The sequence below is a fragment of the Sinorhizobium terangae genome, from assembly GCF_009601505.1.
Classification (GTDB): Bacteria; Pseudomonadota; Alphaproteobacteria; order Rhizobiales; family Rhizobiaceae; genus Sinorhizobium; species Sinorhizobium terangae.
Window position 1 is genome coordinate 57,552 of sequence record NZ_WITC01000061.1, and the last position, 54,354, is coordinate 111,905.

61 protein-coding genes and 1 pseudogene (2 of these 62 running past the window's edge) are annotated in these 54,354 nt (G+C 62.0%); 31 read left to right on the forward strand and 31 right to left on the reverse strand.

Annotation, left to right across the window (positions count from 1 at the left end):
* The 9 genes from GHK62_RS16650 to GHK62_RS16690 form a co-directional block, all read left to right on the forward strand.
* Positions 1-947 carry the 3' portion of a carbohydrate ABC transporter permease gene (locus GHK62_RS16650; RefSeq protein WP_153440268.1) on the forward strand. Its footprint begins 10 nt before the window's first position, so 947 of the gene's 957 nt are visible here — the last part of the coding sequence; its start codon lies off the left edge, out of view; it ends in the stop codon at positions 945-947.
* Positions 940-1,827, forward strand: coding sequence for a carbohydrate ABC transporter permease (locus GHK62_RS16655; protein ID WP_153440269.1), 888 nt, complete (start codon positions 940-942; stop codon positions 1,825-1,827). The genes GHK62_RS16650 and GHK62_RS16655 overlap by 8 nt, the downstream gene beginning before the upstream one ends.
* A gap of 22 nt (positions 1,828-1,849) precedes the next feature.
* Complete coding sequence (locus GHK62_RS16660; protein WP_153440270.1) at positions 1,850-2,863, forward strand: Gfo/Idh/MocA family protein; 1,014 nt, start codon at positions 1,850-1,852, stop codon at positions 2,861-2,863.
* Position 2,864: 1 nt separating this feature from the next.
* Entirely contained in the window at positions 2,865-3,938 is a 1,074-nt protein-coding gene (locus tag GHK62_RS16665; protein ID WP_153440271.1) for a Gfo/Idh/MocA family protein, read from the forward strand.
* A 28-nt stretch (positions 3,939-3,966) separates the two neighbouring features.
* Entirely contained in the window at positions 3,967-5,046 is a 1,080-nt protein-coding gene (locus GHK62_RS16670; RefSeq protein ID WP_153440272.1) for an ABC transporter ATP-binding protein, read from the forward strand.
* A gap of 207 nt (positions 5,047-5,253) precedes the next feature.
* Positions 5,254-5,934 (forward strand): redoxin family protein, encoded by a 681-nt coding sequence (locus tag GHK62_RS16675; RefSeq protein WP_153440273.1) that lies wholly within the window; start codon positions 5,254-5,256, stop codon positions 5,932-5,934.
* A gap of 178 nt (positions 5,935-6,112) precedes the next feature.
* A complete protein-coding gene (locus tag GHK62_RS16680; protein WP_153440274.1) occupies positions 6,113-6,583 on the forward strand; it encodes a carboxymuconolactone decarboxylase family protein in 471 nt (156 codons plus the stop codon).
* Complete coding sequence (locus GHK62_RS16685; RefSeq protein WP_153440275.1) at positions 6,583-7,440, forward strand: sigma-70 family RNA polymerase sigma factor; 858 nt, start codon at positions 6,583-6,585, stop codon at positions 7,438-7,440. The genes GHK62_RS16680 and GHK62_RS16685 overlap by 1 nt, the downstream gene beginning before the upstream one ends.
* Before the next feature lie 103 nt (positions 7,441-7,543).
* Positions 7,544-8,344 (forward strand): class I SAM-dependent methyltransferase, encoded by an 801-nt coding sequence (locus GHK62_RS16690; RefSeq protein WP_153440276.1) that lies wholly within the window; start codon positions 7,544-7,546, stop codon positions 8,342-8,344.
* Positions 8,345-8,363: 19 nt separating this feature from the next.
* On the opposite strand, the gene GHK62_RS16695 is transcribed toward GHK62_RS16690, so the two are convergent.
* Positions 8,364-9,245 carry an SMP-30/gluconolactonase/LRE family protein gene (locus GHK62_RS16695; protein WP_153440277.1) on the reverse strand — a complete coding sequence of 294 codons (882 nt, stop codon included), beginning with the start codon at positions 9,243-9,245 and terminating at the stop codon, positions 8,364-8,366.
* 163 nt (positions 9,246-9,408) lie between these two features.
* Here GHK62_RS16695 and GHK62_RS16700 point away from each other — a divergent pair, with 163 nt between their 5' ends.
* Positions 9,409-10,365 carry a dihydrodipicolinate synthase family protein gene (locus tag GHK62_RS16700; protein WP_153440278.1) on the forward strand — a complete coding sequence of 319 codons (957 nt, stop codon included), beginning with the start codon at positions 9,409-9,411 and terminating at the stop codon, positions 10,363-10,365.
* A gap of 154 nt (positions 10,366-10,519) precedes the next feature.
* Here the strand turns inward: GHK62_RS16700 and GHK62_RS16705 are convergent, their stop codons facing one another.
* Positions 10,520-11,242 (reverse strand): FadR/GntR family transcriptional regulator, encoded by a 723-nt coding sequence (locus tag GHK62_RS16705; RefSeq protein ID WP_153440279.1) that lies wholly within the window; start codon positions 11,240-11,242, stop codon positions 10,520-10,522.
* A gap of 77 nt (positions 11,243-11,319) precedes the next feature.
* Between GHK62_RS16705 and araD the strand changes: the two genes are divergently transcribed.
* Complete coding sequence (gene araD / locus GHK62_RS16710; protein ID WP_153440280.1) at positions 11,320-13,044, forward strand: L-arabinonate dehydratase; 1,725 nt, start codon at positions 11,320-11,322, stop codon at positions 13,042-13,044.
* A gap of 15 nt (positions 13,045-13,059) precedes the next feature.
* Positions 13,060-13,870 (forward strand): annotated as a pseudogene (locus GHK62_RS16715) (NAD-dependent epimerase/dehydratase family protein).
* A gap of 97 nt (positions 13,871-13,967) precedes the next feature.
* Here GHK62_RS16715 and GHK62_RS16720 read toward each other — a convergent pair.
* Positions 13,968-15,254 carry an ABC transporter substrate-binding protein gene (locus tag GHK62_RS16720; RefSeq protein WP_153440281.1) on the reverse strand — a complete coding sequence of 429 codons (1,287 nt, stop codon included), beginning with the start codon at positions 15,252-15,254 and terminating at the stop codon, positions 13,968-13,970.
* Positions 15,255-15,401: 147 nt separating this feature from the next.
* Here GHK62_RS16720 and GHK62_RS16725 point away from each other — a divergent pair, with 147 nt between their 5' ends.
* The 7 genes from GHK62_RS16725 to GHK62_RS16755 all read left to right on the forward strand — a co-directional run bounded on the left by GHK62_RS16725 (position 15,402) and on the right by GHK62_RS16755 (position 21,881).
* Positions 15,402-16,427, forward strand: coding sequence for a LacI family DNA-binding transcriptional regulator (locus tag GHK62_RS16725; RefSeq protein WP_153440282.1), 1,026 nt, complete (start codon positions 15,402-15,404; stop codon positions 16,425-16,427).
* The gene (locus GHK62_RS16730; protein ID WP_153440283.1) at positions 16,424-18,277 is read left to right on the forward strand and encodes a DUF2264 domain-containing protein; all 1,854 of its coding nucleotides are present in this window, start codon (positions 16,424-16,426) and stop codon (positions 18,275-18,277) included. Before GHK62_RS16725 ends, GHK62_RS16730 begins: the two co-directional genes overlap by 4 nt.
* On the forward strand, positions 18,274-19,284 hold the full coding sequence (locus GHK62_RS16735; RefSeq protein ID WP_153440284.1) for a hydroxyacid dehydrogenase: 1,011 nt from the start codon (positions 18,274-18,276) through the stop codon (positions 19,282-19,284). The genes GHK62_RS16730 and GHK62_RS16735 overlap by 4 nt, the downstream gene beginning before the upstream one ends.
* Entirely contained in the window at positions 19,281-20,051 is a 771-nt protein-coding gene (locus GHK62_RS16740; protein WP_153440285.1) for a sugar phosphate isomerase/epimerase family protein, read from the forward strand. The genes GHK62_RS16735 and GHK62_RS16740 overlap by 4 nt, the downstream gene beginning before the upstream one ends.
* Positions 20,052-20,197: 146 nt before the next feature.
* On the forward strand, positions 20,198-20,623 hold the full coding sequence (locus GHK62_RS16745; RefSeq protein WP_153440427.1) for a low affinity iron permease family protein: 426 nt from the start codon (positions 20,198-20,200) through the stop codon (positions 20,621-20,623).
* Positions 20,624-20,723: 100 nt separating this feature from the next.
* Positions 20,724-21,095 carry a hypothetical protein gene (locus GHK62_RS16750; RefSeq protein WP_153440286.1) on the forward strand — a complete coding sequence of 124 codons (372 nt, stop codon included), beginning with the start codon at positions 20,724-20,726 and terminating at the stop codon, positions 21,093-21,095.
* Positions 21,096-21,098: 3 nt separating this feature from the next.
* Positions 21,099-21,881, forward strand: coding sequence for an SDR family oxidoreductase (locus tag GHK62_RS16755; RefSeq protein ID WP_153440287.1), 783 nt, complete (start codon positions 21,099-21,101; stop codon positions 21,879-21,881).
* A gap of 2 nt (positions 21,882-21,883) precedes the next feature.
* On the opposite strand, the gene GHK62_RS16760 is transcribed toward GHK62_RS16755, so the two are convergent.
* From GHK62_RS16760 to GHK62_RS16770, 3 genes are all read right to left on the reverse strand, one after another.
* Positions 21,884-22,078: a hypothetical protein gene (locus GHK62_RS16760; RefSeq protein WP_153440288.1), complete on the reverse strand. Its 195-nt coding sequence runs from the start codon at positions 22,076-22,078 to the stop codon at positions 21,884-21,886.
* 244 nt (positions 22,079-22,322) lie between these two features.
* A complete protein-coding gene (locus GHK62_RS16765) occupies positions 22,323-22,571 on the reverse strand; it encodes a hypothetical protein (protein ID WP_153440289.1) in 249 nt (82 codons plus the stop codon).
* A gap of 11 nt (positions 22,572-22,582) precedes the next feature.
* The gene (locus tag GHK62_RS16770) at positions 22,583-22,834 is read right to left on the reverse strand and encodes a hypothetical protein (protein ID WP_184108470.1); all 252 of its coding nucleotides are present in this window, start codon (positions 22,832-22,834) and stop codon (positions 22,583-22,585) included.
* Positions 22,835-23,204: 370 nt separating this feature from the next.
* Between GHK62_RS16770 and GHK62_RS16775 the strand changes: the two genes are divergently transcribed.
* Positions 23,205-24,062, forward strand: a complete 858-nt coding sequence (locus tag GHK62_RS16775) for an SDR family oxidoreductase (RefSeq protein ID WP_153440290.1) — start codon at positions 23,205-23,207, stop codon at positions 24,060-24,062.
* Between the two features lie 121 nt (positions 24,063-24,183).
* Here the strand turns inward: GHK62_RS16775 and GHK62_RS16780 are convergent, their stop codons facing one another.
* The 5 genes from GHK62_RS16780 to GHK62_RS16800 form a co-directional block, all read right to left on the reverse strand.
* Positions 24,184-24,450, reverse strand: coding sequence for a DUF982 domain-containing protein (locus tag GHK62_RS16780; RefSeq protein WP_153440291.1), 267 nt, complete (start codon positions 24,448-24,450; stop codon positions 24,184-24,186).
* On the reverse strand, positions 24,438-24,920 hold the full coding sequence (locus GHK62_RS16785; RefSeq protein ID WP_153440292.1) for a CBS domain-containing protein: 483 nt from the start codon (positions 24,918-24,920) through the stop codon (positions 24,438-24,440). The genes GHK62_RS16780 and GHK62_RS16785 overlap by 13 nt, the downstream gene beginning before the upstream one ends.
* A 410-nt stretch (positions 24,921-25,330) precedes the next feature.
* On the reverse strand, positions 25,331-25,618 hold the full coding sequence (locus tag GHK62_RS16790) for a hypothetical protein (RefSeq protein ID WP_153440428.1): 288 nt from the start codon (positions 25,616-25,618) through the stop codon (positions 25,331-25,333).
* Between the two features lie 137 nt (positions 25,619-25,755).
* The gene (locus GHK62_RS16795) at positions 25,756-26,040 is read right to left on the reverse strand and encodes a DUF1236 domain-containing protein (protein ID WP_153440293.1); all 285 of its coding nucleotides are present in this window, start codon (positions 26,038-26,040) and stop codon (positions 25,756-25,758) included.
* 364 nt (positions 26,041-26,404) lie between these two features.
* The gene (locus GHK62_RS16800; protein WP_153440294.1) at positions 26,405-26,743 is read right to left on the reverse strand and encodes a hypothetical protein; all 339 of its coding nucleotides are present in this window, start codon (positions 26,741-26,743) and stop codon (positions 26,405-26,407) included.
* Between the two features lie 412 nt (positions 26,744-27,155).
* On the opposite strand from GHK62_RS16800, the gene GHK62_RS16805 reads away from it, so the two are divergent.
* The gene (locus tag GHK62_RS16805) at positions 27,156-27,680 is read left to right on the forward strand and encodes a sigma-70 family RNA polymerase sigma factor (RefSeq protein ID WP_153440429.1); all 525 of its coding nucleotides are present in this window, start codon (positions 27,156-27,158) and stop codon (positions 27,678-27,680) included.
* 23 nt (positions 27,681-27,703) lie between these two features.
* On the opposite strand, the gene GHK62_RS16810 is transcribed toward GHK62_RS16805, so the two are convergent.
* From GHK62_RS16810 to GHK62_RS16835, 6 genes are all read right to left on the reverse strand, one after another.
* Positions 27,704-28,048 carry a hypothetical protein gene (locus GHK62_RS16810; RefSeq protein ID WP_153440295.1) on the reverse strand — a complete coding sequence of 115 codons (345 nt, stop codon included), beginning with the start codon at positions 28,046-28,048 and terminating at the stop codon, positions 27,704-27,706.
* 21 nt (positions 28,049-28,069) lie between these two features.
* Positions 28,070-28,258: a DUF3008 family protein gene (locus tag GHK62_RS16815; protein ID WP_153440430.1), complete on the reverse strand. Its 189-nt coding sequence runs from the start codon at positions 28,256-28,258 to the stop codon at positions 28,070-28,072.
* A 126-nt stretch (positions 28,259-28,384) separates the two neighbouring features.
* A complete protein-coding gene (locus tag GHK62_RS16820; RefSeq protein ID WP_153440296.1) occupies positions 28,385-29,041 on the reverse strand; it encodes a DUF6766 family protein in 657 nt (218 codons plus the stop codon).
* A 146-nt stretch (positions 29,042-29,187) separates the two neighbouring features.
* Positions 29,188-29,478, reverse strand: coding sequence for a hypothetical protein (locus GHK62_RS16825; RefSeq protein WP_153440297.1), 291 nt, complete (start codon positions 29,476-29,478; stop codon positions 29,188-29,190).
* Between the two features lie 312 nt (positions 29,479-29,790).
* On the reverse strand, positions 29,791-30,231 hold the full coding sequence (locus tag GHK62_RS16830; RefSeq protein ID WP_153440298.1) for a CBS domain-containing protein: 441 nt from the start codon (positions 30,229-30,231) through the stop codon (positions 29,791-29,793).
* A gap of 67 nt (positions 30,232-30,298) precedes the next feature.
* Positions 30,299-30,547: a DUF2934 domain-containing protein gene (locus GHK62_RS16835; RefSeq protein WP_153440299.1), complete on the reverse strand. Its 249-nt coding sequence runs from the start codon at positions 30,545-30,547 to the stop codon at positions 30,299-30,301.
* A gap of 448 nt (positions 30,548-30,995) precedes the next feature.
* Here GHK62_RS16835 and GHK62_RS16840 point away from each other — a divergent pair, with 448 nt between their 5' ends.
* Positions 30,996-31,688, forward strand: a complete 693-nt coding sequence (locus GHK62_RS16840; protein ID WP_153440300.1) for a BON domain-containing protein — start codon at positions 30,996-30,998, stop codon at positions 31,686-31,688.
* Between the two features lie 66 nt (positions 31,689-31,754).
* Here the strand turns inward: GHK62_RS16840 and GHK62_RS16845 are convergent, their stop codons facing one another.
* Both GHK62_RS16845 and glgX read right to left on the reverse strand, forming a co-directional pair.
* Complete coding sequence (locus GHK62_RS16845) at positions 31,755-32,804, reverse strand: DNA topoisomerase IB (RefSeq protein ID WP_234886927.1); 1,050 nt, start codon at positions 32,802-32,804, stop codon at positions 31,755-31,757.
* Positions 32,797-34,899, reverse strand: a complete 2,103-nt coding sequence (gene glgX / locus GHK62_RS16850; RefSeq protein ID WP_153440431.1) for a glycogen debranching protein GlgX — start codon at positions 34,897-34,899, stop codon at positions 32,797-32,799. Before glgX ends, GHK62_RS16845 begins: the two co-directional genes overlap by 8 nt.
* Positions 34,900-35,047: 148 nt before the next feature.
* On the opposite strand from glgX, the gene treZ reads away from it, so the two are divergent.
* Both treZ and GHK62_RS16860 read left to right on the forward strand, forming a co-directional pair.
* Positions 35,048-36,856, forward strand: a complete 1,809-nt coding sequence (gene treZ, locus GHK62_RS16855; RefSeq protein ID WP_153440302.1) for a malto-oligosyltrehalose trehalohydrolase — start codon at positions 35,048-35,050, stop codon at positions 36,854-36,856.
* A 59-nt stretch (positions 36,857-36,915) separates the two neighbouring features.
* A complete protein-coding gene (locus GHK62_RS16860; RefSeq protein WP_153440303.1) occupies positions 36,916-37,617 on the forward strand; it encodes a UdgX family uracil-DNA binding protein in 702 nt (233 codons plus the stop codon).
* On the opposite strand, the gene GHK62_RS16865 is transcribed toward GHK62_RS16860, so the two are convergent.
* The gene (locus GHK62_RS16865) at positions 37,612-38,346 is read right to left on the reverse strand and encodes a glutathione S-transferase (RefSeq protein ID WP_153440304.1); all 735 of its coding nucleotides are present in this window, start codon (positions 38,344-38,346) and stop codon (positions 37,612-37,614) included. The genes GHK62_RS16860 and GHK62_RS16865 overlap by 6 nt on opposite strands.
* Before the next feature lie 11 nt (positions 38,347-38,357).
* Positions 38,358-38,651, reverse strand: a complete 294-nt coding sequence (locus tag GHK62_RS16870; protein ID WP_153440305.1) for a DUF3175 domain-containing protein — start codon at positions 38,649-38,651, stop codon at positions 38,358-38,360.
* Between the two features lie 65 nt (positions 38,652-38,716).
* Here GHK62_RS16870 and GHK62_RS16875 point away from each other — a divergent pair, with 65 nt between their 5' ends.
* Complete coding sequence (locus GHK62_RS16875) at positions 38,717-39,223, forward strand: cupin domain-containing protein (RefSeq protein WP_153440306.1); 507 nt, start codon at positions 38,717-38,719, stop codon at positions 39,221-39,223.
* Positions 39,224-39,229: 6 nt separating this feature from the next.
* On the opposite strand, the gene GHK62_RS16880 is transcribed toward GHK62_RS16875, so the two are convergent.
* Both GHK62_RS16880 and GHK62_RS16885 read right to left on the reverse strand, forming a co-directional pair.
* Positions 39,230-39,667, reverse strand: coding sequence for a PPC domain-containing DNA-binding protein (locus GHK62_RS16880; protein WP_153440307.1), 438 nt, complete (start codon positions 39,665-39,667; stop codon positions 39,230-39,232).
* 123 nt (positions 39,668-39,790) lie between these two features.
* Positions 39,791-40,006 (reverse strand): hypothetical protein, encoded by a 216-nt coding sequence (locus GHK62_RS16885; protein ID WP_153440308.1) that lies wholly within the window; start codon positions 40,004-40,006, stop codon positions 39,791-39,793.
* 144 nt (positions 40,007-40,150) lie between these two features.
* Between GHK62_RS16885 and GHK62_RS16890 the strand changes: the two genes are divergently transcribed.
* Positions 40,151-40,483, forward strand: a complete 333-nt coding sequence (locus GHK62_RS16890; protein ID WP_153440309.1) for a hypothetical protein — start codon at positions 40,151-40,153, stop codon at positions 40,481-40,483.
* 121 nt (positions 40,484-40,604) lie between these two features.
* Here GHK62_RS16890 and GHK62_RS16895 read toward each other — a convergent pair whose 3' ends face one another.
* From GHK62_RS16895 to GHK62_RS16905, 3 genes are all read right to left on the reverse strand, one after another.
* Positions 40,605-40,787 (reverse strand): hypothetical protein, encoded by a 183-nt coding sequence (locus tag GHK62_RS16895; protein WP_153440310.1) that lies wholly within the window; start codon positions 40,785-40,787, stop codon positions 40,605-40,607.
* An 88-nt stretch (positions 40,788-40,875) separates the two neighbouring features.
* On the reverse strand, positions 40,876-41,139 hold the full coding sequence (locus GHK62_RS16900) for a hypothetical protein (protein WP_153440311.1): 264 nt from the start codon (positions 41,137-41,139) through the stop codon (positions 40,876-40,878).
* Positions 41,140-41,251: 112 nt separating this feature from the next.
* Positions 41,252-41,713 (reverse strand): YbhB/YbcL family Raf kinase inhibitor-like protein, encoded by a 462-nt coding sequence (locus tag GHK62_RS16905; protein WP_153440312.1) that lies wholly within the window; start codon positions 41,711-41,713, stop codon positions 41,252-41,254.
* A gap of 427 nt (positions 41,714-42,140) precedes the next feature.
* Here GHK62_RS16905 and glgA point away from each other — a divergent pair, with 427 nt between their 5' ends.
* Both glgA and GHK62_RS16915 read left to right on the forward strand, forming a co-directional pair.
* Positions 42,141-43,595: a glycogen synthase GlgA gene (gene glgA / locus GHK62_RS16910; protein WP_153440313.1), complete on the forward strand. Its 1,455-nt coding sequence runs from the start codon at positions 42,141-42,143 to the stop codon at positions 43,593-43,595.
* A gap of 139 nt (positions 43,596-43,734) precedes the next feature.
* Positions 43,735-44,649, forward strand: a complete 915-nt coding sequence (locus GHK62_RS16915; RefSeq protein ID WP_153440314.1) for a DMT family transporter — start codon at positions 43,735-43,737, stop codon at positions 44,647-44,649.
* Positions 44,650-44,696: 47 nt separating this feature from the next.
* Here the strand turns inward: GHK62_RS16915 and GHK62_RS16920 are convergent, their stop codons facing one another.
* Positions 44,697-45,536, reverse strand: coding sequence for a fumarylacetoacetate hydrolase family protein (locus tag GHK62_RS16920; protein WP_153440315.1), 840 nt, complete (start codon positions 45,534-45,536; stop codon positions 44,697-44,699).
* A 266-nt stretch (positions 45,537-45,802) separates the two neighbouring features.
* Here GHK62_RS16920 and GHK62_RS16925 point away from each other — a divergent pair, with 266 nt between their 5' ends.
* Both GHK62_RS16925 and GHK62_RS16935 read left to right on the forward strand, forming a co-directional pair.
* Complete coding sequence (locus GHK62_RS16925) at positions 45,803-46,582, forward strand: ABC transporter substrate-binding protein (protein WP_153440316.1); 780 nt, start codon at positions 45,803-45,805, stop codon at positions 46,580-46,582.
* Positions 46,583-46,938: 356 nt separating this feature from the next.
* Complete coding sequence (locus GHK62_RS16935; RefSeq protein WP_153440318.1) at positions 46,939-47,688, forward strand: SDR family oxidoreductase; 750 nt, start codon at positions 46,939-46,941, stop codon at positions 47,686-47,688.
* A gap of 258 nt (positions 47,689-47,946) precedes the next feature.
* Here the strand turns inward: GHK62_RS16935 and mmsB are convergent, their stop codons facing one another.
* The 4 genes from mmsB to GHK62_RS16955 all read right to left on the reverse strand — a co-directional run bounded on the left by mmsB (position 47,947) and on the right by GHK62_RS16955 (position 52,741).
* The gene (gene mmsB, locus GHK62_RS16940; protein WP_153440319.1) at positions 47,947-48,843 is read right to left on the reverse strand and encodes a 3-hydroxyisobutyrate dehydrogenase; all 897 of its coding nucleotides are present in this window, start codon (positions 48,841-48,843) and stop codon (positions 47,947-47,949) included.
* Positions 48,844-48,888: 45 nt separating this feature from the next.
* Positions 48,889-49,950, reverse strand: coding sequence for an enoyl-CoA hydratase/isomerase family protein (locus GHK62_RS16945; RefSeq protein WP_153440320.1), 1,062 nt, complete (start codon positions 49,948-49,950; stop codon positions 48,889-48,891).
* Between the two features lie 12 nt (positions 49,951-49,962).
* A complete protein-coding gene (locus GHK62_RS16950; protein ID WP_167528275.1) occupies positions 49,963-51,105 on the reverse strand; it encodes an isobutyryl-CoA dehydrogenase in 1,143 nt (380 codons plus the stop codon).
* Positions 51,106-51,322: 217 nt separating this feature from the next.
* The gene (locus GHK62_RS16955) at positions 51,323-52,741 is read right to left on the reverse strand and encodes a helix-turn-helix domain-containing protein (protein WP_153440321.1); all 1,419 of its coding nucleotides are present in this window, start codon (positions 52,739-52,741) and stop codon (positions 51,323-51,325) included.
* Between the two features lie 161 nt (positions 52,742-52,902).
* On the opposite strand from GHK62_RS16955, the gene GHK62_RS16960 reads away from it, so the two are divergent.
* Positions 52,903-54,354: the 5' portion of an acyl-CoA carboxylase subunit beta gene (locus GHK62_RS16960; protein WP_153440322.1), read on the forward strand. It continues 81 nt past the right edge of the window; only the first 1,452 of its 1,533 coding nucleotides appear in the window; its start codon is at positions 52,903-52,905; its stop codon lies beyond the right edge, outside the window.

A 54,354-nucleotide genomic window follows, 5' to 3' on the forward strand; every position in this document is an offset into this window, starting at 1 on the left:
TGCAGGATACCGCTGTCGTCGTCGGTGCGGGCGCCAACGGGCGCCCCGCCGCACAGGGCCGATGGGCCTCCATCTGGGCGAAGCACGGAGCCGGCTACATGTTCCTGTTGCCGTGGCTCATCGGCTTCTTCGGCCTGACGCTCGGGCCTGCGGTCGCTTCGCTCTATCTCTCCTTCACCAGTTTCGACCTGATCCGCGCGCCGGAATGGGTCGGGACCGCCAACTACGTGCGCATCGCGACCGCCGATCCGAAATTCGCTGCCGCGATCCATGTGACTTTCCTCTATGTCGTGCTTTCGGTTCCCTTCAAGCTCGCCTTCGCGCTGCTCGTCGCCATCCTTCTCAATCGCGGCGTCCGGGGACTGACCGTCTATCGCGCGATCTTCTATTTGCCGTCGCTGCTCGGCGGCAGCGTCGCCATCGCCGTGCTCTGGCGCCAGCTCTTTGCCGGCGACGGCCTCATCAACAGCCTGCTTGCCCAATTCGGCATCGAGGGCCCGAGCTGGATCTCGCATCCGAATTATTCGATCTGGACCCTCGTCGTGCTGAGCGTCTGGCAGTTCGGCTCGCCGATGATCATCTTCCTTGCCGGCCTTCGCCAGATTCCGACCGACATGTATGAGGCTGCGAGCCTCGACGGCGCATCGAAGTTCCGGCAGTTCTACAAGATCACGCTGCCGCTTTTGACCCCGGTCATCTTCTTTAATGCGGTGGTGCAGACGATCGATGCCTTCAAGGCCTTCACCCCGGCCTTCATCATTTCCGGCGGCACCGGCGGACCGATCAACTCGACGCTCTTCTATACGCTCTATCTCTATCAGGAAGCCTTCGGCAATTTCCGCATGGGCTATGCCTCGGCGCTCGCCTGGATCCTGGTGCTGATCATCGCGCTCTTCACTGCCTTTTCGTTCCTCACCTCTCGCTACTGGGTGCACTACGATGACTGATGCGACCATGAGCTCCGTAACCGCCCCACCATCGGTACCGCTCGGCCGCCGCGGCCCCTTGGGATCGGTTCTCGTCCACGGCGGCCTGGTCGCCGCGTCGATCGCGATGCTCTATCCGCTCTTGTGGATGATTTCCGCATCGGTAAGGCCGGAGGACGAGATCTTCGCCTCGACCTCGCTCTGGCCGTCGTCGATCGACTTCGCTTCCTATTTGCGCGGCTGGTTCGGCCTCGACGTCAGCTTCGGCCGTTTCTTCTGGAATTCACTCGTCGTGTCCGTGCTGACGGTGATCGGCAATGTCGTCGCCTGTTCGCTCGCGGCCTACGCCTTCGCGCGCCTTCGCTTCGCCGGGCGCAATTTCTGGTTCGCGATCATGCTGGGGACGCTGATGATCCCCTATCACGTGACGCTCATCCCCCAATATGTGCTCTTCCTCAATCTCGGCTGGGTGAATACCTTCCTGCCGCTCGTGGTGCCGAAATTCCTGGCGAGCGACGCCTTCTTCATCTTCCTGATGGTCCAATTCTTCCGCGGCATCCCGCGCGAACTCGACGAGGCTGCGATGATGGACGGCTGCGGCCCCTGGCGCATCTACTGGAAGATCATGCTGCCGCTCTCCCTGCCGGTGCTGGCAACCGCCGCGATCTTCTCCTTCATCTGGACCTGGGACGATTTCTTCGGACCGCTGATCTACCTCAACGACATGAACACCTACACGATCCAGCTGGGCCTCCGGACCTTCGTCGACTCAAGCAGCACCTCCGACTGGGGTGGACTGTTTGCCATGTCGACGCTGTCGCTCGTGCCGGTGTTCTTCTTCTTCCTGTTCTTCCAACGCCTTCTGATCGAAGGCATCGCCACCACCGGCATGAAGCGCTGATCGCGGGAGCTGGAGATTACCCATGGACGAATTGCGTTTTGCCGCGGTCGGGCTCAACCACAACCATATCTACGGCCAGGTCAATTGCCTTTTGAGAGCCGGCGCCCGCCTCGTCGGCTTCCACGAACCGGACGACGCATTGGCCGCGGAGTTCTCGGCCACGTACAAGGATGTGCCGCGTATCGCGACACTCGACCGGATCCTCGAGGACGAGAGCATCGGCCTTGTCACCTCGGCTGCGGTCTCTGCCGAGCGGGCGGAGGTGGCGATCCGCGCCATGCGCCACGGCAAGGACGTGCTCGTTGACAAGCCGGGGATGACGAGCCTCGACCAGCTCGCCAGGGTGCGCCGGGTCCAGGCCGAAACGGGGCGCATCTTCTCGATCCTCTATTCCGAGCATTTCGAGAGCCCGGCGACGGTGAAAGCCGGCGAACTGGTCGCCGCCGGTGCCATCGGCGAGGTCGTGCACATGGTCGGCCTCGGGCCGCATCAGCTGCGCAAGGAAAGCCGCCCCGGCTGGTTCTTCCGCCGCTCGGATTACGGCGGCATCTTGACCGACATCGCGTCGCACCAGTGCGAGCAGTTCCTCTTCTTCGCCGGCGCCGCCGATGCCACCATTCTCTCGGCGAGCGTCGACAACCGGAGCGTTCCCGAGAGCCCGGAACTGCAGGACACGGGCAACATCCATCTTTCGACGGGCCGGGCCACCGGAATGATCCATGTCAACTGGCTCACCCCGGACGGTATGCCGACCTGGGGCGACGGCCGACTTTTCATCGTCGGCACGACCGGCACGATCGAGGTGCGCAAGACGGTCGATCTCGCCGGGCGCGCAGGAGGCAACCACCTGTTTCTTGCCGATCGCGGCGGCGTCGAACACATCGATTGCTCGGACGTCGACCTTCCCTTCGGCCGTCAGCTCCTCGCCGACATTCGCGACAGAACCGAAACCGCCATGCCGCAGGAACGCTGCTTCAAGGCCATGGAGCTTGCCCTTTCAGCGCAAGCGATCGCCGAACGTAAGGAAAAGAACTGATATGAGCGTAAAGACAGTTGCCATCATCGGCTGCGGGATCGGGCGGTCGCACATTATCGAAGGCTATCTGCCGCATCCGGACAAGTTCCGGGTGACCGCGCTCTGCGACCTCAACGTGGAACGGCTGAACGAAGTCGGCAACGAGTTCGGCATCGAGAAGCGCACGACCTCGTTCAAGGAACTGCTTGCCGACGACAGCATCGATATCATCGATATCTGCACCCCGCCCGGGATTCACCTCGAACAGGTGCTCGACGCGCTGGCGTCCGGCAAGCACGTGATCTGTGAGAAGCCACTCACCGGTTCGCTCAAGGGCGTCGACCGGATCATGGAGGCGGAGAAAGAGGCCAAGGGCGTGCTGATGCCGATCTTCCAGTATCGCTACGGCGACGGCATCGAGAAGGCGAAGCGCATCATCGAGGCCGGCATTGCCGGCAAACCCTATGTGGGCTCGGTCGAAACATTCTGGCTGCGCACGCCGGAATATTACTCCGTTCCCTGGCGCGGGAAATGGGAGACGGAGCTTGGCGGCGTGCTTGTGACCCACGCCCTGCACCTGCACGACATGATGCTTCACCTCCTCGGCCCTGTCGCACGAGTGTTCGGGCGCGTCGCAACGCGCGTCAACGATATCGAGGTCGAGGACTGCGCCTCGGCAAGCCTGCTCATGGAGAACGGCGCCTTCGTTTCGCTCTCCTGCACGCTCGGCTCGCAGGAGCAGATCAGCCGTCTTCGCCTGCACTTCGAGAATGTCACCTTCGAAAGCAGCCACGAGCCCTATGCTCCCGGAAAGGATCCCTGGAAGATCATTGCTGCCAACGAGATCGTGCAGGCTGAGATCGACGAAGTGATCGGCGACTGGCGTCCCGTCTCGCCGCGTTTCACCACGCAAATGGCCCATTTCCACGCCTTTCTCAGCGGCGACGGACCGCTCCCCGTCACCACCAGGGATGCACGGCAGGCATTGGAACTGGTGACGGCGATCTATCAGTCCGCCGACACAGGTCGCGAGATAACGCTTCCGATCGGACCGGAGAGTCCGAAATATGCCAATTGGCGCGCGAACACGCGGTAACGGCAAAGGCCGCAGGGAGGAATTCGAAATGGCAACCAGCGTCGTTCTTCAGAAAGTCGAGAAGCGCTATGGCGCGCTCGATGTGATCCACGGCATCGACCTGACCATCGATCCCGGCGAGTTTGCCGTCTTCGTCGGCCCGTCCGGTTGCGGCAAGTCGACCCTGCTGCGCATGATCGCCGGTCTGGAGGAGATTACCGGCGGCACGCTGATGCTCGACAACGACCGGATGAACGAGGTGGCGCCGGCCAAGCGCGGTATCGCCATGGTGTTCCAGTCCTATGCGCTCTATCCGCATATGTCGGTCTACAAGAATCTCGCCTTCGGCCTCGAGACGGCAGGCTACAGAAAAACGGAGATCGAGCCGAAAGTGCGTCGTGCCGCCGAGATCCTGCAGATCGAGAAGCTGCTCGACCGCAAGCCGAAGGCGCTCTCCGGCGGCCAGCGCCAGCGCGTCGCGATCGGCCGGGCGATCGTGCGCGAACCGCGCATCTTCCTCTTCGACGAACCGCTTTCCAACCTCGATGCGGAACTCCGCGTGCAGATGCGCGTCGAAATCTCGCGGCTTCATCGTGATCTCGGCAACACGATGATCTACGTGACCCACGATCAGGTGGAGGCCATGACCATGGCCGACAAGATCGTCGTCCTGAACTCCGGACGGATCGAGCAGGTGGGCGCACCGCTCGATCTCTACAACAACCCCGTCAACCGCTTCGTCGCCGGATTCATCGGCAGCCCGAAAATGAACTTCCTCAAGGCGCGCATCGCTGCCGTCGGCGAAGCGGAAACCGCGATCCAGGTTTGCGGCGGCACGATCCGCCTGCCGTGTGTCTTGGATGGCGCAGCGCCGGGACAGGACGTAACCTTCGGCATCCGGCCGGAACATCTTTCCGCGCACGACGATGGCATCGCGCTCGCCCCGATCAATGTCGAGCTGGTTGAAAACCTCGGCGGCGAAACCATGCTCTACGGCATCACCCCTGACAGTCAGCACGTCACGGTCGCGCTCGAGGGCCAGCAGAAGGTGGAGCGCGGCACCAATCTCGCCGTCCACTTCGATCCTTCGCGCTGTCACGTCTTCGGCGCCGACGGCAAGGCGATGTAAGCGCGGCACCGGCTCGCGCCGTGGGACGAAACGGCGGAAGGGGTCGCTCCGCTGTTTACCGCTTGCTCATGGGCCAATGTGGGGCCATGCTATGGCGGCATACCCTGGCTGTAAGGCCGAACGCCATTTCGCCCTGGGACGCCAGCTCGACCTCGAAGCACTTGCAGTGCTGCCTTTTCTCGACTGCCCCGGGGAAGGAGGTTGCCTATGTCTGCGCCCTATACCGACCATCCGTTGCAACCGGGCGACCGGGCGCCAAACATCGTGCTGGATGCCATCTCGCGCGAGGGAAAAATCGCACTTGATGATTTTCGCGGCCGCAGCCCGTTGTTGATCGGCTTGTTTCGAGGCCTGCTCTGTCCATTCTGCCGGCGCCATGTCGCGGCGATGGCACAGCTCAACCCGGCACTGCGTGAGAAAGGCGTGAACTCTCTAGCGGTGGTAAACACCCCGGTCGAACGCGCGCGACTCTATTTCCGTTATCATCCGATACCCGGCCTTCTTGCTGCATCCGATCCGGAGCGAGCTTCACACCGCGCCTTCGGCTTACCTCTCCTCGAGTTCACGGAAAATGAGACCGACTGGCCATACAAGGTCGGAATGGATGTGGTCACGACAATGCGGGTCGATCGGCCCGGGGAGTTGCCTGAACCGATGAATCCGGACGCAGCAGGCGACCTTCTTAACACGAGGGATGGGTACGAAATTACAGACGCCGATCAGGAGGTGAGGATTCCCGGGCACATGCAGCTCGTCGGTCATTTCCTGCTCGATCGAGAAGGTGTCGTGCGCTGGAGCTTTACGGAAGTTGAAGACGAAGGCCAGAATGTGTGCCGGGCGCTCAATCCCGAAGAGTTGATGTCGGCAGCTTCCGAAGTCGTCCCTTAACAGCGAAAACGGGGTCAGTAACTACTCCGGCAGTGATTCCACAGGGGTACTCAAGCGCGTCGGCCGAAGTCCGCCTGCCTGCGGAAAAGCACGCACCGATAAGAAATTTCTGTCCTCATGTCACACTCGCAGATCCTGTCTCGTCATGGTGTCGGAACCAACAGAAGGAAACTGAACCATGACTCCCAAACTCGACCCGTTCGCCGCTGCGCCGTCGCTGATGAAGAACTGGATGGGCACGACGGTTGCCGTCACCGCCAGCCTGGAGCCGAGCCTCATCGAACTGGTGAAGATCCGCGCCTCGCAGATCAACGGCTGCGCCAACTGCATCAACATGCATACGGTGGAAGCGCGGGCAAAAGGCGAGACGGAGCAGCGTATCTACCTGCTGTCGGCCTGGCGTGAAGCCCCCTGCTATTCCGATCGCGAGCGCGCCGCGCTAGGCTGGACCGAAGCACTGACGCGGTTGTCAGAGGGTCATACGTACGAAAGCGCCTATGACGCCCTGAAGGCTCAGTTCACCGAGGAGGAGCAGGTGAAGCTCACGCTCATGATCAATGTCATCAACGGGTGGAACCGCCTTGCGGTTGGCTTCAGCTTATGGGCCGATCCGGCCGCGGCCAAGGTCGCCGCCGAGGCGGCCGCCTGATGACGGACACCCGTCACGAGGACGCAGCGGCGGAATTCGATCCGCTGCGTCCGAGGCTCATGCGCGTCGCCTATCGCATGCTCGGCTCCGTCGCCGACGCGGAAGATATGGTGCAGGAGGCCTTCATCCGCTGGATGGGGGCCGATCGCTCGGCGGTGCGCGAGCCCGAGGCGTTCTTGCGCCGTACGGTGACGCGGCTCTGCCTTGATCAGCTCAAGTCGGCAAGACGCCAGCGCGAGACCTATATCGGTCCCTGGCTTCCCGACCCGGTCGTGGAAGAGGAGCAGGAGGAAGACGTCACTCTGCCCCTGATGCTTGCCCTGGAACGCCTATCTCCACTCGAGCGGGCGGCCTTCCTGCTGCATGACGTTTTTGGGCTGGGATTCGAGGAAGTCGCGGCGACCATCCAGCGCGACCCGGCTGCCTGTCGCCAGCTCGCCAGCCGCGCGCGCACCCATGTCCGCGAGGCGCGGCCTCGCTTCCAGATCGAGAAACAGAAAAGCCTCGAGATCGCTGAAGCCTTCTTCACGGCCTCGCGCAGCGGCGACATGAAGGCGCTCGGTGCGATGCTGGCGGCCGACGTCAGCGTCCATGCCGACGGCGGCGGCAAGCGTCCGGCAGCGATGAAGGCGATCTTCGGATTCGATGCCGTGATGAAGGTTCACCAGAGTTTGGCGGTCCTGTTTCAGAAGCACGGCTCGAAACTCGTGCATGCCGGCTTCATCAACGGACTGCCCGGTTTCGTCACGCTGGAAGGCGATGGCGAACTTCAGACGACTGCACTCGATATCGAAGACGGAAAGGTTACCGCGATCTATGTCGTGCGGAACCCCGACAAGCTGAAACACTTGCACTAGGCAAGTCGCGAATCGGACGCGAACTGCTGCATTGACGCTGTCTGCTCGCGCTTGGCAAACGGCAGGTCGAGGTCTACCATGCGCGCAACCTATGGAGACTTCGATGACCTCCAGCTTCAATGTCCATGACGCGGCCGGCTACGAACAGCTTATGGGACGCTGGAGTCAGCGACTTGCGCCGCTATTTATCGAGTTCTCCGGGCTTGCCGACGGCGAAAAGATTGTCGACGTCGGCTGCGGCACCGGCAGCCTCACTTTTGCGCTCGCAAGGACCGCGGATCTCGCACAGATCGCAGCGATCGACTATTCGCCGGTCTTCGTCGCGGAGGCGAGCCGGCGCAACACCGATCCGCGCATAAAGATCCAGGAGGCGGATGCCTGCGCCCTGCCCTTCGCAGATGGGACCTTCGACCGCGCCCTGGCGCTGCTCGTGCTCCATTTCGTGCCCGACGCCGACAAGGCGGTCGCCGAGATGCGCCGCGTCGTGCGGCCGGGCGGCGTTGTCGCGGCGGCTGTGTGGGACCATCTCGGCGGCATGCCCGGCATGCGGATGATGGTCGACACGGTGGCGGCACTCGGCGAAGGCGGTCGCCAGCTCCGCGCGCGCTATTGCTTTCAGCCGATGATGCAGCCGGGCGAAATGAAAAGGACTTTTGTGGAGCAGGGTCTCGTCGACGTTTCGGAAACCCAGCTCATGATCCGCATGGACTACCAGAACTTCGACGACTACTGGGCGCCGATTGCCGCAGGCGAAGGACCGCTCGGTAAATATGTAGCGGCGCTCGGGCCCACAGAACGGGCACGCACCGATGCCGCCCTGCGCGACGCCTACGAGGCCGGCCGGCCGGATGGTCCGAGGTCGTTTGCGAACGTTGCCTGGGCCTGCCGCGGCATCGTTCCCTGAACTTGCGGCCAAAGAGACCTCAAAGCCGGCGGTCATCGAAGCGGTGCACGGCGACGCCCGCGACCGGGCTTCGGGCAGCGAAAATGCCGCCGGCCCGACTGTCCTCAGACGAATCGGCGTGACGCAGGGACGTGACGAGCAGCGTCTTGCGATCCGGTCCGGCGAAGCAGGGCATCGTAGGTGCCGGCACCGGGAAGCGATGCGTCCTGATCAACTCGCCTTCGCTTGAGAAGCAGTTGACGCCGGCCGAAACGCCGGCGCTCCAGTAATTGCCCGCGACGTCGGTTGCCGCTCCATCTGGACGGCCGCTTGCCTCGTCGAGAACGGCGAGCCTGCGCCGTTCGGAAATCGCACCCGTCGCGGGGTCGAATTGCCAACGGTCGATCCAGGGCCCGCGCGAATCCGAATGAAAGAGAACCGAGCCGTCGGCGCTCCAGGCGAGACCATTGGAACAGATGATCTCGCCGACCCTACGCTCCACCGTGCCGTCCGGTATAACGCGGTATAGCGAAGCGACCGGCTGCCGTTTGGCCGCCTCATGCATCGTCTCCACCCAGAACGCTCCGTCGGGCCCAACCTTGCCGTCGTTCAGGCGTGTGTCCGGCCTTTCCGCTTCGATCGAGGCGATCTGCCTGACGATAGCGCCGCTTTCGGGGTCGAACAGAACCACGCGATCCCGTTGCGCGAGCACGAGCCTTCCGGAGTGGGCAAGCCCGACGCAGCAGGCCCCGTGGTCGAAGGTCCATGCGATGTGGCCCGCCCCGGTAAGATCTGCACGATGGAGGGCGCCCTTGCCGATATCGACGAAAAACAGGCAGTTTCGACGGTCGTCGTAGACCGGGCTCTCAGCCACCGTGCAGCGCAAATCCAGCTCGCAGTCAAATGTCAAGTCGAAAGACATGTCTGGAACCATCGTCTGACAGGTTGTCGGATTTGCGAGGGAACGGGCGTCTCTCGCGGCCACAGTTTTTCGAGCATTATCAGCTGATGTTTTCTCTAACATTGCTATTGCCCTTGCTCAACTTGTAAATTAAAAATACAGGAAACCTGGCAAGGAGATTTCCATGAAAACAACCCCCGTTGATGTCGGTGCCCTCAGGTCTTCGGTCCTTTCCGTGCCGCCGCTGGCCCGTCAGGCGAATGGCGAGCCGAGCACGACGGAAAATCGCAGACAAGTCGATTGGCTGCTCTCGGGCGGGGTAACCACCTATCTCTATGGCGGCAACGCCAATCTCTACAATTTCGGCGTGACGGGATTCGGCAGCCTTCTCGATATGCTCGAGGACATTGCCCCGCCGGACGGCTGGATGATCCCCTCGATTGGCGCCGACTTCGGCAAGGCGATGGACCAGGCGACGATCCTGCGGGGGCGAAATTTTCCGACCGCCATGGTGCTCCCCCTCACCTTCCCGACGACTTCGGCGGGCCTGGTCTCGGGATTCGCCAAGCTGGCGGATGCCGCCGGCCGGCCGTTGATCGCCTATGTCAAGAATGACGGTTTCCTTAATGCCGGCGATGTCGCGCGTCTCTTCCGCGATGGCGCGATCGCTGCCTTGAAGTACGCCGTCGTGCGGCCCGAACCCAAAAACGATGCCTATCTTTCCGCCATCCTCGATGCCGTCGGCTCGGGCGAGCGGATCGTCAGCGGTATCGGCGAGCGTCCGGCGATCGATCACGTCGAAATGGGGCTCACCGCCTTCACCTCCGGGTCGGTATGCATCGCTCCGCACCTCTCGACCGCGATCCTGAAGGCGTGCCAATCCGGTGAGTTCGCTGCCGCAAGGACGCTTCGCGAAAGCTTCCTTCCGCTTGAGGATCTGCGCGACGCCCATTCGCCGATCCGCGTCCTGCACGAAGCGGTGAGACTCGCCGGTATCTGCGATACCGGTCCGATCGGGGAATTCCTGTCGAATCTAGACGGCGCCGAACGGCTCGATGCCATCGCCGCGGCAGCGCGCGCGCTCAAGGCGAAGAGCGAAGCCGCGGCCCGCGGGGCCCGGCCACTTTCGGCGAGCGCCTGACATGGTACCGGAGACGGCGCAAGTAAGGCGCCGCGCTCTTCGGCAACTGTCCCTGGAGCGGGATCCGAACAGGCTGCAGTGGCGAAAAGCAAAGACATTGGTGTCGATACCCCCCGCCGACCGCAGTAACGACTTGATCAGACGGCGTATCGCCCTAGAGATCCCCGTGGGATCCGGTGATGCGGGCCCTGGATTCCGTCAGGTGGTAGCGCATGTAGAGCCGCGCGAGCTCGCGGTTCTGGCCGGAAATCGCCGTGAATATCTTGCGGTGCTCTTCGAGAACGCGGCGCCGCCGGTCCTCCGAGCCTTGCCGTGTCAGGCTGAGCGCCATGCGCATCGAGCCGCGCAGAATATCGCCAAGCTCTTCCAGGAGGCGCGGGAAAAGCTCATTGCCCGCTGCCGCGGCAACGGCAAGATGGAAGGCGAAATCCTCCTCCCAGCCCGTCTCGCCGCGGGCGAAAGCGCCCTCGAGCGCCGCGAGCGCCTCACCGATCTGGTTGAGTTGGGCCTTGGTCCGGCGCATCGCGGCCAGTCCCGCACACTCGGTTTCGAGTGCCAGCCGCGGCTCGAAGGCCCTGAGATAGCTGGCGATCTCAGCCGAGGCTGCAAAATCGGTCAGCTTGTTGGAAGGGCGCGACTTGACGAAGGTGCCGATGCCCTGCCGCGAAACCACCAGGCCATCCGCCTGCAGCCGCATCAGCGCCTCGCGAACGACCGGCCTGGAAACCTGGAAGTCGCGGCAGATCCGGGCTTCCGACGGCAATTTCGCCCCCTCGGCCATCTGGCCGCTCGCGATCTGCTCGAGGATCTGGCCGTAGAGAACATCGGCGAGCCGCTCCCGCCGCGCCGGTTTCAGTTTCAACATCACGTCGTCCAAGGGTTCGCCTTCACCTGTCATTTTTCTGAACAGGTGCAATCTAGCCGACCTGCCCGGGAATGCAAAGGAGGTGACCGATGACCGGACGCAAGAAACCGGAAGAATTTCGAAGCTTTCGCTGGTTCGGCGTCAGGGACCTGCGCTCCTTCGGCCACAGGTCCCGGCTTTACCAGATGGGCTATGACAATGCGGAAATCGCCGGCAAGCCCGTCATCGCAATTATCAACACCTGGAGCGACATCAATCCGTGCCACGCGCATCTGCGCACCCGGGCCGAGGAGGTGAAACGCGGCGTGTGGCAGGCGGGCGGCTTCCCGATCGAGCTGCCGGCGATGTCGCTCGCGGAAACCTACGTGAAGCCGACGACCATGCTCTACCGCAACTTCCTCGCGATGGAGGTGGAGGAACTCATCCGGTCGCACCCGGTCGACGGTGTCGTGCTGCTCGCCGGCTGCGACAAGACCACGCCGGCGACGATCATGGGCGCGATCCAGGTCGACCTTCCAACGATCTTCGTGCCGGCTGGGCCGATGCTGCGCGGCAACTATCGCGGCCAGGCTCTCGGTTCGGGCTCCGATGTCTGGAAATACTGGGCGGAAAAGGAGGCCGGGCGCATCACCGAGCACGAATGGGGCGTGATGGAGCGTGGCATCGCCCGTTCCTTCGGCACCTGCATGACCATGGGCACCGCCTCGACGATGACGGCGCTTGCCGACACGCTTGGTCTCTCACTGCCCGGCGCCTCGGGCATCCCGGCCGCCGATGCCGGCCATTCGCGGATTGCGGCGCTTTCCGGCGCGCGCATTGTCGGGATGGTCTTCGAGGATCTGAAGCCTTCGGACATCCTGACGGTCAAGGCGTTTGAAAACGCATTGACTGTGCATATGGCGATGGCCGGCTCGACCAATGCGATGATCCACCTGATTGCCATGGCGCGGCGATGCGGCGTCGACCTGACCTTGGATGATTTCGATCGCATGTCGGAAAAGGTCCCGGTCCTCTGCAATATCCGCCCGACCGGCGAATTCCTGATGGAGGACTTCTATTATGCCGGCGGGCTGCCGGCGCTGTGGAAGCAGCTCAAGCCCTTGCTGCATCTCGAAGAGCGCAATGTCGTCGGCAGCATCGGTGAAGCGATCCGCGAGGTCGAGATCCATCTGCCGGACGTGATCCGGCCGCTCGATAACCCTGTTGCCGCGCGCGGCGGCACGGCGATCCTGAAAGGGAACCTCGCGCCCCAGGGCTGCGTCATGAAACCGGCGGCGGCCGACCCCGCCCTTCTCAAGCATCGCGGACCGGCGCTCGTCTTCGACGACTACGAGACAATGATGGAGGCGGTGAACGACGAGGATCTCGACGTCACCGCCGACACGGTACTGATCCTGCGCAACGCCGGTCCCGTCGGCGGGCCGGGCATGCCGGAATGGGGAATGCTGCCCATCCCGAAGAAGCTTCTGAAACAGGGCGTGCGCGATATGGTGCGCATCTCGGACGCTCGCATGAGCGGTACCAGCTACGGCGCCTGCATCCTGCACGTCGCGCCTGAAGCTTACGTCGGCGGGCCGCTGGCGGCCGTCCGCGATGGCGACATCATCGCCCTCGACGTCGCCTGTCGGACGCTCACGCTGGAGGTCGCCTCGGCGGAAATCGAGCGCCGGCTTTCCGAATGGCGACCGCCGGAGCGCGACTATTCGAGAGGCTTTCTGAAGATGCATGCGGAGCACATCCAGCAGGCCCCCGAAGGCTGCGACTTCACCTTCCTGCAATCTCCCCATAAGCTGCCCGAACCGGAAATCCATTGAGGACAGGTGAACCGGATGACGACGCGACTGTTGGTGACGGGAGCCGGCGGTGCGCTCGGCCGCCATGTCCGGCACGGCTTGAAAGGCAGTGCGAAGGTTCTGCGGCTATCGGATATCGCCGATCTTGGCCCGGCCGACGATGGCGAGGAAGTGGTCCGGTGCGACCTCGCCGACCGGCAGGCCGTCGAGGAACTTGCGCGTGGCTGCGATGCGATCCTGCACCTTGGCGCGATCCCCGTCGAAGCCGATTTCGACGGGCTGCCTCAGGCCAACATCCTCGGCACCTACAATCTGTACGAGGGGGCACGAAAGGCGGGCGTCAGCCGCATCATCTTCGCAAGCACCAATCATGTGACCGGATTCCACCGCATCGGCGAGACGCTTGACCACATGGCTCCCCGTCGGCCGGACAGCCTGTACGGCGTCAGCAAGTGCTTCGGCGAGGATCTTGCCCGGCTTTACTTCGACAAATTCGGCCTGGAGACGGCTTGTCTCAGAATAGGCAGTTGCTTCCCGGAGCCGAAGAACCGGCGCATGCTTTCCACCTGGCTGAGCCCGCGCGATTTCCTGTCGCTGGTGCGCAGGCTGCTCGAGGCTCCAGACCATCGGCTACCTGGTGCTCTACGGCGCCTCGGCGAACCGGGATGCCTGGTGGTCGAACGCGCACGCCGATTTCCTCGGCTGGCAACCGGTGGACAGCAGCGAGCGTTTCCGCGAGGCAATCGAGCGACACGAGCCCGGACCCGCGGATCGCGGCATGTACCAGGGCGGTCGCCTCGCGACGGTCAAGGCGTGCCGGCGATTAGAGGCAGATCGGACTGCGTAAACACCCCCCTCTGCCCGGCAGGGCAGAGGGGGGTACCACGGCAACCAACTCGCAGGTGGACCCCGGCGCTGAGCGCAACGATCCAATAAGCATGCGCTCAGCCGGCGCGGACGGTCGCTTTCCCCTCCTCGACGAGACGTGTCGCAGCATCCGCGATCGATATGCGGTCGAAGGCGAGCTCGTCGGCAATCGGGCGAAATACCCGATGGTCGAACTCCGTCGCTCCGAGCGGTGCAGGGGGTGGATAGCTGCCGACCTGGTTCTTCAGCGCGTTGATATATTTGACCGTTTCGGCTTCCGTCGGGTTAAGCTGTGGCAGTATCGCTTCGCGAACTTTCGGTGACATCGGCACGCCGCGTTCGACCCCGAGGATCTTGCCGGCTTCGACGTCATTGACGAAGAAGCTGATGAACCTGGCGGCTTCTTCGCCATGCTCCGTGGTGGCGCCGACGCTCCAGATCAGAGCGGGACGATAGTAGTGGCCGGAAGGGCCGCCCTTCTCGCCCCGCGGCAGCATGCCGATGCCAAGCTTGCTCTTCATGATGAGCTGGTAGCCGATCATCTGGTTCGAATAGGCCATGCCGATCGCCGAATAGCCGAGCGCCAGGCAGTTGGTGTCGATGGTATTCTGGTCAAGGGTCTGGATGTCGGCTCCCACAGTGCCGCCCCGCTTGCGCAGATCCTCCCAGTAGGCATACCAGTCCTTCGCCTCTTCGACGCCGAAGCCCAATCCGCTTTCGTTGAAAAGGCTGCTGCCGCGTTGCCTGAGCCAGGCGTCGAAGACATAGGTGTAACGAGCAGCATACGGCCCGCCGCCCTTGCCGGTGGCCTTCGCCATCTCGACAGCGATGTCGGCGTATTCCGACCAGGTGGTGTCAAGCCCGGGAGGGGCGATGCCTGCCTTTGCGAAGGCGTCGGCATCGTAAAACAGTGCAAAGGAGTTGAGGCCGAGGCCAATACCCCAAAGCTTGCCGTCCACGGTGGTCAGCTTCAGCACATCCTCGCCAAAGCCTTTCACGTCCAGCACCGAAGCGAGGAACGGATCGAGGGCGAGGCAGGCGCCGCGCTTCGAGTAGTCCGAAATCGTGTTGGGCTCGAGCTGGAAAATGTCGGCGATGGAGCGACCGGCCATCTGTGTCGCGAGCTTTGTCCAGTAACCGTCGCCACTCAGGCTCTCGCCGACAACGGTGATGCCGGGGTTCTTCTCCTGGAAGAGCTTGGCAACGCTCAATGTCCGCTTCGAGCGATCATTGGAGCCCCACCACATGGCGCGCAGATTGACGTCTTCTGCCGCAAAGGTCGGCCGGAGGCCGCCGGGGCCAAGCGCAATGCCAGCAGTCGCGCCGGCTGCGCCGAGCATGAATGTGCGTCGATTGATCAGCATGCGAGTCCTCCTCTCGTTATCTGCCTCGCGCTCTCCTCCAGCGTCCGGCGGACCAAAGTTCCGCAACAGCATTATGCAAAAATCAAAGTCGTGCAAGAAATTGTTTTCCGTCTTGCAAATTTGCATAATTTGCGTAATATTTGCGATATGAGTGACACGCCCGCAAAACCATTCCGCCAATCCGACATCGCCGCCCGCGCCGGAGTTTCGGTTTCCACCGTCTCGCGCGTTCTCGCGAACGAACCCGGCATCAGCGAAGACGTCCGCCGACAGATTCTCAAGGTTGCGAGCGACCTCGGCTATCCCCTGAAGGCCGGCCCGAAAACGACGCCCGGAACCTTGGCGCTAATCGCGAGCAATGGCATCACCGGAGTGTTGAGCATTTTCTACGAGGGTATTGTCGAGGGCTTGCGTTCAGAGGCGGCCCTCAAGGGCATTCCCTTTGACATCCGCCTCGTCAGCGAGGCGAAGGCGACGCCCGAGACTGTCCGGGATCTGATGAACTCCGTCGGCGCGCACGGGCTGTTCCTGGTCGGCATCGATCCCGGTCAAGCACTCAGCGAATGGCTGATCGAAAGCCGCACGCCCGTGATCCTCGTCAACGGTACCGACCCTCACCTGCGCTTCGACGGCGTCTCGCCGTCGAACTTCTTCGGCGCCTATGCCGCAACGCAGCGGCTCATCGATGCCGGCCACCGCCGCATCCTCCACCTGACCGGATCGCATCGCCAGACCATCCGCGATCGCATACGCGGTTTCGAAACGGCAGTCGCTTCGGTCGGAGGCGATGCGCGTGTTATCCGCCTACCGTTCGAGACCAATGCGAGCGTCGAGGCGCATGCGGCGACACTCGCCTCACTCAAGCAGGATCCCGGTTTCTCGGCTGCCTTCTGCATGAACGACTTTGTCGCCGTCGGCGTGCTTGAAGCGGTGACCGAGCTCGGCCTCAGGGTGCCCAAGGATTTTGCCATCGTCGGCTTCGACGACCTGCCGTGCGCCGAGATGTCAAGCCCACGTCTGGCGACGATGCGCGTCGATCGCTTAGCCCTCGGCCGCGAGGCTGTCGGCATGATGCATTTCCGCTTCCGTCACCCGGAAGCCCCCGCCCGGCACGTGTCCCATTCCGTCATCCCGGTCCGTGGCGGCACGCTAGACGAAGGACAGCGCTCATGACCTATGATCCTGCCAGTGCCAATCCGCTTGGCTCCAATCCGCTGGCAACGCGCAATGACATGCAGCGCGCCCTGATCGACCTCTTCAATCCGCTGCTGCCATACTTTTCGGAAGGAAACGCCCGCGTTCGCCTCGACGCGGCCGCTGCTCATTTCGACCGCGCCGCCGCCGATCTCGAAGGTTTCGCAAGGCCCCTTTGGGGGCTCGCGCCTTTCGGCGCCGGCGGCGGCCATTTCGCGCACTGGGACCGTTATGCGGACGGGATCGCCAACGGCACCGACCCGAACCATCCCGAATACTGGGGCGCCGTCAACGGTCGCGACCAGCGCATGGTCGAGCTTGCCGCGCTCGGCTTCGCGCTTGCCCTGGTGCCGGAAAAAATCTGGGATCCGCTGAACTCGCGGGCGAAAGACAACCTCATCGCCTATCTAATCCACGCCCGGCAGTTTGACTATGCCGACAACAACTGGAAATTCTTCCGCATCTTCGTCGACATCGCCCTCGATCGTCTCGGCGTCGAATACGACCGGAGCCTGACCGAGCAATATCTCACCGAACTTGAAGGTTTCTACATTGCGGATGGCTGGTATCGCGACGGCAACGTCCGGCGTATCGACCATTACATCCCCTTTGCCATGCACTTCTACGGCCTGATCTATTCGCGGCTCGTCGACGACGACTATGCCAAGCGCTACCGCGAGCGGGCCCTCGCCTTTGCGCAGGACTTTCGCCACTGGTTCGCACAGGACGGCGCGACGCTTCCCTTCGGCCGCAGCCTCACCTACCGTTTCGCCTGCGCGGGCTTCTGGTCGGCGCTCGCCTTTGCCGATCTCGAGGCGCTGCCCTGGGGTGAGATCAAGGGCCTTTGCCTGCGCCACCTCAGATGGTGGGCTGACAAGCCGATGACCCACCGCGACGGCGTGCTGTCGATCGGCTACGGCTATCCGAACCTCCTGATGTCGGAAAGCTACAATTCGGCGGGCTCGCCCTATTGGGCGTTCAAGGCCTTCCTGCCGCTCGCGGTCGGCGAAGACCACCCGTTCTGGACAAGTCCCGAAACACCTCCGGCGCCGCTCGACAAGACGGTCCCGCTTCGTCATCCGGGCATGGTGATGATGCCTTGCAAAGGGGACGTGGTCGCACTTTCCTCCGGTCAGGAAAACCGGCAGATGCGGTTCGGTTCGGAGAAATACGCGAAGTTCGCCTATTCGACACGCTACGGCTTCAGCGTCGAGAGCGACGAACGGGCTTTTGCCGGCGGTGCCTTCGATTCCATGCTGGCCTTCAGCGACGACGGCATTCACTACCGGGTGCGCGAGAGCAATGACGAGGCCCGCCTCGCCGGCAATGTACTCTACGCGAAATGGTCGCCCTGGCCGGACGTCGTCGTCGAAACATGGCTGCTGCCGTCGGCGCCCTGGCATGTGCGGGTGCATCGGATCACGACACCGAGGGAGCTCGAGACAGCCGAAGGCGGCTTCGCGATCGCCAGACGCGACTTCGAGGCCGACACGCTGTTGGCAGCATCCGGTTCGGCCCATGCGATTGGTGCCGAGGATTTCAGCGGGATCCGCGATCTCGGCTCGTCCGTTGCGCGCGAGGGCCTCGCTCAGAAGGCTCCGCCCAATACCAACCTGATCTTCGCAAAGACGCTGGTGCCACAACTGCGCGCCACCATACCGGCCGGCGAGACCATTCTGCGCTGTGCCGTATTGGCCGTTCGCCACACCTCCGCCGTGTCGGGTGATTGGACGAGGCCGCCGGCCGCCCCGGACATTGACGCGCTGCGTGCCCTCGCGAAGCAGGGCGAGAGCGTGAGCGCGATGGACGCGCCCGGACGAATGCCATGACGCGCCCACCAATTGCCTTTGCGATGCAGTCCGAAAGGACGCGGTACGTCCTCACACCGGAGCTTCTGCTCAAGTTCGACAGTCTCGGGCGTGTTCTCGATCAACGGCCGATGACGGAGTTCGGCGATGGCTGGGCAAAGCGGCTGCTGGCTGAAACGGAAATCCTGGTCACCGGCTGGGGTGCGCCCCTGTTCGACAGAGCGGCGCTCGCAGCGGCACCGCGCCTTCGCCTCGTCGTGCACGCGGCCGGGACAATCAAGGGCGTGATCGACGAATGCGTCTTCGACGCAGGCGTGGCCGTCAGCCATGCGGCCGAAGCCAATGCCGTGCCGGTCGCCGAGTTCACACTTGCGGCGATTATTTTTGCCGGCAAGCAGGTGTTCCAGTTCCGCGACCTCTACGTCACCGACCGTGACCGCACCCGCACTTATCTCCTTCAGGGGCAGCCGATTGGAAACTATCGCCGCACGATCGGGATTGTCGGCGCGTCACGGATCGGCAGGCGGGTGATCGAGCTTCTTCGTCCGTTCGACTATCAGGTGCTGCTCTATGACCCGCTGGTCGGGCAGAATTCGGCGTCCGCCCTCCATGCCGAAAAGGTCGATCTCGATACCCTGATGGCACGTGCGGACATCGTGTCGCTGCACGCGCCATCGCTACCCGAGACCGAGCACATGATCGACGCGCGGCGCCTGTCTCTGATGAAGGACGGCGCGACGCTGATCAACACGGCGCGCGGTGCGCTCGTCAACGAAGCCGCGCTGATCGACAAGCTGAAGACCGGCACGATCAATGCCGTCATCGACGTCACCCATCCCGAGGTGCCGGAAAGAGGCTCTCCCTTCTATGACCTCCCGAACGTGTTCCTGACCCCGCACATTGCCGGCGCTGTCGGTCTTGAACGGACGCGCCTCGGCGAGATGGCAGCCGATGAGATCGCACGGTTCATCGAAGGCAGGCCGCTGCGTTACGAGATTCGCAAGGCCGATCTGGAGCGCATGGCATGAGCACCTTCGAACCCGGGCTCTGCACGGTCACGTTCCGCAGCCTTCCCGCAAGCAGGATCGTCGAGCTGGCGGCGGAAGCCGGGCTTGCGGCGATCGAATGGGCGGGCGACGCCCATGTCCCTCCGGGGAACGGGCCGGTCGCCCGGGACGTCGGGCGCCTCTCGGAAGAGGCGGGCCTGGCGACGTCTTATGGTTCCTACGTCGCGCCGCCCACCGATGACCTTGCCGCGTTCCGGCGTGCCCTCGACTGTGCGCTTGCGCTTGGAGCCTCGAATATCCGTATCTGGCCCGGTACGCGGCAGCGCGATTCCAAGGACTACAGCGCCAGTGAGCGACTCGCTGCAGCGGCTGCAATTCGCGACATGGGTGCGGAAGCCGCGCGGCATGGGGTCACCGTGTCGCTGGAATATCACCCACAATCCTTGACGGATGAGACGGATTCGGCGCGGCGCCTGATCGATGCGATTGCGCACGACAATGTCTATCTCTATTGGCAGCCACGGCCGGGGCTCCCTCTTGCAGAAGCTCTGGCCGAGATCGCTCAAATCGGCCAACATGTCTCGCATCTTCATGTCTTCGCCTGGGATGCCGATCGCAAGCGCCTCCTCCTGAAATCGGCGTCCGATTACTGGCGGACGGTTCTTGCCGCCATGCCCCCGTCGCGCTGGACCGGGCGGCGATACGCCATGCTGGAATTCGTGGCAAACGACGACCCGGCGGCATTCTTCGAAGACGCCGCAACGCTCAGGCAATTCCTGAAAAGGTAAGGGCATCCGAGGCAACGGCGCGGAAGCTGCTTTCCTGACACGACTCGCAGGCTCGGCGCCTCGTTCCGCCACATGGGTTCGGGCTCGTGGAACTCTTTCCCGCGCTGGAGTGTTATCGGAATCGAATGACCGCCGGGGTATCTCGAATGTCCAAAAAGATCAATGCGTTCACCAAATTCTCGACCGCTGTTGCGGAATATTCCGGGCGTCCCGTTACTTTTGCATTGGCCGTCGCCACGATCGTCGTCTGGGGAATCACCGGGCCGCTGTTCGGTTTTTCCGAAGCGTGGCAGCTGGTCGTCAACACCGGTACCACGATCGTGACATTCCTCATGGTTTTCGTGCTGCAAAACTCCCAGAACCGCGACGCCAAAGCGGTCCAGGCGAAGCTTGACGAGCTCATCCTGACGAGCTCGGCAGAGAACGAATATATCGGCATCGAGGAGCTCGAAGAGGCAGAACTGAAGCGCATTACCGAGATCCTCAAGGAGCACGGTCAAAACGAGGACGATCGCGCCCTGCACGAGAAGGTGTCGCGCGCAGTCGAGCGCCAGCCCACAGGAAAAGCATAACGACAACGGCGGCGATCGTAAGCACACCCGTGGCGTCGCTGGAACCAAACGCCACTGAGGCCCGTTTGCGTAACAAACCCAAGTTGCCAGGAGGTCACGCATGCATCTCGTTGGAACACAGGTCATCCCCGAACAGGGCGGCCGATCAGGTTTCACGGTCGAATTCGTCGGTGAAGGTGGAGAGATCGTTTCCGTTTCGATGCGCAACGACGCATCGCGGAGCATTAACCGGCTAAACGCCGTCGAACGGGCCAAGGCGGTTATGCTGGAGCTTGCACACGCCGATGCGCCGGACAGCAGCGATGCCGACGTAGAGCGTAACGTGAAGGCTGCACGGACCGCAAGGGCAGCCAAGGACGCGGCCGAGATGGAGCGCCAGCTCGACCAGGGCCTGGAAGATACCTTTCCTGCCAGTGACCCCGTTTCCGTCACGGGTTCAACCATCGCCAGCGACCATAGGAAGAAGCATTAGGCCATGGCGGATCGGTCGTCTGTCGCCCTGGTCACTGGAGCGGGATCCGGCATCGGCCGCGCCACCGCCCTTGCTCTTGCCGCCGACCGAGTGAAGGTCGGCCTGCTCGGTCGCACCCGCACGGAGCTCGAAGATTGCGCCTCGGCGATCGGTGCTGCCGGGGGCCAAGCATTGGTGCTCGAAGCCGATGTCGCGGATGAGCTTGCGATGCGAAACGCGGTGAAGACACTCGTCCGTGAATTCGAGCATCTCGATGTCGTCGTAGCCAATGCCGGCATCAACGGCGTCTGGGCGCCGATCGACGACTTGAAGCCGTCTGAATGGGACAAGACCATTGCCGTCAATCTGCGCGGGACGTTTCTGACGCTGCACACGACGGTTCCCTATCTCAAGCAAAACGGCGGCGGTGCAATTGTCATCGTATCGTCGATAAACGGCACCAGGACCTTCACCACACCTGGAGCAACCGCGTACGCCGCTACCAAGGCGGCGCAGGTGGCGATGGTCCAGCAACTCGCCCTTGAATTGGCCAGGCACCGCATTCGGGTGAATGCCGTGTGCCCGGGAGAGATCGAGACGCGGATCGACGAGAACACCAACCTGCGCAATGCGGACGAAACCGCAATACCGGTAGAATGGCCGGACGGCCAAATCCCGATCACCGGCGGCAAACCCGGCCGCAGCGAAGACGTTGCGGAGGTGATTCGATTCCTGGTTTCGGATGACGCGCGACACGTCACTGGCAGCCCCATCTGGATAGACGGTGGTCAGGGCCTGCTCAGGTAAAGCTAGTCGCCCTTGGTCTTACCCGCGTCCGACAGCTTGCCGCGGTGCGGATCTTTCAGATTTTCCCCAGCCGCATCCCTGCCCCGCTTGGGATCATCCTTGGCGGGAAGGTAACCCCGCGGCCTCGTCTCCTCCGGTCCTTCCCAGCGCGGCGATTGTTCTGTCGTGCCGGGTGCACCTGATTTTGGCTTTTTCATCATTGCTCTCCAGAATGTTCAGTGGAAAAACCTGAGCGGGGGAAAATCGTTCCTGACTTTCGAGTATCGCGCCCAAGAAAAGGGCCCCACCGATTGGTGGAGCCCGATCTGCACTGTTGTTTGGGAACGCGCGGATCCGTAGGGGCTTGCGGAGAGGGGACTTGTTCCACGCGGTCCGACACATAAACTGGATGGGTGGCGATTTGTTCCCGATCGGCCTGAGAAAAGCTCGCGCGGCGCTATATCAAAGCGACCAGAACCTCTGGCTGCGCGCGGGAGTGGCCGGCGTGCCGCCCATGACATACCCGGCGACGAACGCCAGGGCGGCGACCATGAGCACAGTGCCGCTCAGCGCCGCCGGATGATCGCGGGCCGTCCCGGCAACCACCGCCGCCTCGTCGCGGACGTAGCGCGCAACATCCTGTGTTTTCGTTTTCAGATCGGGTTCTGCCGGTTTGCCGGTGAAGCCGGCTCTCAGCGTTTTCAGTGCCATCATTCCGCTCCTCATTCCTGGTCTTTCATGCCCGGCGTCGGATAGCGTTGATCCGCATCCTCGAGATCGGACTCCACGAGATAGTCGTCCCGCTTTTGCCGCGCGGCCTCGCGCATCGCGCGATGGTTTGGCAGATCGTCCGGCTCGACAGGTTGCGTTTTCGAGCGCGGATGCAGGTCGCTATCCTTCTCGGCCGGTCTCTGTCCGGCCGCGCCGCGCTGGGCGCCCTTGGCGTCCTTGCGCTGCTTTTCCGTCGTTTTCACCTCTTCCTCCTGAGCGTTGATGGTGAGTCAACGCCATGCCGGATGAGAAGTTCCGACCGAAATCCTTTCCAACAACCCTGAGTCATCCCCAGGGCAGGAAGGTGCCCTCGTGGATCGGCGCGGAGAGCGTTGCCGCCATGGCGCGTGGTTTCGTTACGCCTATCCCGAAAACGAGGAAACGCCGCCTGGGCTTGTTCTGCTCGAATCGGCACGTTCGACGAAATACCTCCGGAACAAAGCATGTGTGGCTCGGGTTACGTCTGCTGCATGATTCAGCGACCTTCGCACGTCCACAACGACGCGCGGCACTGTAGTCGATACGCGACGGACTCTGCGAACGGCTGCCTGATCCAACACGGAGTTTTTGGAAATGGATACCTTCCCTCGCCCTCCCTTTGCGCGGCAGCCTCAAGCCATGCCCGGAACGACGGAACGAATGGAGCCGATGCCGGATCACGGTGAGAATTCCTATAAGGGTTCGGGCCGGCTGAAAGGAAAGAAGGCGATCATAACCGGGGGCGATAGCGGCATCGGCCGGGCTGTGGCGATCGCCTACGCCAGAGAGGGCGCTGACGTCCTCATCGCCTACCTCAGCGAGCACGAGGATGCCCGCGCGACGAAGGCGCTCGTCGAGGAAGCCGGGCGCAAGGCCGTACTCGTGGCGGGAGACATCCAGTCCCCCGATCACTGCCGGCGGATCGTCGACACGGCCATCGAAGAGCTCGGCGGCATAGACATTCTCGTCAACAATGCGGCTCACCAGGCGTCCTTCCGGGCGATCGAGGACATAACGGACGAGGAATGGGAATTGACCTTCCGGGTCAACATTCATGCCATCTTCTATCTGACCAAGGCAGCGGTGCCGCATATGCGTGAAGGCAGTGCCATCATCAACACCGCTTCCATCAATGCCGACAGTCCCAACCCGACCCTGCTCGCCTATGCCACCACGAAGGGTGCAATCCATAACTTCACGGCCGGCCTTGCGCAGCTATTGGCTGACCGCGGGATCCGCGCGAATGTCGTGGCTCCGGGCCCGATCTGGACGCCGTTGATCCCCTCGACCCTCCCGGAGGATTCCGTCGTCGATTTCGGCAAGCAGGTGCCTATGAAGCGTCCGGGCCAGCCGGTGGAACTGGCTTCGACCTTTGTCATGCTGGCGGACCCGATGTCGAGCTACGTATCGGGCGCGACGGTCGCCGTGACCGGAGGCAAGCCGTTCCTCTGACAACGGATGAGAGAAGCGTGAAATAAGCTGGAAGCAGCCGCGACGGCCCGGCGATCCGACATGATCCGGTCGCCTATGCTATCGGCCCGCAGGCCCTGCCTCGCCGGAACGCTCGCGCCAATCAGGCACCGGTCCAGCTGTTGACGCGGAATTGCGCTTCCTCGGCCGCCTTGATGAAGGCGGAACGCGCGGCGTCGGGTTCGTCATTTCCCTCGATCACGCGATCGCATGCAGCCAATGCTTCGCTTTTTGCCTTTCCATCGGCGAGCGGCCAGTGGTTCTTGAGACATAGAAAGGCGTCGCGCGTGCTCTGCACCCGCAGCACCCGCCTTGGCGCCTCCAGGATGACCACCTCGCTCCACAGGCGATCCTGCATCAGGCTTGGCATATCGAGGCTCCTTCAAGCGCATAGGATTGGGGCTCCTGACGGCTCATTCCCTCCAACACGAGCCCCCCGAGTTCCGGGCTGGCGCGCGTGATGTCGGCCAGGGAAATGATGCCGGCCGCATGCTTTTTTTCATCAAGGACGACGAGGCGGCGTATCTTGAACTCATGCATCTTTTGCGCGGCCAGCAGGATGCTGTCTTCCTCCTCGCAGTACTCGGCTGAAACCGTCATGAATTCGAACACAGCCGTCGATGTCGATAGTCCCTGCGCGACCACCGAAGCGAGGATGTCGCGTTCCGTGACGATCCCGAGGATCGTTCCGACGCCCGGAGCCTCGACTGGCAACGCGCCCACCTCTGCCTCCTCCATCAGTCGCGCAACCGATTGCGCCGTATCGCTGGGTGAAACTGTAAAGACCTGTTTGGACATCACGTCCCGGACGCGTATCGATCTGTCCTCATGGGCGGCCATTGACGAGACTCCTGCCATTGATGGATGCAGGCACCCTGACTTCCTCATCTAGCGGTTTCTTGAGTGTGAGATCGACGCGGTATGGAACAATCACCTGGGGCTGCCACGTGTTTCGCTGCGTCGTTTTGAGACTCGGATTTTCAGGCGGCCGAAGGAATCTCGGTCGCTTTTGCTTCGATCTTTGCCGCACGATATGCTCCCTTCTGCTCGTGTGGACATGCACCGGATGCTGCATGATCCCCCTAAAATCGGAACCGATTTAAGGACAAAATCAGGCAGAAACTCAAAGCTCTACAGCGATCGTTGCGCATGCGTTGACGCGCGGCGCTGTAGGCCGCAATGCTTCCTTAACGCACCAGCAGGGGAGCGGTTCCCCCGTGCAGCAGGCTATTTCGTTTTTCTGAACGATCTCAACGATCGCTTTTGGGCGCGGCAGGGCTGGCGCCGCGGGCTGCACGTGCGCTTGCGTCCTGAAGAATGGATGAGATTTCCGCCGTCACCGCGTTCTGCCGGGCAAAGGCCTCGGACGGAACGATGCCCGGATCTTCCTCGTGATCCTGCACGATCAGTTCTTCTTCCAGGATACGGTTGATCTCCCGCCAAGCGTCGTCATTTTTTGCAAGCGCGGAAAGAACGGCCACGAGAATTTCGCGCTGCGCAGCCAATCGAAATTCGGTGCTTTCCACGCGTTTTCCCATATTGGTCCCCGAACATTCATCGGGACTACAGCGCCGGGCGTCCAATCATACGCGCAAAGGACGCTGTAGCACTTTGATTTTCTGCATGATTTCGTCCCTGAATCGATCTCGGTTCAAGGAACCATGCAGTGGCGCAGCTATTCAAGAACCTGCACGACCGTATGCGTCTTCGGGTTCACTATGACCCGCTTTTCGTTGACGACCGCGTAGGCGAAATCAGGCTGTTCCGGAATGGGGTAGACTTGCACCACGTCAGGCACCGGCTGGCCGACGACAATATCGCCCTCATATTGAACGGATGGCGTATTCTGTTCGAGCACATAGGTTCTTACTTCGCCGGGCAATACGACAGTATCCTGGGCAATCGCCGAGGAACCCACAGCCGTCAGCAGCGCCGCAATCGTCATGGCAAATTTCTTCATTGATATGCTCCTTTCTTGAGACACCTCCACAACCAGTTCCTTGAGAGACCCAACCAGCGGTAACGCAATTGGTTCCCAGGCACTCGCAGGCCTGGCTTGGCTCTTGGCTGTGATCTCTCTGGCTTCGATCTCTCTCGGGTCTAAGGTGTCCGCACGAAAGCGGCACGTGCGCTTTCGTCGCAACGGCCGATTGCAGACGGAATCACGTTTTGACGAACGGCACAAAAAAGAGGTCCTTCAACAAGAAGAACCTCTTCAGACCCCAGCCGGGGGTTACATAAAGCGCGTCGCGTTCAACCGGACTGATGCGACGCGCTTTAGCTCATTGATTTTATGCACGTCGTTCAGGTCAGATTTGCCGCCCTCAATCGCCGCCACCGCCCGACGCGCCGCCACCGGTGCCGGTGCCCTCACCGCCGCTGCTGGCGGAACTGTCCCCGCCGCCGGTGCCTGCACCATCGCCGCCTGTTCCGCCATTACCGGTATCCTCGGGACCACTGCCGGAACCCACGCTATCCTGCGCACCGCTGCCGCCGCTGCGGCCGCTGTCGTCACTTCCAGTTCCTGGTATGATAATCACAGCGTTGTCTGCGTAGGCATTGCTTGACGAACCGCTATCGCCACTCAGGGGAATGAGCGGCATTGCCGTCCCGGACGCGAGCCCAAACAGCGACAAAGCGATCATTCTGGGAAGCTTTTTCATTGCGTACCTCCTTTGGCGGGCAAACACCTGCCTCCGGCCAACCTTCACGAAAAGAAAGTAGGCGCCTGGCCCCAACCATGTTCAAGGATCGCATCAGACCGAGGCATTTTAGAGATTGCGATGGTTGGAGATTTGCGATGGCATTTGCCCGATTAGCGGCAGTTAGCGAGCTGCGCGCGGCGTGACCGGCGCCTCGACGCGCAATCGCATTTCGCGCATTGAAACCGAAGGGAGCCAAGTCGCCATCCGGCAGCGTCGGTCGAAAAAGGGCCGCCTCTCCTCCAGGGGGATCACCCGGACCTAGTAACGGGACGTCCCTTCGCTCAGCAAATATCGTCGATGGAACCAAAAGGCCAGCTAGGCATTGTTCGACATTACCAATCTTCTGTTCGTGCAAAGGGCGGTATTCGATATGCCTGCCACCGGCATTCATGCGCTTCACAAATCGCATCATCACATAGAAGACCAGGTCGTCGACCTGATGCCTGCTCTGCGGGCGTTTGCCCGGACATTCACCTCGGTACCCTTCGAGGCGGACGACCTCCTGCAGGAAACGCTGTATCGGGCGCTAAGAAGCATCGGTCAATTTGAACCGGGTACCAGCCTGAAGTCCTGGCTGTTTACCATCATGCGAAACACGTTTCGGACGCAGTACAAGATCCGGACGCGCGAGAGCCCAGGAAACACAAATTGCGCCGAGCTGCCAATTCCCATGGCACCTCCGCAGGAGTGGTCGGTTCTGAATGGCGAACTTCGTGATGCTTTGGCGTCACTGACCCCCGAGCATCGGGAGGTTCTCGTCCTCGTCGCCGGTTTCGGCATGAGTTACAAGGAAGCGGCCGACATCTGCGATTGCGCTATCGGCACCATCAAGAGCCGCCTCAGCCGCGCACGCGAAGAATTAATAGTCCAGATGCATGGAAATCCTTTGAACTAGCCGCAGCGGGGAGGAGCATTCCCTCAGCGCTTGCGTGCATTGAGCGCATCCTGCAGTTGCCGAGCCAGTTCCAGGAGCCGCTCCGGCACGGCCTCCTTCTGTATCTTGTCCATGAGAGCAGCGATCCACTCATCGACGGCCTTGTCTACGTCCGGCCCCGCGCGTGCCTTGGTTTCTTCCATCCGTTTATCCTTCGTCATGGCGAGGATCTCACGATAACGTATTGTGCCGGGTTCTTCATGTAAATCGCCAGAACGGGACAAGGAAAAGTGCGAGCGCCGGCGGACGCGCCCGACATCGGAGAAGACTACCAAACGTTCGGGCATCAGCGCCGCGACGGTCGTGTCGGCCAGGCGGACGGCATCCACAGGAAGCCGCCCACTGAAAGCCTATGACTTGGACACGTGCTCCTTCTTGCCTTTCCGCTTTGTCGAGGCCATTTCCTCAAGCTCCTTTTCGGTCATGGATTTTTCCATGCTCCTCGAAGGACCCTTGAGTTCGCTCTTCTTCTGTTCTCCTCGCTTGGCGGCAAGCGCGGCACCTGCGGCCTTTTGCTGTGCTTTCGATTTTGCAGGCATCTCTTTTCTCCTTCGGACGACAGATGGCGCCGCATCGATTCCGACACTCCCGGAACCGGCGATAGTCAATTATGTTCCCTATGTGGAAAGGCTAATGGACGCCACCGGTGGGGAGGCGCTCTCCTCCTACTTGCCGGTTTGCCACGTGGGAGCCGCGACGCCCTTGGATTCCGGCGATCCGCGAAAGCGGAGAAAGATGGAAAGGACCACGAGGACCAAAGTGGAAAGAAATTCCGATTGCCAGTTCTGGAAGCATTCGAACCAGAATTCAGAACTGAAAAGGTGATTCCAGAGGTCCGAAGCTGCTTCGCCATGGGCAGAAGCATTGAGATTTGCCGCGGCCGCGCTTGCGCGCAGGTGCAGTACAAAGGACAGCACGAAGAGGCCGCCGAGGGCAACGCCGAGCGAATAGGAATAGAGCGCCTTAAGCACACCACCACGCCGAACCGGCCATGGTGCCGCCGGATTACTTTTTTTGCAGATCGGATCATCATCGTTCGATCCGGCATCCGGGTCCTTCGATTCTGCCGAGCCGCGTTGAAAGAGGAACGCCGTGAGGCAAACGTAAGCGGACATCTGCAGAAATTCGCTTTCCCAGTTCTCGAAGAGAGCTGAGAGAAAATGACCCGACAAGATGTACGAGGCGACGGTTAGTGGCGTGCCATCGTGCAAGGCCGCATCGTGGTTGTAAGCATACAAGCCGCTGACCACCATGCCGGCGATGGTCGCAGAGGTCAGTGCGCACAGCGCGATCGTCAATCCGTTGTTACGCAGAAACGACATCAGTTCACTCACTCCACCTTGGGTCATCGGCCAGTCGCCATGGGTGGCTTGGTCTCGCACCCTTCGCGCCCTCAGGCGCCGTAAACGCTGAAATCATGCTGGTTTCCTGTACCAAGAGGGCTAGGGCATTCCTGTAATGGTGCCGATCAGCCACCGATGAGCCAGAACAGGGAGGCAAAAATCAAGATGAAGAGCGCGATCGCACCGAAAAAGCGGGCCATTCCGGCATTCGTGTTTTCGCCGAGGGCCTGATTCCACGTCTTTCCCCCGGTGCCATCATCGCTCTGCTCGGCGTCACCCCCAAGCATCACGTGGCCACCACCGGACTCGGATCCAGAAACATCCCTCACCGAGCTGCGTATGTTCTCACCGTAATCACGGGGGCGCGGCTGCGGCGGGTCTGCCGGGGTCGCCTCTTGATCGGTCGCGCTTGGCATCCATCCCGCGGCGTCCCCGGCATCGGCAATGTGTCCGCCGGACGGGGCCCTGTCCTCCGCCTCGGGCAGGCCCTTTTCCGCCGCCGTCCATGCCTCTTGCGGTCTTCCCGTGTTCAATGATCTGCCCGCATGACCTTGTTCACGCGAGCCCGATTGTGCGCGACGCGGAACTGCACCGCTACCGCTGCCGTATTGCTTCCCTGGCATCTCCGGGACTCCTTTGTTGCAAGAAAAGCGCGAGGCAGGACTTTTGTTCCGCCTCGCGCTCGCCTGCGCCATACCCAAGGATAGGCCGGAGCCTAGTGGGTACGTTTAGCCGCTTCGTCCGGCCTGGTTGTGGGATCCGCCGGGAACAGTGACGCCCTTAAGGCCGGTACCGGCCGTCGCGGGCTGCTCGCGGGCAGCGTCGGCAAGCGATACGATGCCGACCAATCGCTTGTCGCGGTTGACCACGGGCAGGCGCCGAACCTGGACGTCGCCCATATTGCGCGCGACCTCATCCACTTCTTCGTCTTCGAAGCAGTACTTGACATCGGTCGTCATGATGTCACCAACCTTCGATTGAAGGTCGAGGCCGTCTGCGACACCGCGAACAACGATGTCCCTGTCCGTTATCATGCCGACCAGCCGGTCGTGGTCTCCCACCGGCAGGAAGCCGATGTCGTTTTCCGCCATTTGCCTTGCGACGTCAGTGATGGTGTCGTTCGGGCTGACGAGGTGAACGTCCCTGGTCATGATTTCCGATACGTGCATGATCTTGCTCCTTATTTTTGATGCGAAACTGTGACCGACCGGCATCCGCCAGCCGGTCTCACAAGTCTCATTGCCCTGCCGAGCCGGCCTTTGGGGATTTGCTCTCGGAGGGTGGTGACGTCGGCGTTGAAGTTGCGTGCGTCGTACCTTCCGTTTCGAGATCCTCCTTCTCGCCGCTCCTCGACTGGTTTTCTTCCCTCTGCATCTCTCGTGATGCCTGCTCCCAGTGCCTGCGATCCTGGCCTTCAGGGCGACCTTCCTGCTCCCAGATCGCATAGGCTCTGCGCCGGATAAGCTCTTCCGTGTCGTTGTCCATGTCCCTTCCTCACCGATGAATTCCTTCGATGGCAAAATCCAAACGGCGCGACCGCTCAATTGTTCCGCCGGCTGAAACGCGGTCAAAAGTGTCTGGGAGGCTCCGGACTTTCGTCCGGATTGGGGACTGGCACTTCATCCGGAAGTCGCTCGGGATCCGGCTCTTCGATCGGCGGCTCGGGGTCCCAGGGTGGCGGTGGCTTGGGTGTAGGCGGTTTTGGCTCTGGTTCGCGCGGGTTCGGCATTTTTCTCTCCACTCCTGAATGCAATACGGTCCCGAGTGCGTGGTGCGTTGCGCGTTCCCGGGTTCCATTTGAAATCCCGCTCGCCCACGAATGTTCCAGACACAGTGCGTGCCGCAGGCTGACAGGCCTTTGTCCGCCGGAACCGATCCGCGGCTGGGCGGTTGGAATGGCGTTGACACAAGAATGGAATGCAAGGAGGAGCCAATGGCGAGAAAAAGGGAATCTGACCGGTCCCGTGAAGATTTTAGCCGGTTCCGCGAAAGCGAGCGGGATCGCTATGGCGCACCCTATGACTACGAACGGGAGTGGCGGCGTGCACGTGAACGCTTTGGCGAGGCCCCGCGAGGCGCTGACTACGAAAATTCCATGTATTTCCCGAACCCCGAAACGCGCTACGCGGGCCGCTATCGCGGTATGGAAGAAGACTATGATCGGTGGAATCGCGAAAGGGCATTCGGCGACTACTACGGCTCCGGCTATGGTTATCGCGGTCAACGCCCGTACCGTAGCCACGAGGCGCCGTGGGAAGGCAGGCGGCAACGCGGTTTTATCGATCGAGCAAGCGACGAAGTCGCCTCCTGGTTCGGCGACGAGGAGGCGGAGCGGCGACGCGAGATGGATCAGCATCGCGGCAAGGGCCCCAAGGGATACACCCGCCCTGACACCCGTATCCAAGAGGACGTGAGCGACCGGCTGAGCGACGATGGCGCTCTTGATGCCTCCAACATTGAGGTCTCCGTCTTGAATGGAGAGGTGCAACTCAGCGGTTTCGTCGACTCGAAGTGGGCCAAACGCCGCGCTGAAGATTGCGCCGACGACGTCTCGGGCGTCACGCACGTGCAAAACAATATTCGGGTGCAGCCGTCGGCTGGGACATCGACAGGGACGATAACTTAGCCGACCGGCAGACTGATTACGGCCAAATGGCTCTGCGGAGGTGCAGTTTGCCGCAGAACTCGCCGTTCAGTCTTCGGAGAGCTTCCGACGCCTCATTCTTTCGGCGCGCACCAGAAAACTGAGCATGCGCGCCTCTTCGGCGCGCAATTCTTTGTTCGCGCGGCCGCGCGCGTCGAGCGTTCTGGCCGAAACGGAGGTGTCGCGAGCGAGTGCAATGATCTCCGGATGGATATAGCTTGTGCGCGCGATCGCCGGGGTGTTGTGCAGAACGGATGCGGCTGCCTCGCTCATCTTCTTCACGGTCGGCCGCTCTCCCCTCCCGACGGCCGCGCGCGCAACCGTAAAGGCCGCAACGCTCCCGGCCCAGGTCCGGAACGTTTTTGCGGAAATCGGCGCTCCTGATATCTCTGCGAGGTAGCGATTGAGACGCCCCGAATCGATCGGCCGCACAGTGTCATTGTCGTCCTTCCAGACAAAAAGCTGCCGCCCCGGCAAGTCCGCAATCTCTTCGAGCAACCGCTGCAATCTTGGATGACGCAGTCTGCGCCTCACCCGCTTGCCCCCTTTGCTAATGAAGCTCAGTTGGATGCAGCCATCCGAAAGCTTGAGGTGGCGCTTGAGCAAGGTTGTCGCGCCGTAGCTCGCATTGGCCTCGACATAGGCCGGGCTACCGACACGCAGGTGCGCTTCGTCGAGGAGCGCCACGAGCGCCGCGAGAACCGTGCGGCTGTCTTCAGGAGCACCCTGCATGTGGCGCCGGATCGTGCGGCGGATCCTCGGCAGCACCTTTCCGAACATCGGAAGCTGTCCGAACTTGTCGCCACTTCTGAGCGCTTGCCATTTCTCGTGATAGCGATACTGCTTTCGACCGCGCGCGTCGTAGCCCGTCGCCTGGAGATGTCCGCTCTCATCCAGGCAGATCCAGACGTTCTCATAGGCGGGGGGCAGGCCCAGGGACGATATGCGCGCTTTCACCACGGGGTCGCAAAGTACCGAACCGTCCGGCAGACGGTAGACGAAGCCCCGACCTTTGCGCTGTCGCCTGATGCCCGGCTCCGTGTCGCTCACGTAGACGAGCCCGTTTTCCTCGAGCGCGGGCTCACCGTTTCTAGCCATGGTCCCCCGGAAGGAAGACGGTGACGCTTTGTCCTGCGACAACCTCATGGTCTTGCGCCGCGCGAGGGCCGGGCTCGTCACTTGCCGCATCGAAACTGGCCGTATCGAGCACGCGCTGCCATCGCTCCGTTTCATTTACGCGGGGAAGCGAGATCTCGCAATCGGCGCCGGCATTCAAGACCAGGAAAATGCCGTTGGCTGGCGTCGTTTCCGCGACGCCGTTGCGGCTGAAGTAGACGCCGACGATACGCAACGTTTCATCATGCCACGCTTCTTCGTCCATCGGGCGGCCGTCGGCCTTGTACCAGGCGATTTCGAGGTGACCGCCCTCGCCCGGTTCGCCGTTGAGAAACCGTTCCTGGCGGAGCGATGGATTCTCCTTGCGGAACTCCACCATCTTTCGGCAGAAGGCCAGGAAGGCTTCGTCTCCGGAAGCCCAATCAACCCAACCGATCTCGTTGTCCTGGCAATAGACGTTGTTGTTGCCGGCTTGGCTGTTTCCGAATTCGTCGCCGCCAAGGATCATCGGCACCCCCTGGCTGACCATCAGGGTGGTAAACATTGCGCTGCGCCGGCGTGCGCGCGCATTGTTGATCCGCTCGTCATCGGTGGCACCTTCGGCACCCATGTTGTCGGAATGATTTTCGGCGTGTCCGTCGCGATTGTCCTCGCCATTGGCTTCATTGTGCCTGTCGTTGTAGGAAACCGTATCCATCAGCGTGAAGCCGTCGTGTGCGCTGATCAGGTTGATCGACGCGGTCGCACCACGGTCGGAGTGATTGAATTGTACGGGCGAGCCCGCGATACGCTCGGCAAGCACCGGCACGATACCGTCGTCCCCCTTCCAGAACCGCCGGACATCGTCCCGGAACCGATCGTTCCATTCGCGGAACGGATGCGGGAAGCCGCCGAGTTGGTAGCCGCCGTCGCCGATATCCCAAGGCTCCGCGATGAGCTTGACGCCGGCGAGGATCGGGTCCTGCCTGATCGCGTCGAAGAAGCCGCCTTCCCGATCGAATTCCATGTCCTCACGGCCGAGCGCGCTCGCGAGATCGAAGCGGAAGCCGTCGATATGCATCACCTGCACCCAGTAGCGAAGACTGTCGAGCACCATGCGCAGCACCATCGGATGGGCGACGTTGAGCGTGTTGCCGGTGCCGGTCATGTCGAAGGTGTGACGCGGGTTTTCCGGAGATGGCCGGTAGTAGCTGAGATTGTCGAGGCCGCGAAAACTCAAGGTCGGACCATGCTCCGAGCCCTCGGCCGTGTGGTTGTAGACGACATCCATCAGGACTTCGATGCCGGCGGCATGAAACCGCTTCACCATCGTCTTGAACTCGGTGATGCGGTTGCTCTTCATGTAACGCGTCTGTGGCGCGAAGAAGCCGAGGGTCTGATATCCCCAGTAGTTCCTGAGGCCGCGCTCGAGCAGATGGCGGTCGTCGAGGAAATACTGCACCGGCAGGAGTTCGATGGCGGTCACGCCGAGTTTCGTCAAATGGTCGATGATCGGATCGCTTGCCATGCCGAGGAACGTGCCGCGCAGGTCTTCCGGCACTGCCGGGTGCGTCATGGTCATGCCGCGAACATGGGTCTCGTAGATGATCGTGTCCGTCCAGGGGCGGCGGATCGCCTCCTCACCGGCCCAGTCGAAAGCCGGATCCTGGATGACGCCCTTGACCATGAGAGGCGCGCTGTCGCGCTCATCGAAGGAAAGGTCGTTGCCGGTGCCGTCGATCGTATATCCGAACAGTGCGTCGTCCCAGACAAATGTGCCGGCGACTTGCTTGGCATAGGGGTCGAGCAGCAATTTGTTCGGATTGAATCGGTGTCCGCTGTGCGGGTCGTAGGGCCCGTGCGCACGGTAGCCGTAGAGCGTCCCCGGCCCGATGCCTTCGATATAGCCCGACCAGACATCACCTTCACGCTTCGGCAAGGGCAGGCGCGCCGTTTCCCTGCTGCCATCCTCCGAGAACAGGCAAAGTTCGATCATCTCGGCATGGGCCGAAAAGACCGCGAAATGCGTACCCTCGCCTGTGTACTCGGCACCGAGTTCCGGCTTCAGGAAATTAAGTTCGGAAAAAGTGACGTTCATCGCCGTTACCACCCGCGCCCGCTCGAGGCGATGGTGCAACGCGGAAGACAAGAAATTGTTCCTACCAGACGCCTTTCGCCCTGCGACAGGCTGTGGAACTTTCGCCGGAGCCGGCCAGTTTCCTTTCATTCATCAAAGGATCATGCCGATGCAGCAACAGCAATCGCCAGGACTTTTCAGAAGAACCTGGGGCGCCAGTTTGATTTCGGCGGATGCCGGATACTTCAGGTTGTGGGCGCCCGATGAACGAGCCGTCCGCCTCATCCTCAACGGGACCGCGCATGAGATGAAGGCGCTCGACGACGGATGGTTCGAGCATTCGCTGACAGCGCGTGCGGGAGACCTGTACTGTTTTCAGCTGTCGGACGGATCGCTGGTTGCCGATCCGGCATCCTCGGCCCAGCAGAATGGACCTTCCGGTCCCTCGATCCTCGTCGATCAGGCGGCATATGATTGGAAGGAAACCTCGTGGCGCGGCCGGCCGTGGGAAGAAGCAATCATCTCAGAACTGCACATCGGCACCTTCACACCGGAGGGTACGTTCCGCGCGGCGGGCGAACGCCTTGCCCATCTTGCCGATGCCGGCATCACCGCGATCGAGATCATGCCCGTTGCGGAAGCGCCCGGCATGCGGGGGTGGGGCTACGACGGCGTGCTGCACTTTGCGCCCCACCATGCTTATGGGACGCCGGATGAGTTCAAGGCCCTCGTCGATCGGGCCCATTCACTGGGTCTCATGGTTCTGCTCGACGTCGTCTACAATCACTTCGGCCCGGAAGAAAATGCCTTGCCGCGCTATGCGGCCGACTTCTTCAACAAAGACAGCGCGACTCCGTGGGGAGCCTCGATTGCCTTCGAGCAGGAACCCGTCCGACGCTTTTTCATCGAGAATGCGCTCTGTTGGCTGGGCGATTTCCGCTTTGACGGGCTGCGCATAGACGCGACCGAGCAGATCCGAGATAGCCGCAAGCCACACATCCTCGTCGAGATGGCGCGCGAGATACGCGAGACATTTCCCGAACGCCATGTCCATCTCGTCGTCGAAGACGCTCATCGCCGCAGGAGCCTTGTGGGGCGAGGACCGGAAGGGATTGCAGAACTTTTCACCGCCTCGTGGAACGACGATCTGCATAACGCGCTGCATGTGGTGGCCACGGGAGAGACGAAAGGTCACTACAAGCCCTTTGCCGCGGAGACTTGGCGGAAAATTCGCGAGGCCATGGCCGAAGGCTTCGCTCTACCCGCCAAGGGAACGGAGATTTCGTCGCACTGGAGGGGCGACCGGCTGCCGCCTGAGGCCCGTGTCAACTTCCTGCAGAACCATGATCAGATCGGAAACCGTGCCTTCGGCGAACGCCTCATCTCGCTCGTCGGAGAGGATCTGATGCGGGTCCTGACCGCGACGCTGATGCTCGTTCCGCAGGTTCCGCTGCTCTTCATGGGCGAGGAATATGGCGAGACCCAGCCGTTTTGCTTCTTCGCGGACTACGAGGGCGAGATCGCCGAGGCCGTTCGCTCGGGACGTCAGGGGGAGGCCGAGAATTTCGGCGGCATGCCGCGCGGCAAGACCATAGCGGATTTGCCTGATCCGCTCGATCCGCGGACGTTCGCCGCATCGAAATTGCGTTGGGATCGCGCGGAAAGTCCAGCGGGCAGACGGCACCTTGCCTTCATCCGCGAGCTTGCCGACATCCGCCAGCGGCACATCGCGCCGCTGCTCAAGCAGCCCGGCGTACCCGACCACCGTATACTTCCGACCGGCGACGGACTCGTCGCGGTCGACTGGCTGTTCGGAAGCGCCGTTCTCGCGCTGCGGATCAATCTCACCGACCAGGCAAGGCCCGTTCCCGCATACAGCGGAGCGCCGATCTTCACGACCATGGCAGCGGGTGATTGCTCTCTCACGGCGGGTGAACTGCCGGGACCGGGCATCGTTGCCGCCGTTGCACCGCCTTAACGGAACATGATTCCGACCTTGCGGTTAGAACGTCGACGCAGCCGCGGCGGCAGGCGTGCATGGAAGCGAGGAACAAGGCTCGACAACAGATGTCGCGAGTGGCAGCAAAAACGGGTCCAGCCCTTTCCGGCGAGCATGCGAATGCGCGCTCCATCGCGGCCTTGCGAAGACAAGCGGAAAGCTGCGAACGGTGCGACCTCTACAAGAACGCGACACAGCTCGTCTTCGGCGAGGGCCCGGTCGACGCCCGCATTGTTCTGGTCGGCGAACAGCCCGGTGATCGAGAGGACTTGGCGGGACATCCGTTCGTCGGGCCGGCCGGCCGGGTTCTCGACGAATGCCTGCACGAAGCCGGTGTCGATCGCTCGAGCTGCTATCTGACCAATGCGGTCAAGCACTTCAAGTTCGAGCAGCGCGGCAAGCGGCGCCTGCACTCACGGCCGAATGCGGGCGAGATCCAGCGTTGCTCCTGGTGGTTGGGTGCCGAGCTGGAACAGCTTCGTCCCGACCTCGTCGTTGCGCTCGGCGCTACGGCGGTAATGACGCTTCTTGGTCGGAGCGTCGCCGTTACCAAGAATCGTGGCGATCTGATCGACACGCCGGCCGGCTATCCGGTCCTTGTAACAATCCATCCATCCTATCTTCTCAGGATCCGGGACGGGGGCGACGCGGCAAGCGAACGTGCGCGTTTTGTCAAGGACCTGGCAAAGGTCGCCGCCTTTGAAGCGGATCACAGTGCACGCGGGCAACGCCGTTCATGAATGCTGGTCAAGCTCCGGATAGTGCCGGAAAATTCCCGCCTCATTGAAGGAAAGCCGTCGTTCCGAAGCGAGGTAGTTGCGGATATTCGGCCGCATGGCGACCGCGTCGTGGAGGGCAATCAAGCGCGGGATGTTCGCCTCATAGCTGCGCATCGCTTTCGGAAAGGCGTAGCGAAGCCCTTCGACGAGCTGGAAGAGCGAAAGATCGACATAGCTCAACCGGTCGCCGACGATATGTCCTGCTCCCTTCGCATTCTGGCGCAGGACCCGTTCGAAATAGCCCAGGAACTTCGGAAGGCGCTCCGACAGGAAGTCGGACGATCGCCGCAACGCTTCCGGCTTCTGGTCCTCATGGTAGAGGGAGACGCCGATCGGGTGGTGCGTGTCGTGGATCTCAGTGACGAAATCGGTGATCGTCAGTTGCAACCCGTTGGCGACGAAACGGAGGTCCTCTTCCTCAGGCGCCAGGCCGAGCTTGGGACCGAGATAGAACAGGATATTGGCGACGTGGGAAATGAGAAGGTCGCCGTCTTTCAGGAACGGCGGCGCAAAGGGGATCGCCGCTCCCTCGCCGTCCATCAACAGCTTCAGCATCGCCGTCGTGCCCCCCTCCTGCCCGTCCGGCTCGCGGGCGACGTCCACATAGTCCGCTCCGGCCTCCTCAAGCGCGAGGCGAACGAATTCGCCGCGCCCGGGGATCCCGTCCCAGTAATAAAGCTTGTAAGCCATTGAACGATCCCTCACTTGGGCTGGCGCCCGAAATCTTTCCGCAACTCGACCTTCGCCTCTTCGAGGACGTGCCTCTGCTTTTTACTCAGGCCCGCGCCCGCCCTGTTAATATAGAACGTCAGCATCGACATGGCAGAGCGGAACGGACTCGACTTGCGCCGATCGCTCGTCTCGGCCGACCGCTTCAGAGAATGGGCAATCTTCGCCGGGTCCTTCGACTTGAATATGCCCTGCTCGAGATCGAGCGCGTCGCTGTTCTCGGTCACGTCCTGCGACCATTTCTTCTTCTTGCTCTCGTTGCTCATAGCCGTTTCTCCTTGGTGACCTATCTCCAACGGGAGCGGACGGAAATCGTTCCGGGAGAGAGCTAATGCACGTCGATGATCTGATGTTTGCCGAAAGCGAGGGCATACCGAACAACCCGCACCTGCCTGTTCTCGTCTATCACGCCGCTGTCGACGTCAGCGGAGACGGTGCGACACGCATCGAAGACAGGTTCCACGCCAATGGCTGGAGGGGCGTGTGGCGAGACGGCGTTTTCGACTTCCAGCACTATCATACGCGCGCCCACGAGGTCCTGGCCGTTGCGAGAGGCAAGGCGCGCCTCCTGATCGGCGGGCCGGCGGGCAAGGAGCTGGAAGTCATGGCGGGAGATGTCCTCGTGCTGCCCGCCGGCACGGGTCACTGTCGTATTGCCGCGAGCGCCGACTTCCTGGTCATCGGCGGCTATCCTCCCGGGCAACACGCCGACATTCAGCGCGGACCGGTGAGCAATGCGGATCGCCAGGCGATCGCCTCGGTGCCGCTGCCCCAGTTCGATCCGGTCTTCGGCACGGATGGTCCGGTGGTGACGCTCTGGCAGCGCGCGGCGCATTGAGCGGGATCAGATATCAATCAAGGCAATTCCAAGATCGGAATGATGCTTCCGCCGGAGATGCGCGGGCGTTTCGGACAAGGTCACTTCGAGGGTCGGCTTGACGATTCCTTCAAGAAAATGCCCGCCGCGCGTCGTCCCGTCGCTAAGGCCGAGCACCGCGTGGGCATGCAGACTGCGTTTGCCATCCTCGCCGAGCGCAATGTCGCCGATGAGGCTCAACACTTCGCATTGTTCGTCGATCGGGATGCGGCGATAGTCTCGCTTTTCGAGATCGTACCACCCAACGACTGCTCTTTCGAATGCGCCGATCGCCATCAGCGAAGCTGCAGTGACCTTCTGCGCTGCAGCGAACTCCGAAATGGCGGTGAAGGCTTCCTCCCCAGGGTCAAGAACGAGGAGGTATATCTCCTCTGATGTCTCTCTTGAAAGAAGTCTCCATCTCATCGGCTGGTCCACATCTGACGTTTGCATCATTTCATTGTTTCATTGAAACAGTGAAATGATCTAACTCATTGAAACTACGCAATTCCGGACGGAGAACCGTTCCACACTTTTCCTGGAATTGCTCTAGCGCAGCCAGACCGGCAGATCCGAGGCCTGGGCGCATTCACGGGCACGGTCCTTCAGCCCGAGCGTTTCCCATGCGAATTTCTGCGCGGCGATTTGGGCCATTTCCCTGGTCGGATAGCAGTCCGGCAGCACGTAGTCGTGGCCGCCGCATGAGAGCAACGCCCGGTGGCTCAGGAGATCGAAATGAAGCTGCAGGTTTTCCTCCGATTGCATCAAGCCCTCCCTCGTTCAGCTTCAGCAAGAACGGGCGTTGCGGGCAGAAGTTCCAGCCGCCCGACGAAAAGTCCACGGTCTCGAAAATCTGTGCGGAACATACGCCGCGATCAGGAGTTTTGTGCCCTACGGGAGATCACGCCAATGACCAAACGCGGAAATCAAGGATCGCGTGCGATCCATGCTCGCCCGCTCGACCATCCCGGCGTTGATGAGCCGATCGATGCCTTGGGTGCGGGTTCGCGCAGCAATCCCGATCGAAGCGTCCGCCGCCAGCTCGAGGAGATGCGCGGGCGCATTGCCGAGCTCGAAACCGAGATCGATGCGATCGCCACGGAGGCCCACACGGCAGTTGGAACAGTTCCGGGTGCCGACAGGCTGGAGACGGCGAAGGATGTGGTTGCGGAGAAGCGGGACGAAATCCAGCGTCTGAAATCGCGCCTGCAGGAAATCGAGCGATCGATCGCTGCCGAGTAGGGCAAACGGTTACTTAAAGCTCCGATCCGTGGGTCGACGCGACCGGGGAGAGGCTACCTAATGCATGTCGCCCAAGAGGTGCAGCGGTTTTCGGCAACGACATGCATAAAAGCAAATAGCCTTAGAATACAGTCATCCAGATTCCGCGCCAAAGGAGTGACTCCCGATCGCGCAGGTTTTCCTCATCGGCGCGCACCCATAGCTTATTGCGCGTTTCTTTGCGCTTGTCCTCTCGGTCTGCAACTGGCTTTTGACGCCGCCCGGTCCTGAACTTGTCAGCGTCCGTCGCCTTGCTGATAGGCATCGGCATCTCCTTCCTTGCGATCAAGAGGAAACTGACCGACGGCGCGACGGTTCCGTGGTGATCGGTCGGACCGGCTGACGCTGCGGCTTCAATGGCGATGGATGAATTTGCAGAAGCGACTGGTCTGGCCGTCTTCGGTCAGGTCCTGATGCAGAAAGGCCAGGTTGTTCTTCTCGAAGATCTCGAAGAACTCATCCCAGGAAATTTCCTCCAGCGTGTCTTCCGGTGTGCCGAAATCGATGCGCAGCAGCCCGCCGTCGGTTGCGCCTTTGACGCGTGCCGGGTGGCCGCTGCGGGCCTCGGCCCAGTTGCGGATGGTGTCGTGGTCGATCGTGGTGTTTGAAGCGCTCATTGGAAGCTCTCCCGCTGTGGCTTGTTTGCACCTCTAATCCATCGCGCCCGCGATTGTTCCGAACGGCGGCCGCACGGTTACGGACAGCGGGGCTCGTCTTCCTGCAAATGCGCTACTGGCCGAACGTTCCGACGATTGCGGCTTCGTCGATCAAGTGCTTGCGCGCCCTCTTCCAGGCTTCCTCCGCCCCGACGTCTTCCGGAATCGAAAGATTGGGGGCGTCAAGTGCAGCAAGCCTGAACCAGTAGTGGTGGACGCCGGTGCCGGCCGGCGGCTGCGGTCCGTCGTAGCGGGCATTGCCGAAGTCGTTCTTGATGAACTTGATGCCGTGCTCCGGTCCGGTATCGACCGCTTGCGGCAGTTCCGTCCAGCTGCCGGGAATGTTGATGATCGCGCAGTGACGAAACATTCCTCGCGGCGCGTCCGGATCCTCGACGATGAGGGCGAAGCTCTGCGTTCCCTCGGGCGTGCCCGTCCACTTCAGCGGCGGGAAGAGGTTTTCGCCCAGTCGCGTATATTTCTGCGGGATGAGTTGCCCATCTACGAATGCTGGGCTGATCAGGCTGAAGGTCATCCACGTGCTCCTTTCTTGCTGCGCACCGAAAGGCTATGGCGCCACTCCACCTCGGACACTGTCGAAAAAAGGAGCCTCGTCGAGACGAGGCTCATAAGACGAACCAGCATAGGAGAGACCGCCGAGGAGCCTCCAGATTTTGGGTCGGAGAACGCGCTCCGTGCGATCCACACATCAAACATTATTCCCGAAGGAATGTTCCACGACCGCGGATAAATTTTGCGCCATCCCTGGCTGTGTCGCAGACCCCGCGGGGGCCGAATTCCGCACCCTGGGCTGGCTTCGCGGCGCCTCGTTCAAATCCGCGCATCCACGCATCGAAATTCTCGACATGTGGCGGAACTTTGGTAGCTTGATTGTGTTGAAGGGAAGCAGACTGCGGCTGCGCTTCACCCCCGGCAATGACATGATCTCCGGAAAAGACGCGATGAACATTCTGTCCGTCACGGCTGAGATTTTCCCGCTCGTAAAGACCGGCGGCCTCGCCGATGTCGCCGGCTCGCTGCCAAAGGCGCTGATGGCGCACGGCATCCATACGCGCTCCCTGGTTCCCGGATACCCGAGCGTCATGCGGGCACTTACGGGGGCGTCACCGGTCGCACAATATGATCGCCTGTTCGGCGAACGCGCCACCCTTGTCGCAGGACAGACCGGCGGTCTGGATCTCCTGGTGCTCGACGCCCCCGGCTTCTTCGACAGGCAGGGCGGCCCCTACGCCGACGATCACGGCAACGACTACCCGGATAACTGGAAGCGTTTCGCGGCCTTTTCTTTCGTCGCCGCACAAATCGCCGAGCACGGCGTGGCGGACTGGCGGCCAGACATCATCCACGTCCACGACTGGCATCCGGCGCTGAGTCTGGTCTACCTCAAATTCTCCTCTCGCGTCGAGATTCCGCGCGTCTTGACCGTTCACAACCTCGCCTTCCAGGGTCAATTTCCTGCCCATCGCTTCACCGAATTGGGGCTGCCGGACGAGGCCTATTCGGTCGAAGGCCTCGAATATTATGGCGACCTCGGCTATCTGAAGGGCGGGTTGCAGGCGGCCGACGCCATCACCGTGGTCAGTCCCACCTACGCGCGCGAGATCATGTCGCCGACCTTCGGAATGGGCCTCGAAGGGGTGATGAATGCGCGTCACGACGACGTTATCGGCATCGTCAACGGCATCGACATGGAGGTATGGAATCCCTGCTCGGACCCGTACATCGAAAATCACTTCTCGACCCGCGCGCCGTTGCGCCGACTGGCGAACAGGCAAAAGCTGCTCGATCGGTTCGGCCTGTCGGACACAGCCGGACCAGTTTTCGCGGCGGTCAACCGGCTGACTTGGCAGAAAGGCATGGACCTCCTGGCAGGCGTGGTCGACGAGATCGTCAAAGGCGGTGGCAAGCTGATCGTGCATGGACAGGGCGACGCCGCGATCGAGGACGCATTCATGGAGGCCGCGCGGCGCTTCCCGCACAGCGTCAGCGTCGAGATCGGCTACGATGAGCCACTCGCCCATCAGATTCACGCCGGAGCGGACGCGATGCTCGTTCCCTCGCGCTTCGAGCCTTGCGGCCTGACACAGCTCTACGCTTTGCGCTATGGCTGCGTACCCATCGTCGCCCGTACAGGCGGATTGTCGGAGACGATCATCGACGCCAACGAAGCCGCGCTGCATGCGCAAGTGGCAACCGGCATACAGTTTTCGCCCGTCGACGCGAACGAATTGAGGCTGGCTCTCCGCCGAGCCTTCAGGCTTTTCAAGCGCCGGCGCGTGTGGGAACGTCTGCGCAGACAGGGGATGAGGACGGATTGCTCCTGGCACCGAAGCGCCGCCCAATATGCGGAGCTTTACGGCAGAGTGCTGACCCCCGATATACGCTTAGCGGGATAAGGCAATTCCAAGGAAAATCTTATCGGCCGCCGTGGTTTGCGGCTCCCATTCGCATTGCTGATGAATTGATCAGAAAGGGAGCATGGATTGCGCCGCGGGAATGTGCCAATGGCAGGGTCCCAAGACGAAGGCCCGAGTCATGACTGCAGACGCTGCTACTCCCTCCTCCCTTTCCCACGCCTCCGGCACCGCCCGCACCGGCGTCCTGTTCATGCTTCTCGGCATGCTGATGTTCTCGCTGAACGACGTCATGGGCAAATGGCTGGTCGCGACCTATTCGGTCGGCCAGGTGGTGCTGATCCGCAGTCTTGCCGCCGCCGTCCTGCTTGCGCCCTTCCTCTGGGCCGGCGGATTGCGAAAGCTTGTCGCAGTCGAACGGCCATGGCTTCAGCTTGCGCGCGTCGTCGCCTCGACGGCGGAGGTCATCGCCTTTTATTTCGCCGTGGTCTATCTGCCGCTTGCAGACGTCATGACCTATTGGCTGGCGGCACCGATCTACGTCGCGGCGGTCTCGCCGCTAGTCCTCAAGGAACACGTGGGCTGGCGGCGCTGGACCGCGATCGCCATCGGCTTCGTCGGCGTCGTGATTGCGCTCGAGCCCTCCTCCGAGGCCTTCACCCTGCCGGCGCTGATCTCCATCCTCGGCAGCATGTTCTTCGCCTTCATGATGGTTTCCGGTCGTTCGCTGCGCGGTACCCCGGATACGATACTGGCCTTTTGGCAGATCGTCGGGGCGGCGGTCGCAGGCCTCGTCTGGGCGCCCCTGGACTGGACACCGTTGAACTCGCTCGACACGGCGCTGCTGGGCCTGCTTGGAGTCGTCGCCATGCTCGCGCACGTGCTCGTCAACAGGGCGTTGAAGCTCGCCGAAACCGCGACGGTCGCACCGTTGCAATACACGCTGCTCTTCTGGGCGATCGTCTTCGGCTGGCTGATCTTCGGCGACGCGCCACGCCTGTCGATGGTCCTCGGCGCCGGCCTCATCGTCGCCTCCGGCCTCTTCATCTTCTTCCGCGAACAGCAGCTCAAGCGGCAGGGGCGGCTGAAGGGCTAAGCCGTCGGAGCGCCTCTTACGGTCTCGGAGGCGCTCCGCGATCTGGTTCAGTCGTCCGCAACAACCTTCTGCTTCTGCGTGCCGAGCCCTTCGATGCCAAGTTCGATCACGTCGCCGGCCTTCAGATACTGCGGCGGCTTGAAGCCCATGCCGACGCCGGGAGGGGTGCCGGTCGAAATGACGTCGCCCGGATGCAGCGTCATGAACTGCGAGAGGTAGCTCACGAGATAGGCGACGCCATAAACCATGGTTTCGCTCGTGCCGTTCTGCTTCGTCTCGCCATTGACGGTCAGCCACATCTTCAGGTTTTGCGGATTGCCGACCTCATCACGGGTTACCAGCCATGGACCGATGGGGCCGAAGGAATCGCAGGATTTGCCTTTGGTCCACTGGCCGGAGCGCCTCGCCTGGAAGTCGCGCTCAGAGACGTCGTTGACAACGCAATAGCCGGCGACGTGATCGAGCGCTTCGGCTTCGGACACGTACTTCGCGGTCTTGCCGATAACCACGCCGAGTTCGACTTCCCAGTCGGTGGCAACGGAGCCGCGCGGAATGATCACATTGTCGTTCGGACCGACGATCGCCGAGGTCGCCTTCATGAATATGACCGGCTCGGGCGGAACCTCCAGACCGGATTCTGCGGCATGATCGGCATAGTTGAGGCCGATACAGACGAACTTGCCGGTGCCGGCAACGCAGGCGCCAAGCCGTGGCGTACCCTCGACCACCGGCAGGCTTTCGAGGTCGAGCCCGCTCGCCCAGCCAAAATCCACGATCGCGGCGCCGCCGACGTCGGCGATGACGCCGGAGAGATCGCGAATCCTGCCCGCACCGTCAAGCACGCCCGGCTTCTCGGCCCCTTCGGGTCCATAACGCAACAGCTTCATCCTGCTTCTCCCAAGCCATCGAAAAATCACTGCGATTGACAAATCAAACAGCGTCGCCGATGTAAAGCCGTTTCCGCCGCCCCGGCACGAAAAAACCGCAGGCAACTGCCGGTGGGCGCTGATCAGCCTGCTCCTTTGCTTCGCGGAATATCTGATAAATTGAAATAATATCGATTATCGCGTCTATCTATTTCGCTTATGCAGCGTATGCCCATAGAGTTCGACCGAAGCCCTGGCAAAGGGACAAATTCCAAGGGGAACCAACAATGAGAAACCGGATTCTGACATTGGCGCTCGTCTGCGCCGGACTGCTCTCTTCGACGGCGCAGGCAGCAGAGAAACTGAAGATCGGCACCGAGGGCGCTTATCCGCCCTTCAATTTCGTCGATTCCACCGGAAAGGTCGGCGGCTTCGACGTCGAGATCGGCCTTGCGCTTTGTGAGCGCATGAAGGTCGAATGCGAGGTCGTCGCCCAGGATTGGGACGGCATCATTCCGGGCTTGCTCGCCAAGAAATACGACATGATCATCGCCTCGATGTTCATCACCGAGGAACGCAAGAAGCAGGTGGCGTTCACCAACCCCTATTATCTTGCTGCAATGACCCATGTGGCCCCGAAGGGCGCAGGACTCACCGAGTTCAGCAATGAGGCGTTCAAGGGCAAGGTGATCGGCGCCCAGTCCGGCACGACCCAGGCCGACTATATTGCCGCAGTCTATCCGGACGCGGAGATCAAACTCTATCCGACCCAGGACGAGGCAAATCTCGACATGGTCAACGGCCGTCTCGACCTGCAGGTCGGCGACATGCTGCCGATGCTCGATTGGGTCACCAAGAACGAAGACGGCAAGGGCTGCTGCGAACTCATCGGCGAGCCGATCACCGACAAGAAGTTCGTCGGCGACGGCGTCGGCATCGCGGTGCGGCAGGAGGACAACGACCTGCGCGAGAAGCTCAACAAGGCGCTCGAAGAAATCCGCGCCGACGGCACTTATCAGAAAATCAACGACAAGTACTTCACTATCGACGTCTATACGATGAAGTGACCAGCCGGCAGGCTGCGACTTAGAGCGGGTTGAGGAAAAGTGTGACCGGTTTTCCGCCCGCATCCCGCTCTAACTTATTAGAATCGATCACGTTTATGACTCTAGGTCGATTCGACCTAAAGTTATCGTGATTTAAAACGCCGGTTGCCGCTTGCGCGGTGGCCGGCTTTTTCATTTCCGGCGGCATCACCGACGCTTGCCCATGGCTGACGTTGCGGTAAATCTCTGCGAACGACCTACAGCGCCGCGCGTCTTAAAAGACGCGCGGCGCTGTAGAACTTTGAATTGCTGCATGTTTTTATCCTTACATCGGCGACGATCTAACGAAACATGCAGTAGCGACGAACGAGGAAGCCATGTTTGATCTCAACGGCAAGACCGCACTGGTGACTGGCGGCGGGCGTGGGCTCGGCCTTGAAATGGCGAAGGCTCTTGCACGGGCCGGCGCCTGGACCGTGATCAACGGCCGCAATCTCGATCGCCTCGAGGAGACGAGGACCAGGCTTGCCGATGACGGCATCACCGTCGCGGTGGCGCCGGGCGACATTACGCGGGATGTCGACGCCATTCTCGTCGATGCCACCGCAAAGACCGGGGCGCTCGACATCCTGATCCATGCCGTCGGCGAGCGGGATCGCCGCAGCACGGAGGCGATGGAGCCGTACGAGTTCGCAGCGCTCCTCAATACCGATCTCACGGCAGCTTACGCCATGGCGAAGGCGGCATTGCCTTATCTTACGCAGTCCACCGCCGGCCGGCTCATCTTCGTCACCTCGATCGCCGCCTTCGCCGCACGCTCCGGAGATCCGGCCTACACGGCGGCCAAGGGCGGGCTTTCCGCGCTGACGCGGTCGCTCGCCGTCGAACTCGGCGCCGACAACCTGACCGTCAACGCCATTGCGCCTGGCTGGTTTGCGACCGAGACCAACGCACATCTCGCCGCCGACCCAGCGCTCAAGGCTTTCGTCGATATTCGCATCCCGCTGAAACGCTGGGGACGACCGGAAGAAATCGCCCCGGCCGCCGTCTTCCTCGCCTCGCCAGCCGCAAGCTTCGTCAACGGCATCACGCTCACCGTCGATGGCGGCATGACGGTGCAGATGTGATGGGCCGATCAAAGCGGGAGGCGGAAGCGGCTGGAACGTTGCGGCGGCGCATCTTTGAGTGCGCAAGGAGACACCCCCTCTGCCCTGCCGGGCATCTCCCCCACAAGGGCGGAGATCGGCAAGCGGCAACCTCTCGTTCAAGCAAGCCTTTTACTCCACTGCCAAACTTTGTGGCTACGGCATTTTCGAGTTCACTGTCGGGCAGGGCTTTGCTACTGGCCATGCGCGGCAGGGCAGAGGGGGTTATCAACCCGTCCCCTATCCCGCCGTCGCCTCCTCGTTGCCGCGCAGCATGCGGATCAGGGCGGAAAAATCCTCGCCGCCGTGGCCGAGCTTTTCGAACAGGCTGTAGAGCTGCGCCGCTTGTGCCCCCATCGGGGTCGCAGCGCCGCTGGCGCTTGCGGCCTGCTGCGACAACTTCAGGTCCTTCAGCATCAGGCTTGCGGTGAAGCCGGGCTTGTAGTCGTTGTTCGCGGGCGACGTCGGAACCGGGCCGGGTACTGGGCAATAGGTCGTCAGCGACCAGCATTGGCCAGACGAGGTGGAGGCGACGTCGAAGAGCGCCTGGTGTGACAGACCCAGCCGCTCGGCAAGCACGAAAGCCTCGCAAACACCCGCCATCGAGATGCCGAGAATCATGTTGTTGCAGATCTTTGCCGCCTGGCCGGCGCCGACATCGCCGCAATGGACGATCTTCTTGCCCATCGACTCGAGGATGTGCTTGCCGCGGGAAAAGGCGCCGTCGCTGCCGCCGACCATGAAGGTCAGCGTGCCCGCCGCGGCTCCCGCCGTGCCGCCGGAAACCGGCGCGTCGAGCGAGGGGCAGCCGGCCTTGTCGGCGAAGTCATGCACCTTTCGCGCGCTTTCGACATCGATCGTGGAGCTGTCAATGATGAGCGTGCCCGGATCGACGAAACCGAGCAGTTCGTCCCAGACATAGAGGACATGCGTGCTTGCCGGCAGCATGGTGATGACACATTGCGCCTCGCGCACGGCTTGCGCGATCGAGCCAGCGACGGAAACGCCGGTCTTCGCCGCGGCATTGCGAGACGCTTCCGACAGGTCGAAGCCGGTGACGGCGTGGCCCGCCTTCACCAGATTGGCGGCCATCGGGCCGCCCATGTTGCCAAGCCCGATAAAGGCGATCTTCGTCATGTGCCTCTCCTCCTGCACCTGCGTGTTTTCGTCTGATGGCTGTCTTCACCCGAAGAGCGGCGCACCGTCGTGCGTCTCGAACCGCGCGAGCACCTGTGGCGTCACCTCCGAGAGCCCGACCGACCATTTCGGATTGCGATCCTTGTCGATCACCGCAGCCCGCACACCTTCGTAGAAATCCGGATTGGAGAGCATGCCGATTGTGGCGGCATATTCCCGCTCGAGGCACTCGTTGAGCGAGGCGCTCGCGCGCCCCGCCCGCAACAGCGAGAGCGTCAATTTCAGGCTGATCGCGGAGCGCGTCCGCAGCATTTGCAAGGTCTCGAGCGCAAAATCCGAGCCGTCGCGTCCGAGCGCGTCCAGAATTTCTTCAACGGTGTTGAAGGCAAAGCAGCGGTCGATCAGCGCAAAATGGTCGTGCAACGGTGACGCGGGCGGCTCGCCGGAAACGCTGCGGATCGCGGCGGAAATATCATCCGCCTTCGCCGAAGCAGGAAGCGTTGCGAGCGCGGTGATCAGGTCGCCGAGCCTGTCCGTCGGAACAAAACTGTCGGCAAGGCGCGCGTGGATCGCGTTCGCCGCGCCGATGTCGCGTCCGGTGAGCCCGATATAGGTGCCGAATTCGCCGGGCGCGTGCGGCAGGAGCCAGGTCGCGCCGACATCGGTGAAATAGCCGATTCCCGTCTCCGGCATGGCAAGCCGCGTCCTCTCCGTGACGATACGATGGCTGCCGTGGGCGGAAACACCGACACCGCCGCCCATGACGATGCCATCCATGATAGCAATATAGGGCTTGGAATAGGCCGAAATTCGGCTGTTGACCACGAATTCCTCGCGCCAGAATTGCGCGCCTTCCTCCGGCCGCTCGCGACCGCTCTCGTAGATCATGCGGATGTCGCCGCCGGCGCAAAGCCCACGCTCGCCTTCGCCGCTGACAAGCACCGCGGCGACCGCCGGGTCGCCCTCGAAATCGGTCAGCGCCGCGTCGATCATGCGGATCATCGGCAGGTTGAGGCTGTTCAGCGCACGCGGCCGGTTGAGCCGGAGCCTGCCGATCGCGCCGTGGCGCTCGACGATGACTTCCGGTTGAGCGGTCTGCATCTCCATGAAATATCCTTCCTACTTCCGTCCCATGATCGCGCGGGCGACGATCAGCCGCATAATCTCGTTGGTGCCTTCGAGTATCTGGTGCACGCGCAGGTCGCGGACAATCTTCTCGACGCCGTAATCGGCGAGATAGCCGTAGCCGCCGTGGAGCTGCAGCGCGTCATTGGCGACCGCAAAGCAGCGATCGGTGACGAAGCGCTTGGCCATGGCGCAGAGCTTGGTCGCTTCCGGATCTCCGGCGTCGAGCGCGGCAGCCGCCCGCCAGAGGAAGGTGCGGGCAATCTCGAGATCGGTCGCCATGTCGGCCAAGCGGAACTGCAGCGCCTGGAATTCGCCGATCGCCTTTCCAAAGGCGCGCCGCTCCTGGACATAGGCAAGCGCCTTGTCGAAAGCAGCCTGCGCGCCACCGAGGGAGGCGGCGGCGATGTTCAGCCGGCCGCCGTCGAGCCCGGCCATGGCGATCCGGAAACCCTCGCCCTCCGCTCCCAGCCGGTTAGCAGCCGGAGCGCGGACATTGTCAAGCATCACGGCGCGGGTCGGCTGGGCATGCCAGCCCATCTTCTTCTCGTTGACGCCGAAGCTCAGACCGGGCGCTTCCTTGTCGACGACAAACGCCGAAATGCCCTTCGGGCCCTCGTCGCCGGTACGCGCCATGACGATATAAAGGCCGGACTCGCCGGCACCGGAGATGAACTGCTTCTGGCCGGTCAGCACATAGCTATCACCCTCGCGCACCGCCTTGGTCTTTAGCGCCGCCGCGTCCGAGCCGGAGCCGGGTTCGGTCAGGCAATAGCTCGCCAGCGTCTCCATGGTGAGGAGCTGTGGCAACAGCCGCTGCCGCTGTTCGTCGGTGCCATAGCGGTCGATCATGCCGGCGCACATGTTGTGGATCGAGACGAAGGACGCGACTGCCGGGCAGCCCGTCGCCAGCGCCTCGATGATCATCGCCGCGTCGAGACGCGTGAGCCCCGTGCCGCCGACGTCATCACGGACATAGATGCCGGCCATCCCGAGGGCCGCCGCAGCGCGAAGCTTGTCGATCGGAAAGTGCTTCTGCTGGTCCCAGTCGATGGCATTGGGCGAGAGTTCGTCCCGGGCAAAATCGAGCGCCATCGCGCGGATGGCCTCCTGTTCCTCCGACAGGCGAAAATCCATATGCATGCCCTCCCTGACCCGCATACTGACGATGTGGCGCACTGCATGTTTCCATAAATCGAAGGCGATTTATCGATAAAAACATGCAGCACTCAAAGTGCTACAGCGACCTTTGCGCGTCTGAGAAGACGCGCGGCGCTGTAGTTACACCAAATTTCGCACAGGCACAGACGCAACTTCTCACAGACTCTGTTCAAAAACGAACAGAGGGAAGGATTCAACTCTCGCTTAGACGATACGGCAGAGAGCCGCGCATGTCATGGTCGACGATCAGCTTGCGTTTCAGCGGCGGCACGGCGCGGCTGGCGCATTTGGTGCGCTCGCAGATGCGGCAGGAGATGCCGATCGGATCGAAGGCAGTGCGGTTGCCGAGGTCCATGTCGTCGGCATAAACGAAGGCGTCGGCATAGGAGATCTCGCAGCCGAGCGCGAGCGCGTAGCGCGGATGGTTGGCACGGTAACCGCCGCCGCCCTTGGTGATCTGGGTGGCGAGGCAGAGATAGCGCACGCCATCCGGCGTTTCGGCGAGCTGGCGAATGATCCGCCCCGGCGTCTCGAAAGCCTGATGTACGTTCCAGAGCGGACAGGCCGCCCCGAAGCGGGCGAATTGCAGCTTGGCCGCGCTGTGGCGCTTGGTGATGTTTCCGGCCCGGTCAATGCGCGCAAAGAAGATCGGAATCCCCTTCTGCCCAGGGCGCTGCAGGGTCGAGAGCCGATGGCAGACCTGCTCCAGCGAAGCTCCGAAACGGGCAGCAAGCAACTCGATGTCATGCCGCAATTCGCGCGCCGCCTTGAGGAAATGCTGGTACGGCAGGATCAGGGCCCCGGCGAAATAGTTCTGCAGGCCGAGCCGGCAGATTTCGTAGGCCTCCTCGGTGCGGAAGCCCGCACTGCCGACGATCCGGTCGATCTCCTCGCGGGCATGGAACTGGGCGATCTGCAGCGCCAGTTGAAAATCACGCGTGGGCGCCGGCGCGTATGGGTTCAGCGTCAGGATGCGGGCACGCGGATCGAAGCGGCGGATCGCCTCGTCGCCCGCGACGCCGCGCACGACGCGCACGCCATGGCGCTGCTCGAGGTGCGCCGCGAGCGCCGTGTGATTGTCCCCCTCCCCGAGACCGAGTTCGGCGGCGAGCGTTTCGGCGAGCGTGTCGATCTCGTGGATGTAGTTGTCGACGAAGTGGAAGAAGTCGCGTACCTCCTCGTAAGGCGTCGTCTCGACGAAGGAGGCGCCGCGGCCGATCGTGTCGTCGATGCTGGCAAGCTGTTCGCTGTTGCGGCGATAGGCCTGATGGCAGGTGATCAGCGCATGCGCGAGGCCAGGGGCGTTCTGGGCGACGAGCTTCAACTCCTGCAAGCTCGGCGAATAGGTCTCAAACAGCGGATCGTTCAGCGCCTCCGACAGGGCCGACAGGAGCCGGTCGCCCTCCCCTGTCGAGAGTTCCGCGATGTCGATCTGGAACTTCTCTGCAAGTGCCAGCAGCACCGCCGCCGAGACCGGCCGCTGGTTGTTTTCGATCTGGTTGAGGTAGCTCGTCGAGATGCCGATCCGCTCGGCGAACTGCCCTTGCGTCGCCCGGTTTGCTTCCCTGAGGTCGCGGACCTTGCGGCCGATATAGAGTTTGCCGATCGCCATGTTCGCAACTTTGCAATTTGCATTTCACGTTTTTCTATATTCCACATTCGCACATGATCGGGCGTTTTACCATCCGACCTTCGACGCTATTGCGAAGCCTCAAGCGCCTCTGCACAATCGAACAAAAATCTCGGCGAGAGAAGAATTTCGGGAGGAGACACATGCGCGCCATACTGGAACAGGTGGAGGCCCGCCGCGCACAGGCACGCGCCGGCGGCGGCGAGCGCCGCGTCGACGCGCAGCACGGCAAGGGCAAGCTGACTGCGCGCGAGCGCATCGATGTGCTGCTCGACGAAGACTCCTTCGAAGAATACGACATGTATGTGACGCATCGCTGCGTCGATTTCGGCATGGCCGAGCAGAAGATTGCCGGCGACGGCGTCGTCACCGGCTGGGGCACGATCAACGGCCGGCAGGTCTATGTCTTTTCCCAGGATTTCACCGTGCTCGGCGGCTCGCTCTCCGAGACCCATGCGGAGAAGATCTGCAAGATCATGGACATGGCAGCGAAGAACGGCGCGCCCGTGATCGGCCTCAACGATTCCGGCGGTGCCCGCATCCAGGAGGGCGTGGCCTCGCTCGCCGGCTATGCGGAAGTCTTCCGCCGCAATGCGGAAGTTTCGGGCGTCATTCCGCAGATCTCGGTGATCATGGGGCCGTGTGCCGGTGGCGCGGTCTATTCGCCGGCGATGACCGACTTCATCTTCATGGTGCGCGACAGTTCCTACATGTTCGTGACCGGACCGGATGTGGTGAAAACGGTGACGAACGAGATCGTCACCGCAGAAGAGCTGGGTGGCGCCCGCACCCATACGACGAAATCCTCTGTCGCCGACGGCGCCTATGAGAACGACGTCGAGGCGCTGGAACATGTACGCCTGCTCTTCGACTTCCTGCCGCTCAACAACCGCGAAAAGCCGCCGGTCCGGCCCTTCCACGACGATCCGGCGCGCGTCGAGATGCGTCTCGACAGCCTGATTCCCGATAGTGCTGCCAAGCCCTACGACATGAAGGAATTGATATTGGCGCTTGCCGACGAAGGCGACTTCTTCGAGCTTCAGGCGAGCTTTGCCCGCAATATTGTCACAGGCTTCATACGCCTCGAGGGTCAGACTGTCGGCGTCGTCGCCAACCAGCCGATGGTGCTCGCCGGCTGCCTCGACATCGATTCCTCCCGCAAGGCCGCCCGCTTCGTCCGCTTCTGCGACGCCTTCTCGATCCCGATCCTGACGCTCGTCGACGTCCCGGGCTTCCTGCCGGGCACGAGCCAGGAATATGGCGGCGTCATCAAGCACGGCGCCAAGCTGCTCTTTGCCTATAGCCAGGCGACCGTACCGATGGTGACCCTTATCACTCGCAAGGCCTATGGCGGTGCCTATGACGTCATGGCCTCCAAGCACATCGGCGCCGACGTCAACTACGCCTGGCCGACGGCGGAAATCGCCGTCATGGGCGCCAAGGGTGCGACCGAAATCCTCTACCGCTCCGAGCTCGGCGATCCGGAAAAGATCGCCGCCCGCACGAAGGAATACGAGGAGCGCTTCGCCAATCCCTTCGTCGCCGCCGAACGCGGCTTCATCGACGAGGTGATCATGCCGCACTCGTCGCGTCGC

Coding starts and splice junctions, on each gene's coding strand:
- GHK62_RS16655 (WP_153440269.1), top strand. CDS start 940: ATGACTGATGCGACCATGAGCTCCGTAACCGCCCCACCATCGGTACCG.
- GHK62_RS16660 (WP_153440270.1), top strand. CDS start 1,850: ATGGACGAATTGCGTTTTGCCGCGGTCGGGCTCAACCACAACCATATC.
- GHK62_RS16665 (WP_153440271.1), top strand. CDS start 2,865: ATGAGCGTAAAGACAGTTGCCATCATCGGCTGCGGGATCGGGCGGTCG.
- GHK62_RS16670 (WP_153440272.1), top strand. CDS start 3,967: ATGGCAACCAGCGTCGTTCTTCAGAAAGTCGAGAAGCGCTATGGCGCG.
- GHK62_RS16675 (WP_153440273.1), top strand. CDS start 5,254: ATGTCTGCGCCCTATACCGACCATCCGTTGCAACCGGGCGACCGGGCG.
- GHK62_RS16680 (WP_153440274.1), top strand. CDS start 6,113: ATGACTCCCAAACTCGACCCGTTCGCCGCTGCGCCGTCGCTGATGAAG.
- GHK62_RS16685 (WP_153440275.1), top strand. CDS start 6,583: ATGACGGACACCCGTCACGAGGACGCAGCGGCGGAATTCGATCCGCTG.
- GHK62_RS16690 (WP_153440276.1), top strand. CDS start 7,544: ATGACCTCCAGCTTCAATGTCCATGACGCGGCCGGCTACGAACAGCTT.
- GHK62_RS16695 (WP_153440277.1), bottom strand. CDS start 9,245: ATGTCTTTCGACTTGACATTTGACTGCGAGCTGGATTTGCGCTGCACG.
- GHK62_RS16700 (WP_153440278.1), top strand. CDS start 9,409: ATGAAAACAACCCCCGTTGATGTCGGTGCCCTCAGGTCTTCGGTCCTT.
- araD (WP_153440280.1), top strand. CDS start 11,320: ATGACCGGACGCAAGAAACCGGAAGAATTTCGAAGCTTTCGCTGGTTC.
- GHK62_RS16720 (WP_153440281.1), bottom strand. CDS start 15,254: ATGCTGATCAATCGACGCACATTCATGCTCGGCGCAGCCGGCGCGACT.
- GHK62_RS16725 (WP_153440282.1), top strand. CDS start 15,402: ATGAGTGACACGCCCGCAAAACCATTCCGCCAATCCGACATCGCCGCC.
- GHK62_RS16730 (WP_153440283.1), top strand. CDS start 16,424: ATGACCTATGATCCTGCCAGTGCCAATCCGCTTGGCTCCAATCCGCTG.
- GHK62_RS16735 (WP_153440284.1), top strand. CDS start 18,274: ATGACGCGCCCACCAATTGCCTTTGCGATGCAGTCCGAAAGGACGCGG.
- GHK62_RS16740 (WP_153440285.1), top strand. CDS start 19,281: ATGAGCACCTTCGAACCCGGGCTCTGCACGGTCACGTTCCGCAGCCTT.
- GHK62_RS16745 (WP_153440427.1), top strand. CDS start 20,198: ATGTCCAAAAAGATCAATGCGTTCACCAAATTCTCGACCGCTGTTGCG.
- GHK62_RS16750 (WP_153440286.1), top strand. CDS start 20,724: ATGCATCTCGTTGGAACACAGGTCATCCCCGAACAGGGCGGCCGATCA.
- GHK62_RS16755 (WP_153440287.1), top strand. CDS start 21,099: ATGGCGGATCGGTCGTCTGTCGCCCTGGTCACTGGAGCGGGATCCGGC.
- GHK62_RS16760 (WP_153440288.1), bottom strand. CDS start 22,078: ATGAAAAAGCCAAAATCAGGTGCACCCGGCACGACAGAACAATCGCCG.
- GHK62_RS16765 (WP_153440289.1), bottom strand. CDS start 22,571: ATGGCACTGAAAACGCTGAGAGCCGGCTTCACCGGCAAACCGGCAGAA.
- GHK62_RS16775 (WP_153440290.1), top strand. CDS start 23,205: ATGGATACCTTCCCTCGCCCTCCCTTTGCGCGGCAGCCTCAAGCCATG.
- GHK62_RS16780 (WP_153440291.1), bottom strand. CDS start 24,450: ATGCCAAGCCTGATGCAGGATCGCCTGTGGAGCGAGGTGGTCATCCTG.
- GHK62_RS16785 (WP_153440292.1), bottom strand. CDS start 24,920: ATGGCCGCCCATGAGGACAGATCGATACGCGTCCGGGACGTGATGTCC.
- GHK62_RS16790 (WP_153440428.1), bottom strand. CDS start 25,618: ATGGGAAAACGCGTGGAAAGCACCGAATTTCGATTGGCTGCGCAGCGC.
- GHK62_RS16795 (WP_153440293.1), bottom strand. CDS start 26,040: ATGAAGAAATTTGCCATGACGATTGCGGCGCTGCTGACGGCTGTGGGT.
- GHK62_RS16800 (WP_153440294.1), bottom strand. CDS start 26,743: ATGAAAAAGCTTCCCAGAATGATCGCTTTGTCGCTGTTTGGGCTCGCG.
- GHK62_RS16805 (WP_153440429.1), top strand. CDS start 27,156: ATGCCTGCCACCGGCATTCATGCGCTTCACAAATCGCATCATCACATA.
- GHK62_RS16815 (WP_153440430.1), bottom strand. CDS start 28,258: ATGCCTGCAAAATCGAAAGCACAGCAAAAGGCCGCAGGTGCCGCGCTT.
- GHK62_RS16820 (WP_153440296.1), bottom strand. CDS start 29,041: ATGTCGTTTCTGCGTAACAACGGATTGACGATCGCGCTGTGCGCACTG.
- GHK62_RS16825 (WP_153440297.1), bottom strand. CDS start 29,478: ATGCCAAGCGCGACCGATCAAGAGGCGACCCCGGCAGACCCGCCGCAG.
- GHK62_RS16830 (WP_153440298.1), bottom strand. CDS start 30,231: ATGCACGTATCGGAAATCATGACCAGGGACGTTCACCTCGTCAGCCCG.
- GHK62_RS16835 (WP_153440299.1), bottom strand. CDS start 30,547: ATGGACAACGACACGGAAGAGCTTATCCGGCGCAGAGCCTATGCGATC.
- GHK62_RS16840 (WP_153440300.1), top strand. CDS start 30,996: ATGGCGAGAAAAAGGGAATCTGACCGGTCCCGTGAAGATTTTAGCCGG.
- GHK62_RS16845 (WP_234886927.1), bottom strand. CDS start 32,804: ATGGCTAGAAACGGTGAGCCCGCGCTCGAGGAAAACGGGCTCGTCTAC.
- glgX (WP_153440431.1), bottom strand. CDS start 34,899: ATGAACGTCACTTTTTCCGAACTTAATTTCCTGAAGCCGGAACTCGGT.
- treZ (WP_153440302.1), top strand. CDS start 35,048: ATGCAGCAACAGCAATCGCCAGGACTTTTCAGAAGAACCTGGGGCGCC.
- GHK62_RS16860 (WP_153440303.1), top strand. CDS start 36,916: ATGGAAGCGAGGAACAAGGCTCGACAACAGATGTCGCGAGTGGCAGCA.
- GHK62_RS16865 (WP_153440304.1), bottom strand. CDS start 38,346: ATGGCTTACAAGCTTTATTACTGGGACGGGATCCCCGGGCGCGGCGAA.
- GHK62_RS16870 (WP_153440305.1), bottom strand. CDS start 38,651: ATGAGCAACGAGAGCAAGAAGAAGAAATGGTCGCAGGACGTGACCGAG.
- GHK62_RS16875 (WP_153440306.1), top strand. CDS start 38,717: ATGCACGTCGATGATCTGATGTTTGCCGAAAGCGAGGGCATACCGAAC.
- GHK62_RS16880 (WP_153440307.1), bottom strand. CDS start 39,667: ATGAGATGGAGACTTCTTTCAAGAGAGACATCAGAGGAGATATACCTC.
- GHK62_RS16885 (WP_153440308.1), bottom strand. CDS start 40,006: ATGCAATCGGAGGAAAACCTGCAGCTTCATTTCGATCTCCTGAGCCAC.
- GHK62_RS16890 (WP_153440309.1), top strand. CDS start 40,151: ATGACCAAACGCGGAAATCAAGGATCGCGTGCGATCCATGCTCGCCCG.
- GHK62_RS16895 (WP_153440310.1), bottom strand. CDS start 40,787: ATGCCTATCAGCAAGGCGACGGACGCTGACAAGTTCAGGACCGGGCGG.
- GHK62_RS16900 (WP_153440311.1), bottom strand. CDS start 41,139: ATGAGCGCTTCAAACACCACGATCGACCACGACACCATCCGCAACTGG.
- GHK62_RS16905 (WP_153440312.1), bottom strand. CDS start 41,713: ATGACCTTCAGCCTGATCAGCCCAGCATTCGTAGATGGGCAACTCATC.
- glgA (WP_153440313.1), top strand. CDS start 42,141: ATGAACATTCTGTCCGTCACGGCTGAGATTTTCCCGCTCGTAAAGACC.
- GHK62_RS16915 (WP_153440314.1), top strand. CDS start 43,735: ATGACTGCAGACGCTGCTACTCCCTCCTCCCTTTCCCACGCCTCCGGC.
- GHK62_RS16920 (WP_153440315.1), bottom strand. CDS start 45,536: ATGAAGCTGTTGCGTTATGGACCCGAAGGGGCCGAGAAGCCGGGCGTG.
- GHK62_RS16925 (WP_153440316.1), top strand. CDS start 45,803: ATGAGAAACCGGATTCTGACATTGGCGCTCGTCTGCGCCGGACTGCTC.
- GHK62_RS16935 (WP_153440318.1), top strand. CDS start 46,939: ATGTTTGATCTCAACGGCAAGACCGCACTGGTGACTGGCGGCGGGCGT.
- mmsB (WP_153440319.1), bottom strand. CDS start 48,843: ATGACGAAGATCGCCTTTATCGGGCTTGGCAACATGGGCGGCCCGATG.
- GHK62_RS16945 (WP_153440320.1), bottom strand. CDS start 49,950: ATGGAGATGCAGACCGCTCAACCGGAAGTCATCGTCGAGCGCCACGGC.
- GHK62_RS16950 (WP_167528275.1), bottom strand. CDS start 51,105: ATGGATTTTCGCCTGTCGGAGGAACAGGAGGCCATCCGCGCGATGGCG.
- GHK62_RS16955 (WP_153440321.1), bottom strand. CDS start 52,741: ATGGCGATCGGCAAACTCTATATCGGCCGCAAGGTCCGCGACCTCAGG.